The organism is Micromonospora sp. ATA51 (assembly GCF_016802855.1).
Taxonomy (GTDB): Bacteria; Actinomycetota; Actinomycetes; order Mycobacteriales; family Micromonosporaceae; genus Micromonospora; species Micromonospora sicca.
On the sequence record NZ_JAEVHJ010000018.1, the window covers coordinates 1 to 42,490 of the forward strand.

Consider the following 42,490-nt stretch of genomic DNA (forward strand, 5'->3'; position numbering starts at 1 on the left):
GCGGGCGGGCGGGATCCGGCCCCGCGCGGCCTCGGCGGCGGCGACGGTCGGGCGCGTCCGGCCGTGCGCCGGGCGGGCGGGTGCGGGCGGCATGAGCAGCCCGGGCTTCGGCAACGGTGACCTGCCCGCGGTCTTCCCGGACTGGTCGCCGTACACCGACCTCGAATCGGCGGCGCGGGCCTATCTGCGCGACCCGGACGTGGCCCTGGAGGCGCTCGGCGGGGTGCTGCGCGGCGCCTCCGTGCTCGGCTTCACCCTGGAACGCTTCGTGAACGAGGTCAACGGCGTGTGGCAGGAGGTCGTCGTCTGCGACGGCAGCCGGCTGGTGCTCTGGCACGGCGAGGACGTCCCGCCGGGGGAGGGGCCGCCCGGGTCGATGACCTCGTCGCTGCGGGTGGTGCCGGTCTCCACGGTGACCGAGGTCGGCTGCCGACGGCGGCTCACCCGGGCCGACACGGGCGAGATCCGGGTCGACAGCATCGACGTCTACCTGCTGCTGACCTCGCTGGACGAGGCGCCGCCCGGGGACGAGATGGCCGCCGGGCCGCGGCACGACGCGCTGCGCTTCGGCAAGACCCTCGACGACGGCGGCGCGGGGCAGATCGCCCGGCTGGAGGAGTTCGCCCGGCTGGTCGCCTCGGTGGTCGGCCGCCCGATGCTGTGAGCCGGTAGCCGCACGCGGCCACCGGCTCGGAAGCCTGCCGCCTCCACCCGGGGACCGGCAGGCGGGCGGGTCAGTCCTCCTCGGCGTCCGGGCCGGCCACCTCGACGCCGTCGCTGCCGCGCACCACGTGGATGCACTCGCCCGGGCACTCCTTCGCCGAGTCGATCACCTCGAGGCGCAGGTGCTCGGGCACGTCCACCCGGCTGCCCGGGGCCAGCCGCAGCTCACCGTCGGCGCCCTTGACGTACGCCAGGCCGTCGACGTCGAACTCGAAGACCTCCGGCGCGTACTGTACGCAGAGCCCGTCGCCCGTGCAGAGGTCCTGATCCACCCAGACCTGAAGCTGGTCCGTCGCGACCTGCGTCATCGTGCACCCCCCATGTTCTCCCGTCCCACGCTCCGACGGTACCCGAACGCCAGTACCCGCCCGACGACCAGCCCTTGGCGATCAAGCTTCGGTGACGAGCGCGTTGCGCGGGACCGAATCGGGCTCATAGCGGCTAGTGTTAGGTCAGAACGTTCAAGCCCCCCGGGGAGGTGGGACGTGGCACGCAGCGACGACGCGGACTCGCGCGCCGCACGGTGGGAGAAGGAGGCCCACGATCTCTCCACGCAGGTCGCGTTCCTTCAAGAGGAACTCGCTCTGGTGCGGCGCAAGTTGACCGAAAGCCCCCGACACGTCCGGCAGCTCGAAGAGCGGCTGGCGGCCACCCAGGCACAGTTGGCGCGGCTGACCGAGAACAACGAACGGCTCGTGAGCACCCTCAAGGAGGCTCGCGCGCAGATCGTGACGCTCAAGGAGGAGATCGACCGCCTCGCGCAGCCACCCAGTGGCTACGGTGTCTTCCTGGCCAAGCACGACGACGGCACGGTGGACGTGTTCACCGGCGGGCGCAAGCTCCGGGTCGCCGTCTCGCCCTCGCTGGAGGTCGACGAGCTCCGGCGCGGCCAGGAGGTCCTGCTCAACGACGCGCTCAACATCGTCGACGCGTTCGGCTACGAGCGGGTCGGTGAGGTCGTGATGCTCAAGGAGATCCTCGCGGGTCCCGACGGCGCCCCGGGCGACCGGGCGCTGGTGGTCTCGCACTCCGACGAGGAGCGGATCGTGCACCTCGCCGAGACCCTGATCGGCTCGCCGATCCGGGCCGGCGACTCGCTCATGATCGAGCCCCGCTCGGCGTACGCGTACGAGCGGATCCCGAAGAGCGAGGTCGAGGAGCTGGTCCTGGAGGAGGTGCCCGACGTCGACTACACCGACATCGGTGGCCTCCACGCGCAGATCGAGCAGATCCGCGACGCGGTGGAGCTGCCTTTCCTGCACGCCGACCTGTTCCGTGAGCACCAGCTCCGCCCGCCGAAGGGCATCCTGCTCTACGGCCCGCCCGGTTGCGGCAAGACGCTGATCGCCAAGGCGGTGGCCAACTCGCTGGCCAAGAAGATCGCCGAGCGGCGTGGCGAGGAGAAGCACACCAGCTTCTTCCTCAACATCAAGGGTCCCGAGCTGCTCAACAAGTACGTCGGCGAGACCGAGCGGCACATCCGGTTGATCTTCCAGCGCGCCCGGGAGAAGGCCGGCGAGGGCACCCCGGTGATCGTGTTCTTCGACGAGATGGACTCGGTGTTCCGCACCCGCGGCTCCGGCGTCTCCTCGGACGTGGAGAACACCATCGTCCCGCAGCTGCTCAGCGAGATCGACGGCGTGGAGGGCCTGGAGAACGTCATCGTCATCGGCGCCTCCAACCGGGAGGACATGATCGACCCGGCGATCCTGCGCCCCGGCCGGCTCGACGTGAAGATCAAGATCGAGCGGCCGGACGCCGAGGCGGCCAAGGACATCTTCTCCAAGTACATCCTCTCCGGGCTGCCCCTGCACCCGGACGACCTGGCCGAGCACGGCGGCGACCCGCAGGCCACCGTGGCCGCGATGATCGACGCGGTCGTCCTGCGGATGTACTCGGAGACCGAGGAGAACCGCTTCCTCGAAGTCACCTACGCCAACGGCGACAAGGAAGTCCTCTACTTCAAGGACTTCAACTCCGGCGCGATGATCCAGAACATTGTCGACCGGGGCAAGAAGATGGCCATCAAGGAGTTCCTCACCTCCGGGCGCAAGGGGCTGCGGCTGCAGCACCTGCTCGACGCCTGCGTCGACGAGTTCCGGGAGAACGAGGACCTGCCCAACACCACCAACCCCGACGACTGGGCCCGCATCTCCGGCAAGAAGGGCGAGCGGATCGTCTACATCCGGACCCTCGTTTCCGGCGGCAAGGGCGCGGAGGCCGGCAGGTCGATAGAGACCGCCAGCAACACCGGCCAGTACCTGTAGCCCGACCAGCACGACGGAGGCCCGTGGCGCGTCGCGCCGCGGGCCTCCGCGCGTCACCGCCCGACCCGGCCGCGCGCCGCCACACGGTACGCCGGGCCGCCGGCAAGCCCCCATCCCGCGTGATCGCGACTACGCTCGACGTGACGGGGGACCGGGACGGGCGAGCGGGAGCGGGCAGTCGATGAGCGTTAGACGGATCATGGGCACCGAGGTCGAGTACGGCATCTCCGTACCCGGCCAGGCCGGGGCCAACCCGATGGTCACCTCCTCCCAGGTGGTGAACGCCTACGGGGCGCGCCCCGAACTCAATCGCGGTGGCCGGGCCCGTTGGGACTACGAGGAGGAGTCGCCGCTGCGCGACGCCCGCGGCTTCACCTACTCCGGCGCGGCCTACGACCCCGCCGAGGCGCTCGCCGACGAGGACCTCGGGCTGGCCAACGTAATACTCACCAACGGCGCCCGGCTCTACGTCGACCACGCGCACCCCGAGTACTCCACCCCCGAGGTGACCAACCCGCTCGACGTGGTGCGCTGGGACAAGGCGGGGGAGCGGGTGATGGCCGAGGCGGCCCGCCGGGCCGCCACCATCCCGGGCACCCAGTGGATCCACCTCTACAAGAACAACACCGACAACAAGGGCGCCAGCTACGGCGCCCACGAGAACTACCTGATGCGGCGGCAGACCCCGTTCGCCGACATCGTGGCGTACCTGACGCCGTTCTTCGTCACCCGGCAGATCATCTGCGGGGCCGGCCGCGTCGGCATCGGCCAGGACGGCGGCCAGAGCGGCTTCCAGATCTCGCAGCGCGCCGACTTCTTCGAGGTCGAGGTCGGGCTGGAGACCACCCTCAAGCGGCCGATCATCAACACCCGCGACGAGCCGCACGCGGACGCCGACAAGTACCGCCGGCTGCACGTCATCATCGGCGACGCCAACCTCTCGGAGATCTCCACCTACCTGAAGGTCGGCACCACCGCGCTCATCCTCACCATGATCGAGGAGAAGGCGCTCAGCCCGGACCTGGGCATCGCCGACCCGGTCAGCGAGCTGCGCGCGGTCAGCCACGACCCGTCGCTGAAGCACCTGATGCGGCTGCGCGACGGCCGCAAGCTGACCGCCCTGGACGTGCAGTGGGCGTACCTGGATCGGGTCCGGTCCTTCGTGGACGACCGGTACGGCAGCGACGTGGACGAGCAGACCGCGGACGTGCTCGACCGCTGGGAGAGCGTGCTGGACCGGCTCGGCCGGGACGCGTTCCTCTGCGCCGACGAGCTGGACTGGGTGGCCAAGCTGCGGCTGCTGGAGGGGTACCGGGAGCGGGAGAAGCTCGCCTGGGGCTCGCACAAGCTCCAGCTGGTCGACCTGCAGTACTCCGACGTCCGCCCGGAGAAGGGGCTCTACCACCGGCTGGTCTCGCGCGGATCGATGAAGACGCTGCTGACCGACGAGCAGACCCGGACCGCGATGACCGAGCCGCCGGAGGACACCCGGGCCTACTTCCGCGGCCGCTGCCTGGCCCAGTACGCCTCCGAGGTGGTTGCGGCGAGCTGGGACTCGGTGATCTTCGACGTGGGCCGGGAGTCGCTGGTCCGGGTGCCGATGATGGAGCCGGAGCGGGGCACGCGCAAGCACGTCGGCGCCCTCTTCGACCGCTGCGACACCGCCAAGGATCTGCTGGAGACCCTGACCGGCGGCTGAGGCCGTGAAACGGGAGCCCGTCGTGCGTCGGAAGGCGGCGCGCGGCGGGCTTTTCGTCGCTCCAGCGAGGTAAGTTCATCGCAGGCGATCGTGGAGGAGGCACCTGATGGCTACGCAAGAAGGCGGCCAGACCCAGTCCGGCAAGTCGACCCAGGGCGAGGAGATCGAGGACGTCACCGCGCAGGCCAACCCCGAGGTTGCCGAGCGCCACGCCGAGATCACCGAGGACGTCGACGACCTGCTCGACGAGATCGACTCCGTCCTCGAGGAGAACGCAGAGGAATTCGTGCGTGGATATGTCCAGAAAGGGGGGCAGTGATACTATATGTCCGATTTGCCGAGCGGATCGGACAAGAAGTGCCCGCAGTGTGAGCCGCTCCTGCCGGCCACCGAGTTCCGGAATCGGCGACGGGCAGATGGCCTCGCCTACTACTGCAAGACCTGCGCGGCGGCCCGTTCTGAGGCGAGTCGCCGTCAGCGCGGGATCGGTGCGCTGAAAACGTCTCCGGTTCCGGTGCCCGCCGGTCTGAAGTGGTGTCCGGACTGTGGCGAAATCAAGCCGCTGGAGGATTTCCCGCGTACCAGGAAGGCCAGCGGCCGCCACTCGTACTGCAAGCCGTGCCACAACGCCCGCGGCAAGGAGACCGCCCAGCGGCTCTACGGGGGCACCAGGGAGTACCACCTACGGCGGCGGTACGGGATCGGGGAGAAGGAGTTCCGGGAGCTTCTCGCCGAGCAGGGCGGCGTCTGCGCGGTGTGCGGCGACCCCGATCCGGAACATGTGGACCACGATCATCGCACCGGGTGGGTGCGCGGGATACTCTGCTTCAACTGCAACGGTGGTCTTGGCCAGTTCCGTGACAGTCCCGCGAGGCTGGCCAGGGCGATCACGTACCTGAGAGGAACCACGTGGCAGCGGGTTTTGATCCATCCGGGCGTCTTCCAGATGTGTTCACCAACGCGGGGACGTCCTCCTTCACGGCGTTCCTGAGCAAGGTGGCCCCCGAGATGCTGCCCGGCCGTCGGCCGCTGCCGCCCGGCATGGCCGCCGACCTGGCGCCGCACGCGACCACGATCGTGGCGATCGCCGCCGCCGGCGGCGTGGTGATGGCCGGCGACCGGCGCGCCACGATGGGCAACCTGATCGCCCAGCGGGACATCGAGAAGGTGCACCCGGCGGACGCGTACTCGCTGGTCGGCATCGCGGGCACCGCGGGCATCGGCATCGAGCTGATGCGACTGTTCCAGGTGGAGCTGGAGCACTACGAGAAGATCGAGGGCGCGATGCTCTCGCTCGACGGCAAGGCCAACCGGCTGGCCTCGATGATCCGCGGGAACCTGGGCGCGGCGATGCAGGGCCTCGCGGTGATCCCGCTCTTCGCCGGCTTCGACCTGGCCGCCGGCGACCCGGCGCGGGCCGGCCGGATCTTCAGTTTCGACGTGACCGGCGGCCCGTACGAGGAGACCGGCTACGACGCGATCGGCTCCGGCTCGCTGTTCGCCAAGTCGGCGCTGAAGAAGCGCTTCCGGGCCGGCCTGTCGATCGACGACGCGGTGCGGCTGGCGGTCGAGGCGCTCTACGACGCGGCCGACGACGACACCGCGACCGGTGGCCCGGATCTGACCCGCCGGATCTACCCGGTGGTGATGATGGCGACGGCGGAGGGCACCCGCCGGCTCACCGACGCCGAGACGGCGACGATCGCGGAGGGCGTCGTCTCCGGCCGGATGGAGAACCCGGGCGGCTGACCCCGCTCCCCACCTGACCAGTCAGCAGTCCGCAGCACAGCGCCCGAAGGAGAACCGCCGCCGTGGCCATGCAGTTCTACGCCTCGCCCGAGCAGATCATGCGCGACCGCTCCGAGCTGGCCCGCAAGGGCATCGCCCGGGGTCGCAGCGCGTTGGTCCTGAGTTACGAGGGTGGGGTGCTCTTCGTCGCGGAGAACCTCTCCAGCACCCTGCACAAGGTCAGCGAGATCTACGACCGGATCGGCTTCGCCGCGGTGGGCCGGTACAACGAGTTCGAGAACCTGCGCCGCGCCGGGGTGCGGATGGCGGACCTGAACGGCCTGAGCTACGACCGGCGCGACGTCAACGGCCTGGCCCTGGCGAACGCGTACGCGCAGACCCTCGGCGCGATCTTCACCGAGCAGTCGAAGCCGTTCGAGGTGGAGATCTGCGTGGCCGAGGTGGGCGCGACGCCCGAGGACGACGCGCTCTACCGGCTGACCTACGACGGCTCGGTCAACGACGAGCCGGGCCGGATGGCGATGGGTGGCCAGGCCGAGTCGATCTCCGGGGTGCTCAAGTCACAGCACCGGCCGGACATGTCGCTCAGCGAGGCGGTCCGGGCGGCCGTGCAGGCGCTGAGCAGTGTCGGCGGGGAGGGCGGAGCGGCGCGGACGATCGCCGCGAACCAGCTGGAGGTGGCGGTCCTGGACCGGCGCCGGGTGGGGCGGACGTTCCGCCGGATCACCGGGGCGGCGCTGACCGGGCTGCTGGACGGCGACGCCGGCGCGGACAACGCGCCCGCTCCCGGGCGGGCGAAGACGCCGACGGTGCCGACGGAGGAAGCGAACAAGCCGACTACGTCGGCGGGCTCGGCCGACCTGGAGGGCCAGCAGACCGAGCAGCCGGAAGCGTAACGGGCGCGGTGGGCACCGATCCCGACCGGCGTCGGGGTCCGGCGGGGCGTCAGCGGTGCGGCTTGAGCGGCTCCCACCAGGCCCGGTTCCGGCGGTACCAGTCGACGGTGGCGGCGAGCCCCCGGTCCAGGTCGACGGTGGCGGACCAGCCCAGCTCCCGCCGGCTGGTGGTGCTGTCCAGCGAGTAGCGCCGGTCGTGGCCCTTGCGGTCGGCGACCGGCCGCACCCGCTCCCAGCCGACACCGCAGGCGGCGAGCAGCCGGCCGGTGAGCTCCCGGTTGGTCAGCTCGGCCGAGCCACCGAGGTGGTAGACGCCGCCGGCGCGTCCCCGGGTCTGGGCCAGCGCGACGCCATTGCAGTGGTCCTCGACGTGCAGCCACTCCCGGACGTTGCCGCCGTCGCCGTAGAGGGGCACGTCGTGCCCGTTCAGCAGGTTGGTGATGAACAGCGGCACGACCTTCTCGGGGTACTGGTAGGGGCCGTACGTGTTGGCGCCCCGGGTGACCACGACGTCCAGGCCGTGGGTGCGGTGGTAGGCGAGGGCGAGCAGGTCGGCGCCGGCCTTGGAGGCCGAGTACGGCGAGCTGGGGTCCATCGGCGTCCGCTCGGTCCACGACCCGGTGTCGATGGAGCCGTACACCTCGTCGGTGGAGACCTGCACGAAGCGGCCCACGCCGTGCCGGAGCGCGGCGTCGAGCAGGGTCTGGGTGCCCACCACGTTGGTGGTGACGAAGGCCGCGGCGCCGGTGATGGACCGGTCCACGTGCGACTCGGCGGCGAAGTGGACGACGACGTCGTGGCCGGCGACGGTGGCGTCGACCAGCGGCGCGTCGCGGATGTCGCCGCGGACCACCCGCAGCCGGGGGTCGGCGCGTACGGGGGCGAGGCTGCCCTCGGTGGCGGCGTAGGTGAACGCGTCGAGCACGGTGACCGTGTCGACGTCGACGGCCGGCTCGGCGCCGCCGAGCAGTCGCCGCACGTACGCCGATCCGATGAACCCGGCGCCGCCGGTGACGAGGATCCTCACGGCTGGGAACGTACCGGCTCGCCGGTCGGGGTGCGGCGGGACCGCCGGTGCCGGCAGGCGTGCGTGACGGCCGCCGATGAGACGGCTGGGTTGAGCGCTGCCCATCGGGGGCCCCGGGCGGCTAATGTCACATCATGGAGCGGCGAATCTTCGGCCTCGAGACCGAGTACGGCGTCACCTGCACCTACCGCGGGCAGCGCCGGTTGTCCCCCGACGAGGTCGCGCGGTACCTGTTCCGGCGGGTGGTGTCGTGGGGCCGGTCGAGCAACGTGTTCCTGCGCAACGGGGCCCGCCTCTACCTGGACGTGGGCTCGCACCCGGAGTACGCGACGCCGGAGTGCGATTCGGTCACCGATCTGGTCGCCCACGACCGGGCCGGTGAGCGGATCCTGGAGGGGCTGCTCGTCGACGCGGAGAAGCGGCTGCACGACGAGGGCATCGCGGGTGAGATCTACCTGTTCAAGAACAACACCGACTCGGCCGGCAACTCGTACGGCTGCCACGAGAACTACCTGGTCTCCCGGCACGGCGAGTTCGGCCGGCTCGCCGACGTGCTGATCCCGTTCCTGGTCACCCGGCAGTTGATCTGCGGGGCGGGGAAGGTGCTGCAGACTCCGCGCGGGGCGGTCTACTGCCTGTCGCAGCGGGCCGAGCACATCTGGGAGGGCGTCTCCTCGGCGACCACCCGGAGCCGACCGATCATCAACACCCGGGACGAGCCGCACGCCGACGCCGAGCGGTACCGGCGGCTGCACGTGATCGTGGGCGACTCGAACATGAACGAGGTGACCACGCTGCTGAAGGTGGGCACCGCCGACCTCGTGCTGCGGATGATCGAGGCCGGGGTGGTGATGCGGGACCTGTCGCTGGAGAACCCGATCCGGGCGATCCGCGAGGTGTCGCACGACATCACCGGCCGGCGCAAGGTGCGGCTGGCCTCCGGCAAGGAGGTCAGCGCCTTGGAGATCCAGCAGGAATACCTGGCCAAGGCGACCGAGTTCGTGGAGCGGCGCGGCGGTGACCAGACCGCGAAGCGGGTGGTGGAACTCTGGGGCCGGGTGCTGCGGGCGGTGGAGACGGGCGACCTGGACCCGGTGGCCCGGGAGATCGACTGGGTGACCAAGCTGCGGCTGATCGAGCGGTACCAGCGCAAGCACGACCTGCCGCTGTCGCATCCGCGGGTGGCGCAGATGGACCTGGCGTACCACGACCTGCGGCGCGGCCGTGGCCTGTACGGGCTGCTGGAGCGGCGCGGCGAGGTGGACCGGGTGGCCACCGACCCGGAGATCTTCGAGGCGAAGGAGACCCCGCCGCAGACCACCCGGGCGCGGCTGCGCGGCGAGTTCATCCGGCACGCGCAGGAGAAGCGGCGGGACTTCACCGTCGACTGGGTGCACCTGAAGCTCAACGACCAGGCGCAGCGGACCGTGCTCTGCAAGGACCCGTTCCGGGCGTACGACGAGCGGGTGGAGCGGCTGATCGCCAGCATGTGACGGCGGGCGGCCGGTGCTGCGGGCGCCGGCCGCCACCGCACCGGTACGCTGGCGACGCGATGAACACTTCCGAACCCTCCGGCCGTGACAGCGGCACCGAGAAGCTGAACTGGATCGACCGCCGCCGGGAGAAGATCCGCGACGAGATCGAGCGCAACCGCCGCGGCGAGTACACGGTGCCGACGTGGGTGTTGGCGGCGGTGCTGGTCCTGATCGTCGGCGCCTGGCTGGCGCTGATCTTCCTCGCCGGCTGACGCTCCTCAGGGTTCCCCGGGGACTGCGTTCGGGCGGGAGCGCGCGCCCCGCGCCGACCGGCGGATTCCTTGACAGGTCGCCGCCGCACATGATCGTCTATGTCTTTCGCCGGGCCGATCGTAGGTGGGGACATGCCGGTCGCGGAGCCGCCGTGCGGCGCCTGCTGCTACCTCTTCACCGACACGCCGTGCGGTTCCTGCTACTCCTCCTGCACGGACGGAGGGGCGGATCTCGGTGCCTGGCTGGCGCTGCCGGAGGTGATCGTCCGGGCGGTGCTGGGGCTGGCCGCCGGCGCCTCGTCGCACGGCTCGCCGGCCGCGAGCGCGTCGACCCGGTTGGCCATCAGGCTGATCAAGGGGCGGGACGCCCACGGACACGGGAGAGTGACGTCATCGCACACATCGATCTCGGCTTCGACGAGCGGCAGCACCCCGGCATCCGGGGGCTGACCCGGTTCCGTCCGGAGACGGCCGGGCCGCTCAACGCCCTGGCGGAGACGCTGCTGCGCGCCCCGCACCCCACCCTCAGCCCCGGCGAACGCGAGCTGATCGCCGCGTACGTGTCCGGCCTGAACGACTGCGGATTCTGCCGCGCGTCCCATTCGGCGACGGCGGCGGCCCAGTTGCCGGCGGGGATGTCCCTCGTCGAGCAGGTGCGCGCCGACCTGGACGCCGCGCCGGTGGGGGAGAAGCTGCGGGCGCTGCTGCGGATCGCCGCCGCCGTCCAGCGCGGTGGCCGGGAGGTGACCGCCGAGCTGGTCGACGCCGCCCGGGCCGCGGGCGCCACCGACCTGGAGCTGCACGACACGGTGCTGATCGCGGCGGCGTTCTGCATGTACAACCGGTACGTCGACGGGCTGGCCGCGTTCACCCCGGAGGACCCGCGGGCGTACGAGATGGGGGCCCGGCACCTCGTGGAGCGCGGCTACGCGGCGGGCTGACCCCGCCGCCGGTCAGCGGGGTGAGCCGGGCGGCGTGCCGGCCGGCCGCGGCGGCGGCCAGGAAGTAGGCGTGGTCGGCGTCCAGGCCGCGGCCATGGTGGACAGCGTGACCGGCGTGGCGCGCAGCGCGGCGTCGAGGCCGTCGGTGGGCACCCGGACGATGGGGTGCCGCGCCGCGAGGGGGGCGAGGGCCGCGTCCACCTGCGCGGCCAGCGGCGACGCCAGGTTGTCGGGCACGACCAGGTCCGCCGGGGCGAGCGCCACCCGGCCGTACGCGGTGAGGCTGTGGTGGGAGACGCCGCGGTGCCGGGGGCGGGGGTCCGCGTCGGAGATCCGCAGCGAGCCGACCGGGCGGCCGCCGAGCGTGGCGACGGCGTTGACGGCCTCGCCGACGGCCACGCCGGAGAAGCCCCACCGGGTGCCGGTGCCCAGGTTGCCGGGTCCCTGGGCGACGATGGCGACGTCGGCGCGGAGCACGTGCCGGGCGGCGAGCAGCCCGCTGTGCAGGGTGCTGGCCTCCAGGTCCCCGCCGAACGCCTGCCCGACGCTGACGGTGCCGGCGAGGTGGTCGGCGAGCCCGGCGAGGGTGCGGGAGAACCAGGCGGGCAGCGCCCCGCCGTCGGTGAGCAGGTACGCCACCCGGGCGTCCGGGGCGTCGGCGTGGATCCCGGCGAGGATCGCCGGCAGGGCGGAGTGCAGGTCGGCGGTGACCACCGGCATCCCGTCCAGGCTCTCCGCGGCGGCGAGCAGGTCGTGGTGCGGGGAGGTCTCCTCGTCCACGCCGAGCAGGATGGGTTGCAGCGGGGTGTAGCGGGCCTTCACCAGGTGGCCGGCGTCGCGGGTGTCGAGGGCCTGCGGCGGGTCCGGCGGCAGGCGGTCGGGCAGGGCGACGACCAGGGCGTACCCGCCGGTGCCGAGGCCCATCAGCAGGGCGCCGGCGTTCAGCAGCACCCGGTCACCGGGCTGCGGGTCGCCGACCAGCGCCGGGTAGGCCAGGGCGCGCATCGGAGCGCCGTCGGGCAGGTCGACGTCGAGTTCGGTGGCGCCGGCCCACCGCCGCCGCACCGCCGTGACCGTTCCGGACCGCCATCGCACCATGCCCGGCACGCTATCCGCCGTCCGCCGGGCCGGTCGTGCCCGGGTCAGGACTGGCCGCCGGGGCCGGGCTCCCGGTCCGCCGGACGATCCCCCTCGTCCTGGGTGCGGCGGGCGCGTCCACCCCCGGAGCCGGGCATCGACCGGGTCGGGTCGAGGAAGACGTACCCGATCTCCGGGTACCGGTCGGTGAGCCGGCGCTCGGCCTCGTCCGCGGCCGCCTCGATGTCGGCGCCGGTGGCGGCGTCGTGGAAGTCGACCTTGGCGGCGACCAGGATTTCCTCCGGGCCGAGCAGCATGGTCATCAGCGTGTCGACCCGGTCGACCGCCGGCAGTCCGGCCAGCTCGCGTTCGATCTGCCGGTGCACGCGTTCCGAGACGGCGCGGCCCACCAGCAGCGAGATGTTGCTCCGGGCCAGGATGGTGGCGACCGCCAGCAGCAGCACGCCGATGAGGATCGAGGCGACGCCGTCGTAGAGCTCGTCGCCGGTCAGGTGGGACAGCCCCAGGCCGGCGCCGGCGATCAGCAGACCGGTCAGGGCGGCGCTGTCCTCCAGGAAGACCGCCTTCACGGTGGTGTCGGCGGTCAGCCGGAGGTAGCGGCGCGGGCTGGCCCGCCAGCGGCGGGACTCCCGGCGGACCTGCCGGACCGCCCGGGCCAGGGAGACGGACTCGATCACGAAGGAGAGCGCCAGCACGATGTACGACGCCAGGTAGTCGCCGGTGTGTTCGTGCACGACGATCGTGGTCACGCCGTGGGTGATGGCGAAGCCGGCGCCGACGACGAAGGTGAACATCGCGGCGAGGAACGCCCAGACGTAGCTCTCCTTGCCGTACCCGAAGGGGTGCCGGGTGTCGGCGGGCCGCGCGCCCCGGCGCAGCGCCAGGTAGAGCAGCACCTCGGTGGTGGTGTCGGCGACGGAGTGGGCGGCCTCGGAGAGCATCGCGGCCGAGCCGGAGATCAGCCCGGCGACCAGCTTGGCGACGGCGATGGCGAGGTTGGCCGCGCCGGCGACGACGACCGTGCCGACGCTCTCGGACTTGGCTTCCGCTTCCGCCATGCGCTCACCCTATGGCCGGTTTCGGCCCCCCGCCCGGCGTGCGGAGCCGCTGCGGGAGGGTGTGGCGTGGCTCGCCCGGGCCGCGACGTTCCGCGCGCCGCCCCCGCGTGGGTGCGCGCCCACGCCGCGCGGGCTGCTAGCGTTCAGCACGTGTCGCGGACCCGCACCGAACGCCTGGTCAACCTGGTGATCTGCCTGCTGTCCACGCGACGGTTCCTGACCGCCGCGCAGATCGCCGCGACCGTGCCCGGTTACGAGCACGATCCGGACGACGCCAAGGACCACGAGGCGTTCCAGCGCAAGTTCGAACGGGACAAGGCGGAGCTGCGCGAGCTGGGTGTCCCGCTGGAGACCGGCACGGCGAGCGTCTTCGACGCCGAGCCGGGCTACCGGATCGCCCACCGCGAGTACGCGCTGCCCGACATCCCCCTGGAGCCGGACGAGGCCGCCGCCGTGGGCATCGCCGCCCGGCTGTGGCAGCACGCCGGCCTGGCCGCGGCCGCCTCCTCCGGGCTGGCCAAGCTGCGCGCCGCCGGGGTGGACGTGGACCCGCAGGCCACCCTGGGCATGGAGCCGATGGTGACGGTCGACCCGGCGTTCGCCCCGTTGACCGCCGCCGCCCGGGACCGGCGGGAGGTCAACTTCGACTACCGGGTGCCGGACCGGGACGCGTCGAGCCGTCGCCGGCTCCAGCCGTGGGGCGTGGTCTGCTGGCGCGGCCGGTGGTACGTGGTCGGCCACGACCTGGACCGGGAGGCCACCCGCTGCTTCCGTCTCTCCCGGGTGGTCGGCGCGGTCCGGGTCACCGGCCAGCCGGGGGCGTACGAGCCGCCTGCCGGGGTGGATCTGATCAGCCACGTCGCCCGCTGGTCGGGGCCGGTGGAGCGGACCGGGCGGGCCAGCGTGCTGGTCGTCCCGGGCCGGCGCCGGGCTGCGCCGCTGGGCGGTGGACAGCACCAGCGGGCCGGACGGCGACCGGCTGGTCCTGCCGTACGCCGACCCGGACTACCTCGCCGGCCAGCTCGTCGGGTACGGCCCGGACGTGCGGGTGCTGGACCCGCCGGAGGTCCGCGAGGCGGTCATCCAGCGGCTGAAGGAGATCGCCGCCCGGCACGACGAGCTGGCGGTCGCCGGGGGTGCCCGGTGACCCGGCCGGCGGCCCGTGCCGGCCGCGCCTCGGCGGACCGGCTGGCCCGGCTGCTCAACCTGGTGCCCTACCTGCTGGCCCGGCCCGGTATCGAGATCGCCGAGGCGGCCGGTGACCTGGGGGTGACCGAGCGGCAGCTGCGGGAGGACCTGGAGCTGCTCTGGGTGTGCGGGCTGCCCGGCTACGGTCCGGGTGACCTGATCGACATGGCGTTCGACGGTGACCGGGTCACCATCACCTACGACGCGGGGATCGACCGGCCGCTGCGGCTCACCCCGGACGAGGCCCTGGCCCTGGTGGTCGCGCTGCGGATGCTCGCGGAGACCCCGGGGGTGGCCAACCGGGAGGCCGTCGAGCGGGCCCTCGCCAAGATCGAGAACGCGGCGGGCGACCTGGTGGCCGCCCCGGTGGAGGTCCGGCTGCCCGGGGACAGCGCCCGCGTGCGGGAGCTGCGCGCCGCGGTCGAGCGTGGCCGCGCGTTGCGGATCACCTACTACACCCCGGCCCGGGACGAGACCACCGAGCGGACCATCGACCCGCTGCGGATGTTGATGGTGGGCGGCCGGGCGTACGTCGAGGCGTGGTGCCGGCGGGCCGAGGCGGTTCGGCTGTTCCGGGCCGACCGGATCGACGCGGTCACCGAGCTGGACGAGCGGGCCGTGGTGCCGCCGCAGGCCCGGCCGCACGACCTGTCCGACGGGGTGTTCCGTCCCTCGCCGGACCTGCCGCTGATCACCCTGCGGATCGGCCGGGGCGAGCGGTGGATCACCGAGTACTACCCGTGCGAACGGGTCGAGGCCGACGGCGAGCAGTGGCTGGTGTCGCTGCGGGTCACCGACCTGGGCTGGGCCCGCCGCTTCGTGCTCGGGCTGGGCCCGGACGTCGCGGTGGTCGCCCCGGCGGAGTTGGCCGAGCAGGTCCGCGCCCAGGCGGCGGCCGCGCTCGACGCGTACGCGACGCCGGCCCGGCGCCGACTCGGCGGGGGCCACTGTCACCCAGTAGGCTGACCGCCGTGGTGACCTGGATCGTGCTCGCGGTGGTGCTGTTCGCGCTCGTCGTGCTGGGCCTGGCGGTCCGGCCGGTGCTGGCGCGGCTGCCCCGGCTGCGCCGGGCGGCGGTGGCGCTGCAGGGGCGTCAGGCCGAGGCGGAGGCGCTGCGGTCCACCGCGGAGGCGCTCCAGCAGCGGGCCGAGGCGCTGCAGGCCCGGGCCGCCACCGCCCAGGAGCGGGTGGCGTTGATCAAGGCCAAGCGGGGAAAGTGATCGATCGGCGTCGGTCCCGGGCGCGGTAGCTGCGCGTTCGGCGGTCGTTGCGCGCAGAAACGCGCCGCCGCAGACGGTTGACGGGACACTCCGGGTTGGCCGAGACTTCACCGACCGGGCCCGCACCGACAGGCCCGGTGGGGTGGCAACCGCTCTCGGCGCACGTACGATGGGCTGCGTCCGCCCCTCAACGACACAGAGCGACTGGAGCTTCCCATGGGTGCCCTCAAGCCGTGGCACATCGCCGTACTCGTGGTCGTGCTGATCCTGCTCTTCGGCGCGAAGCGGCTCCCCGACGCGGCCCGCTCGCTGGGCCGCTCGCTGCGGATCATCAAGGCCGAGACCAAGAGCCTGCACGACGACGACCGTGACCTGGCCGAGAAGGCCGACGCGCAGGCCGGCTACCAGCCGCTCCCGCCGTACGCCGGTCAGCAGCCGCAGCAGGGTTACGCGCCGCAGCAGCCCCCGCAGCAGCAGCAGTACGCCCAGCCGCAGCAGCCGGTCGCCCCGCCGGTCGACCCGGTGCAGCGCGTCCGCGACAACTGACCGAAGGGCCCAGCACCGTGGCCTTCGCGCTCCGTAAGCGCGGCCCGAGCACCTTCGAGCGGGCCGCCGACGGCTCGATGACGCTCATGGAGCACATCCGTGAGCTGCGTAACCGCCTGTTCCGTGCCTCCCTGGCGATCGTGGTCGGCTTCGGCTTCGGCGTCTGGCTCTCCGGTCCGGTGCTGCACCTGCTGCAGAAGCCGTACTGCGACCTGCCGAAGGCGAGGCTCGTCAACGGCACGTGCAACTTCGTCCAGCTCGGGCCGGCCGACCTGTTCCTGCTGCAGATGAAGGTGGCCCTCTGGGTCGGGCTGATCATCGCGGCGCCGATCTGGCTGTACCAGCTCTGGGCGTTCATCGCGCCGGGCCTGCACAGGCACGAGCGGCGGTACGCGTACTTCTTCACCGGCCTGGCGGCGCCGTTGTTCGGCGGCGGCGCGGTGCTGGCCTACTTCGTCACCTCCAAGGGCCTTGAGTTCCTGCTCAACGTCTCCGGTGGCGGTGACATCACCACGACACTGGACATCACCCGGTACATCTCGTTCGTCACGAATCTCATCCTGCTCTTCGGGGTGGCGTTCGAGTTCCCGCTGATCGTGCTCATGCTCAACTTCGTGGGGCTGGCCAGCGCGAAGCGGCTGTTCGGCTGGTGGCGGGTGGCGATCTTCGTCTTCTTCGCCTTCTCCGCGGTGGTCACACCGACGCCCGATCCGTTCGGCATGACCGCGTTGGCCATCTGCCTCTCCGCGCTCTACTTCGGCGCGGTAGCGGTGGCCTTCCTCAACGACCGGCGGCGGGGGCGCGGTCGCGAGATCTACTCGGACCTCGGCGACGACGAGGTGTCGCCGCTGGACCTGACGCCCGAGCCGGTCGAGGCGGGGCAGCGGGTCGACACGGTCGCCCCGGTCGGGGCGCCGGAGCCGGTCGCCGCGCCCGCGCCGATCGAGCGCCGCTACGACGACATGACCTGACCGGGCTTCCCGGAGCACCGACGCGGACGCGCCCCGGGTGGGCGGCGTCCGGCGTTTCCGGCGGCCCGGGGGGTGATCCGCGTCAGACGAGCGCCAGCAGGCGGTCGAGCGCCGGGGGCACCCGGCCGGGGTCGAGGGCGCCGGCGAGCAGACCCGCGTAGTGGCTCTTCCGGCCGGACCGGGTGCCGAGGAAGCGGTGCAGCTGCCGGGGGAGCGGGCGTGCCTGCTGGGCGGGCTGCCGTTGGAAGAGCCGGAGCGACCGGAGGTCCCCCGCCTCCTCGACGACCCGCTCCACCTCGCCCGTGCCGAGCGCGCGGATCAACTCCTCCTCCAGGTCCGCGACGCAGACCTGGAAGCCGAGGTCGGCCATCCGGTCCCGGGACAGGTCCGCGCCGAGGCCGGCCCGCTCCAGACCCCGTCGGATGTACCCCTCCTCGGCGGCGTCGTAGAGGCCGGCGAGCCTGCGGTCGAGGCCGCGCGGGCCGAACAGCTCGAGGAAATGGCCGACGTTGGTGGCCCCGCCCATCGGGACGATCGCCACCCCGTCGAGGGAGCGGCCGCGACGCTCGGCCACCGCCTGCAGGGCGCACCGGTCGCTGGCGCCCTCCACCAGCACCACCGTCGCGGCGTCCAGGCCCGCGACGAGGTCCAGCGCGGTTCGCAGATCCACCGCCCACCTCCGTGCCCGCCGACGGCGCCACCATGCCGGGTGCCGTCCGGGAAGGCAAGCGAGTATTCGGCGCATCCGCTGCCGGGCGCCGGCATCCCGCACCTGCAGGTGATGTGACCGGGTCCCGGCCCGTGTCCGATCCGGACACCGGCCGGGCCGCGCCGTGCTCAGGCCACCCGACGGACGCGGTCCGGCGGCGGCGCCGGCACGGCGTCCGGGTGCAGGATCGCAGCGATCGCCTCGACCCCGTCGACCAGCCGGGGACCGGCCCGCACGATCAGCCCGTCCGCGTCGACGGCCCAGACCTCCGCGTCGGGGAAGTGCGGGGCCACCGCCGCGGCCTGGTCGGCGGCCCCGTCGAGGTGGAAGCCGCACGGGGTGACCAGCACGACCTCCGGCGCCGCGGCCCGCAGCGCGGCCCAGGTGGTGGGCGTCGAGCGGGCGCCGGGGTGGCCGGCCACCGGTTCGCCGCCGGCGGCCCGGACCTGGTCGGGAATCCAATGACCGGCGCCGAACGGCGGGTCCACCCACTCCACGACCGCGACCCGGCGCCGCGGCCGGTCGGCCACCGAGGCGGAGACCCCCGCCAGTCGCGCCCGCAGGCCGTCCACCAGGGCCTCCGCCCGATCCGGTACGCAGGCGGCCGTCCCCACCGCGAGGATGGTGCCGAACACGTCCTCCAGGGTGTACGGGTCGAGCGACAGCACGTCGGCCCGGCAGCCGAGGTGGTCCACGGCGTCGGCCACCCGCCCGGCGGGCAGGGCGCAGACCCGGCACAGGTCCTGGGTGAGGATCAGGTCGGGGTCGAGCCCGGCCAGCGCGCCCGCGTGCAGGGTGTAGAGGTCGGCCCCCGCGGCGAGCTGCCCCTTGACGTACGCGTCGATCTCGCCGGGACTCATGCCGCGGGTGTCCCGGCCGCCCACGACGACCGTCGTGCCGGCCCGGTCCGCCGCCGGCAGCTCGCATTCGAAGGTCACCCCGACCAGGTCCTCAGCGAGGCCGAGGGCGTAGACGATCTCGGTGGCGGACGGCAGCAGGGAGACCAGGCGCATCCCGCCATCCTGCCCGCCCACCGCACGGGCCCCGCACTGCCCCGGCAGTTGCCCGATCCCGACCTTTCGGTCCGGGCCCGGCGATAGGCTGGGTCGGCGCCGGAGAGCACGGACGCATCGGTCGTCGCCGCCGCACGGGTCGCCACAATCCACCTCGGGGCCGCCCGCCCCGACGGCGATCTCGCGGGAGGCGGTGCGGTGTCGGATCCCATCACGGTGTTCTTCGAGCGGCTCGCCGCCGGCGGCTGTGGGCGCCTGCTGCGCAAGACCGGCGGCACCGTCCGGTTCGAGCTGACGGGGGACGACGGGCTCGACCTCTGGCACCTGACCATCGCCGAAGGGCGGGTGGAGGTGTCCCGGGAGGCGCGGGACGCGGATGCGGTGATCCACACCGACCGGGCCTTCTTCCTTCGGATGGTGCGGGGCGAGGCGAAGCCACTGACGGCCTGGCTGCGCAACGACATCATTGCCGAGGGGCAGTTCCGCTTCGTCGTCCTGCTGGAGCGGCTCTTCGCCGCGCCGCCGCCGGTGACCCGGCAACCACGCGCCGTGGCCGGCGACGGCCGGGAGCGGGCATGAAGTCGAACCTGGTCCGGGTGCTGGACGGCAACATCTTCGTGCTCAGCGAGAACAACGGCGACATCGAGGCGGCCGTCGCCAACGTGTGCGGCTTCTTCGACTTCGACACCCGTTTCCTGTCGCTGTGGCGGCTCCGGCTGAACGGCGACCGGCTGAACCCGCTCTCCATCGCCGAACGGGACTACTTCACGCTGCGCTTCTTCCTGGTGCCGGGCGAGCCCACCCATTATGTGGACGCGAAGGCCTCGGTGATCCGGGAGCGGTCCATCACCGGCGGCGTCTTCGAGGAGCGGCTGACCGTGCTGAACCACGACCGGGGTCCGGTGGACTTCACCGTACGGCTGGACGTGGCCAGCGACTTCTCGCCGATCAGTCTGGTCGGCGCGGAGCGCGAGCCGGTGGGACAGCTCTACCGGCGCGTCGAGGACGGCGGCCTGCGGCTCGGCTACCGCCGGGAGAAGTTCCAGCGGGAGACGGTCATCTCCACCAGTGAGCCGGCGGCGTCGACGAGGACGGGCTGACGTACACGGTGCAGGTGGAAGGGAACGGGGAGTGGACGACGACCCTGCGGGTCCGGGCGTTGGTGCTGCGGCCGGACGGCCGGGACGTTCGGGAGCAGCTGGACCGGCGCCCCCGGCGGACCACCGCGGAGCAGCGGGAGGACCTGGCGGACTGGCTGGCCCGGGCGCCGCAGCTGAGCTGTGACTGGGACGCGGTGACCACCACCTACCAGCGGAGTCTGGTCGACCTGGCCGCGCTGCGGTACTCCCCGCTCACCCTCCCGGACGAGACGATGCCCGCCGCCGGCCTGCCCTGGGTGGCCACCATCACCGGGCGGGACAGCATCCTGACCAGCTTCCAGGCGCTGCCGATCGCATCCGAGCTGGCGGTGGCGACCCTGCGGATGCTCGGCATCGACCAGGGCGCGGTGCTCGACGACTTCCGCGACGAGGAGCCGGGCAAGATCCTGCGCGAGTTCCGCTACAGCGAAATGGTGGCCTTCGAGGAGCGACCCGAATCGCCGTACTACGGCAGCGCCGACGTCACGCCGCTCTACGTGGTGCTGCTCGACGAGTACGAGCGGTGGACCGGCGACGCCGCCCTGGTGCGGGAGCTCGAGGAAGAGGCCCGGGCGGCGCTGAACTGGATCGACCAGTACGGCGACATCCTCGGCGACGGCTACGTCCGCTACCGGCGGCGCAACACGCGAACCGGGCCGGAGAACCAGGGCTGGAAGGACTCGCCGGCGGCGATCTGCTATGCCGACGGCCGGCTCCCGGAACCGCCCCGGGCCACCTGTGAGCTGCAGGGCTACGCGTACGACGCGAAGCTGCGCGGGGCCCGGCTGGCCCGCGAGTTCTGGGGCGACCCGGCGTACGGGGAACGGCTGGAACGGGAGGCGGCGGCCCTGCGGGAGCGCTTCGAGCGGGACTTCTGGATCGCCGACCGGGGCTACTACGCGCTCGCGCTGGACGCGACGGCCGGCAGGTCGACGCGCTCGCCTCCAACATGGGACACCTGCTGTGGAGCGGCATCGTCGACGAGTCCCGGGCCGCACAGGTCGCCGCGCACCTGCTCGGCCCCCGGCTCTTCTCCGGCTGGGGAGTGCGGACGCTGGCCGAGGGGCAGGCGCGGTACAACCCGCTCGGATCCCACGTCGGGGCGGTCTGGCCGTTCGACAACGCGCTGATCGCCTGGGGGCTGCGCCAGTACGGCTTCGCCGAGGAGGCCGGCCGGATCGCCGAGGGGATCATCGACGCGGCGCGCCACTTCCACGGCCGCATGCCGGAGGCGTTCGCCGGCTATCCCCGAGAGCTGACCCGTTACCCGGTGCGCTATCCGACGGCGAACAGCCCGCAGGCGCTGGCCACCGGTGCGACGTTCCTGCTGCTGCGTGCCCTGCTGGGTCTGGACCCCGCCGGGGAGCACCTGATGATGGTGCCGCGGGTGCCGGCCCGGTTCGGCCGGGTGGAGTTGCTGGACGTCCGCGGGCGGTGGGGTCAGATCGACGTGATCGGCAGCGGGCTGGCCCGCCTGGACGGCGGTGACCGGGGGCCGGGTTGGGCGGTGAGCCGGGCCACCCTCGTGGCCGGGCGGCTTGGCGGCCGCTCGGGGCCGGGTCTAGCGTTCGCCGGGGCGCTCCGCCCGCGCCCGACAGCCCACCACCGCCCACCCGGAGGACATCCCTTCATGCGTGCCACCGTGATCCACGCCCCGAACGACATCCGGGTCGAGGAGGTGCCGGACGCCGCCGTCCGCACCCCGACCGACGCCGTCGTACGCGTCGTGCTCGCCTGCATCTGCGGCAGTGACCTGTGGGCGTACCGGGGGGTGGCCAAGCGCCAGCCCGGGCAGCGGATCGGTCACGAGTTCCTCGGCGTGGTCGAGGCCGTCGGCGCCGAGGTGACCTCGGTCCGGGCGGGCGACCTGGTGGTGGCGCCGTTCGTCTGGTCCGACGGGGTCTGCGACTTCTGCCGGGAGGGCCTGCAGACGTCCTGCCCGCACGGCGGCTTCTGGGGCGAGCCCGGCTCCGACGGCGGCCAGGGCGAGGCCGTCCGTGTCCCGTACGCCGACGGGACCCTGGTCAAGCTCCCCGCCGAGGCGGCCGGCGACGAGCGGCTGCTCACCGCGATGCTGGCCCTGTCCGACGTGATGTCCACCGGCCACCACGCCGCCCTGGCCGCCCGGGTCCGGCCCGGCACCACCGTCGCGGTGGTCGGCGACGGCGCGGTCGGCCTGTGCGGGGTGCTCGCCGCCCGGCGGCTCGGCGCCGAGCAGATCATCGCGCTGGGCCGGCACACCGCCCGCACCGACATCGCCCGCTCCTTCGGCGCCACCGACGTGGTCGCCGAGCGGGGCGACGCCGCGATCGCCGCGGTCAAGGAGCTGACCAAGGGGCAGGGCGCGCACGCCGTGCTGGAGGCCGTCGGCACCGCGGAGTCGATGCGTACCGCGATCTCCATCGCCCGCGACGGCGGCGCGGTGGGCTACGTCGGGGTGCCGCACGGCGGCAGCGCCGGCGTGGACATCGGCCAGATGTTCGGCCGCAACGTCGCGCTCGGCGGCGGCGTCGCGCCGGCCCGGGCGTACATTCCGGAGCTGCTTGCCGACGTGCTGGACGGCGCCATCGACCCGTCGCCGGTCTTCGACCGGTCGGTGACCCTCGACCAGGTGCCGGACGGCTACCGGGCGATGGACGAGCGCACCGCGCTCAAGGTCCGCATCACCTTCTGACCAGGTCGGCACGACGAGGCGCCGGACCCGCGGCAACGCGGGTCGGGCGCCTCCGTCGTGGACAGATCGGGCGGCCGGTGGCCGGAAGACGGTCCGGTGCGGGCGCAGCCACGGGGTTGAGGGGCGTCTCCCCTGGTGGAGGCCGTGGGTCGTACCGTACGGTGCTCGCCGTGACCGCGCACGATCTTGTTCCGCCCGGCCCCGTCGCCGTGCTCGCCAACCCCACCGCCGGCCGGGGCCGGCACCGTGGCCTGCTGCCCCGGCTGCTCGAGCGGCTGAACGCCGGCGGCCGGCCGGTGCGGGTGCTGACGGCGGGAACCCCGGCGGAGGCGGAGGCGGCGTGCCACGCCGCGGTCGCGGACGGCGCCGGTGCGTTGGTCGCGGTGGGTGGCGACGGCACCGTCCACCGGGCGTTGCAGGCGGTCGCCGGTACGGCCGTGCCGTTCGGCCCCGTCCCCGCCGGCACCGGCAACGACTTCGCGGTCGACACCGGCTTCCCGGCCGACCCGCTCGCCGCGGTCGACGTGATCGCCGCCGCGCTGCGCGACGGCCGGACCCGCCCGGTCGACCTGGCCCGGATGACCGCCCCCGACGGTGGGCACCGCTGGTACGGGGCGGTGCTGGCCGCCGGATTCGACGCGATCGTCAACGAGCGGGCCAACCGGATGCGCTGGCCGCGCGGCCCGCGCCGCTACGACCTGGCGATCCTGGTGGAGCTGGCCCGGCTGCGCCCGCGCCGGTACACGCTGCGCCTCGACGGCGAGGAGCTGACGCCCGACGCCGTGCTGGTGGCGGTGGGCAACTGCCCGACCTACGGCGGGGGCATGCGGATCTGCCCGGACGCCGACCCGACCGACGGGCTGCTGGACGTGGTGGTCGGCGGACGGTTCGACCGGCGCACCCTGATGCGGGTGAAGCCGCGCATCTACCAGGGCACGCACGTCGACCATCCGCTGGTGCGCAGCTACCGGGCGCGGACCGTGGAGCTGAACGCCGAGGGCATCACCACGTACGCCGACGGGGAGCGGGCCCTCGACCTGCCGGTGCGGATCAGCGCCGTGCCGCAGGCGGTGCGGCTGCTGGGCTGAGCCGACCCTCGGGCCCCGGGTCGGCGGAGCCGTCCGGGCGCTCGGCTGCCGTCGTGCCGTCGCGCCCTCGGTCGACGTGGCCGGCGCGCCGGCCCGGACCGCGCCGATGCTGGCGCGATCACCAGACCGATCGCGAGGACCTCCGTCGCGCGCAGCGCCTGGTCCAGCACCAGCCAGCCGGCGAGGGCGGCGATGGCCGGGCCGAGGCTCATCAGCACGGCGAAGGTCGCGGTGGGCAGCCGGCGCAGCGCCAGCAGTTCCAGGGTGTACGGCAGCACCGAGGCGAGCAGGGCGAGCCCGGCGCCCAGCCCGAGCACGGCCGGATGCCCCAGCCGGGCGCCGGCCCCGACCAGCCCGATCGGCAGGGTGACCAGGGCGGCCACCGTCAGCGCCAGGGCCAGCCCGTCCGCGCGGGGGAACCGGCCGCCGACCCGCGCCGAGCAGAGGATGTACGCGGCCCACATCACCCCCGCGCCCAACGCCAGCGCGGCGCCGGCCGGGTCGAGCCGGTCGAAGCCGCCCTGGCCGAGCAGGGCCACCCCGGCCAGGGCCAGCCCGGCCCAGCACCAGGCGGCCAGCCGGCGGGCGGTGCACACCGACAGGGCCAGCGGTCCGAGCACCTCCAGGGTGACGGCCGGGCCGAGCGGGATCCGGTCGATGGCCTGGTAGAAGATCGAGTTCATGCCGGCCAGGGCCAGCCCGAAGGCCATCACCGAGGCCCAGTCGGCGCGGTCGTGGCCGCGCAGCCGCGGCCGGCACACCGCCAGCATCAGCAGCGCGCCGATGGTCAGCCGCAGGGTCACCGCCCCGGCCACCCCCGTGCGCGGGAAGAGCAGGGCGGCGACCGCCGACCCGAACTGCACCGACAGCGCCCCGCCGAGGACCAGCCCGACCGCCCCGAGCCGACCGCGGCGCGGGGCCTGCTCCGTCGACGGGCGCGGCCTGGTGGTCATGCCCGTGACGCTAGACGGGCACCTCGGAACCGGGCTCGCCGGGCCGGCTGCTCCCGAGGCGGGCCACGTCGCGCCCGCCGCTCAGCTCGGCGAGGGTGGTCGGCTCCGCACCCGCCCGGTAGTCCCGCGCCGGCACTCCGTACGCCTCCCGGAAGGCGCGGCTGAAGTGGGCGGGGTCCGGAAACCCCCATCGCGCCGCGATGACCCGGATGGGCTGGTCCCGCAGCAACGGGTTGCGCAGGTCGCGCCGGCACTGTTCCAGGCGGCGCCGGCGGATGAGCCCAGCGACCGTCTCCTCCTCGCCGGCGAAGAGCCGGTGCAGGGTGCGCAGCGACAGGTGGTGGGCCTGCGCCACGGCGCCGGGGTCGAGGCCCGGCCGGGCCAGGTGCCGCTCGATGAACTCGACCACCTGCAGCCGGGTGACCTGCTGACGCGTCTCCGGCGACAGGGAGTCCTCGCCGTCCGCGTACCGTGCCAGGGTCGCGCACACCAGGTCGAGCGTCACGCCGCCGAGCCCCTGCGCCTCGCTCGGCTCGTACTGCTCGGGGTGCGCCACCAGTTGCCGGAGGAACTGCGCCAGCAGGGCGCCCGTCCCCCGGTCGGCGGGCATGGCCGCGGCGAGCAGCCGGTTAACCCGACCGGCGGACAGCGGCAGCCGGGCGTGCGGGATGTGCACGCAGATCGTCGAGGTGTACCTCGTCTCGTCCACCTGGTGCTCCGCCTCGTACGGTCGGGAGCCGTCGAAGAAGGTGAACCCGGTCTGGTCGATGGTCGACTCGTTGCGGGCCTGGCTGATGGCGCTGAAGCCGGCGGTCGGCAGGGCCAGCTGGAACATCTCCGAGTCGGCCTGGCGGATCTGCCGGGCCGTCCGCCTGGTGCGCAGCGTCGGGTACCGGAACTCGGTCAGGTGCACCCCGCCCAGGTCGATCAGCTGGGCGAAGGCGTTGAACGGCGCCCGCCGGTCGGTCCAGATGCTGGCCGGCGTGCTGCCGACGGCGAAATCCGCCCAGAGGTCGAAGCGGTCGGCTTCCGGCACCAGCTGGGTGTCGAGCACCTGACGTGGCAGGATCGCGTCCTCCCCGAGGGCGTTGATGATCGAGGCAGCATCGTACCGGCAGCTCGCGGAGGTCCATGGGGCAGTGCGGCACCGCGGACGAGCTACCGGAGGCGCTGACCACCTCGGGTCAGCGCCGGAACCCGCAGCTCAGGAGCCCAGCGCCAGGTCGAGCACCGCGCCGAGCCCGTTGGCCCGGCCGGCGTCGGCGGCCGGCAGCACCAGCACGGCGCAGCCCGCGCCCACCGCGCCCGCGTCGGCCGGCGTGTCGCCGACCATCAACGCGCGCTCCGAGTCGACGCCGAGCATTCCGCAGGCCCGCAGGAAGATCCCCGGGTCCGGCTTGCAGCGCCCCACCTCGTAGGAGAGCGCGTACGCGTCGACCAGCCCGTCGAGGCCCCAGGCGGCGAAGAGCGGCCGGATGTCGAAGCCGATGTTGCTGACGACGGCCACCTTCACCCCGGCGCGCCGCAGCTCCTTGAGCACCGCCTCGGTGTCCGGGTACGGCACCCAGCCCTCGGGGACCCGTACCCGCTCGTAGAGCGCCTCGGGGAACCCGTCGATGCCCGCGTCCACCGTCTCCGCCAGCCCGGTGTACGCGCCCCGGTGGGCGTGCTCGTAGAGATCCCGGTCGGCCCAGAGCTCGGCCAGCCGGGGCGGCACCCGCGCGGGCACCGGCCCGCCGGCCCGCCCGGCGGTGAGCAGCCGGTCGGCCAGCGAGGTGGCGCGTACCCGGTCCAGCTCCACCCCACACGTCGCGGCGGCCGCCAGCACCCACTCGCGCGGCTCCTCCACCTGGGCGAGGGTGCCGTGGAAGTCGAAGAGCACCGCCTCCACGGGCCGGCGGGACGTGCTCGGGCGGACGGCATCGTCGGCGCCGCTCGAGGCGTGGGGCGGTTCGGCATGGTCCGGCACGTCGTGCACCCTACCGACCGCCTCCGACCGTACTGCCGGACGGCCTTGTCAGGTGGTGGTCGGTCCTAGCGATTAATCTTGGAGGCATGTCGAGTCCCGCCGAGCGGTACGCCGCGGCGCGCCGCCGGGCCGCGCAGGCCTCCACCTTCCCGGCCCTGGACGAGTTCGCCCGAGACCTCGGGTTCGACCTCGACGACTTCCAGCGGGAGGCGTGCCAGTCCCTGGAGCGGGGCAGCGGCGTGCTGGTGTGCGCTCCCACGGGCGCGGGCAAGACGGTGGTCGGCGAGTTCGCCGTACACCTGGCCCTGCGCGGCAAGCCAGGGCAGCCGGCGGCGGCCGACGCGGCCGAGGGGCCGACCACCCGGCGCAAGTGCTTCTATACGACGCCGATCAAGGCGCTGTCCAACCAGAAGTACCACGACCTGGTGGACCGCTACGGCGCCGAGCAGGTCGGCCTGCTCACCGGCGACAACGCGATCAACGGCGACGCCCCGGTGGTGGTGATGACCACCGAGGTGCTGCGCAACATGCTCTACGCCGGCTCCAGCACCCTGGAGGGCCTGGCCTACGTGGTGATGGACGAGGTGCACTACCTCGCCGACCGGTTCCGGGGCGGGGTGTGGGAAGAGGTGATCATCCACCTGCCCGCCTCGGTCACCCTGGTCTCCCTCTCCGCGACGGTCTCCAACGCGGAGGAGTTCGCCGACTGGCTGGTCACCGTGCGCGGCGAGACCGCGGTGGTGGTCAGCGAGCACCGGCCGGTGCCGCTCTGGCAGCACATGCTGGTCGGCAAGCGGATGTTCGACCTGTTCCACGACGCCGACGCGGCCCGCAAGCACGACGTGCACCCCGAGCTGCTGCGCTACACCCGCGACACGGTGCGCCGCCTGGAGCTGGGCGAGGGGCGCAGCGCCGGTCCCGGCGCCGGGCGCCCGGCCCCCGCTGGCGCGGCCCGATGCGCCCCGACATCGTCAACCGGCTCGACCGGGACGGCCTGCTCCCGGCGATCCTGTTCATCTTCAGCCGGGCCGGCTGCGCCGCGGCCGTGCAGCAGTGCCTCGCCGCCGGGCTCCGGCTGACCTCGCCGGAGGAACGCACCGAGATCCGCCGGGTGGTCGAGTCCCGGGTCACCGCCATCCCCGGCGAGGACCTGTCGGTGCTCGGCTACTGGGAGTGGCTCGACGGGCTGGAGCGCGGCCTGGCCGCCCACCACGCCGGCATGCTTCCGGTGTTCAAGGAGGTCGTCGAGGAGCTGTTCGTCCGCGGCCTGGTCAAGGCGGTCTTCGCCACCGAGACCCTGGCGCTGGGCATCAACATGCCCGCCCGCTGCGTCGTCCTCGAACGCCTGGTCAAGTTCAACGGCGAGGCGCACGTCGACCTCACCCCGGGGGAGTACACGCAGCTCACCGGGCGGGCCGGCCGGCGCGGCATCGACGTCGAGGGGCACGCCGTGGTGGTCTGGTCGCCGGAGACCGACCCCCGGCACGTGGCCGGGCTCGCCTCCACCCGGACCTACCCGCTGCGGTCCAGCTTCCGGCCGTCGTACAACATGGCCGTCAACCTGGTCGGCACGGTCGGCGCGGACCCGGCCCGGGCGCTGCTGGAGTCGTCCTTCGCGCAGTTCCAGGCGGACCGCTCGGTGGTCGGCCTGGCCCGGCAGGTGCAGCGCAACACCGAGACCATCGAGGCGTACGGCGCCGAGGCGGCCTGCCACCACGGGGACTTCGACGAGTACTTCGCGCTGCGGGTGGCCATCGCCGACCGGGAACGGGCCATCGCCCGGCAGGGCCAGACCCAGCGCAAGGCGGCGGCCGTCGCGTCGCTGGAGCGGCTGCGGGTCGGCGACGTGATCCGGGTGCCGTCCGGGCGGCGGGCCGGGCTGGCCGTCGTCCTCGACCCGGCCACCGGCGGCTTCGGTGAGCCGCGCCCGCTGGTGCTCACCCAGGACCGCTGGGCCGGCCGGGTCAGTCCCGGCGACTTCACCACCCCGGCCGAGGTGCTCGCCCGGATCCGGGTGCCGAAGCACTTCAACCACCGGTCCCCGGCTGCGCGGCGGGACCTGGCCGCCGAGGTCAGCGGCACCGGGCTGGACCGGCACGACGGCCGCCGGGGCGGGCGGTCCCGGCAGGTCGCCGGCGAGGACCACCGGCTCAGCCAGCTCCGCACCGAGCTGCGCCGGCACCCCTGCCACGCCTGCCCGGAGCGGGAGGAGCACGCCCGCTGGGCCGAGCGGCGTCGCCGCCTCGAACGGGACACCGAGGAGCTGCGGCAGCGGGTCTCCGGCCGGACCGGCTCGCTGGCGCGGACCTTCGACCGGATCGTCGCGCTGCTCACCGCCCGCGGCTACCTCTCCGCCGACGGCGGGGTCACCGACGCGGGCCGGATGCTCGGCCGGATCTGGACCGAGGCGGACCTGCTGGTCGCCGAGTGCCTGCGCCGGGGCGTCTGGGACGGGCTCTCCCCGGCCGAGCTCGCCGCGGCCGTCTCCGTGGTGGTCTTCGAGGCCCGCCGCGACGTCGACGAGCGGGCCTCGCTGCCGCGCGGCCCGGTCGCCGACGCGGTCGACGAGACGCTCAAGCTGTGGAGCGACATCGAGGCGGACGAGGCTGCCCGGGGTCTCGCCGTCACCCGCGAGCCGGACCTGGGCTTCGCCTGGCCGATCTACCGGTGGGCCCGCGGGGAGGTGCTCGCCAAGGTGCTCGCCAGCGGCCACCAGATCGACGGCGAGATGCCCGCCGGGGACTTCGTGCGCTGGGCCCGCCAGGTCGTCGACCTGCTCGGCCAGCTCGCCGACTCCGGCGGCGCGTCGGCGGAGCTGCGCTCCACCGCCCGGCAGGCCATCGCGACCGTCAACCGGGGCGTGCTGGCCTACCACGCCGCGGCCTGATCGTCACCGTGCGGTCACCACGTCCGCACGATCAGGAACGGGCGGTGAGCGCGTCCACGAGCCGGCGGCACGAGCCGGCCAGGTTCCACCGCTGCGCCAGCTCCAACAGCCCCTCCGGCTCCGCGGGCGCCGTCGGCAGCGCGGTGGGCAGCTCCGGCAGCGGTATGTCCCGGGCCACCTCCACCACCTTCGGGGCGACCGCCAGGTAGTCCCGGGCCGCCGCCAGCTTGCTCCGCAGCCCCGGCGCGAAACCCGCGTCCCCGTCGTCCAGCGCGGCGAGGATGCCCGGCAGGCCGCCGTACCGCTCGATCAGCCGGGCGGCGGTCTTCTCGCCCACCCCGGGCACCCCGGGCAGCCCGTCGCTCGGGTCGCCGCGCAGCGCCGCGAAGTCCGCGTACCGGTCGGCGGGAACCCCGTACCGGGCGCGGATCGCCGCGTCGTCGCAGTCCTCCAGCTTGGCCACCCCGCGCCCGACGTAGAGCAGCCGGACCTGGCGGGCGTCGTCCACCAGCTGGAACAGGTCCCGGTCGCCGGAGACCACCTCCACCGGACCGGGCTGGGTCACCGAGAGCGTCCCCAGCACGTCGTCGGCCTCGTAGCCGGTGGCGCCGATGAACGGAATGCCGAACGCGGTCAGCACCTCCAGGATCATCGGCACCTGCGGGGAGAGGGTGTCCGGCACCACCTCGCCGCCCTCCGGCGCCACCCGGTGCGCCTTGTACGACGGCAGCAGCTCCACCCGCCACGCCGGCCGCCAGTCGTAGTCCAGTGCGCAGACCATCCGGTCCGGCCGGCGGGTGCGGACGAGCTGGGCGAGCATGTCGAGGAAGCCGCGCACGGCGTTGACCGGCTGGCCGTCCTCGGTCTTCGCGGCCGACTCCGGGATGCCGAAGTAGGCCCGGAAGTAGAGGCTGGGGGAGTCGATCAGCAGGATCGGGGGTCGCTGTGCCACCCGGACAGCCTGGCACAGCCGTACGACGAGGTGGGGGAGGGCCGGATCGTGCCGGGGCGGGCGCGGTTGGCCGTCGGGTGAGTCACGGGCGCGTCCGCCGGGGAGACTGACGGCATGACGTTCGTACCCGGGTTGTCGCTCGCCCGGCGGTTCCACGACGAGGTGGTGGCTCCCCTGCTGGCTCGGCGGCTGCCCGGGCTGCGCTACGCCGCCGGCCTGCTCGACGGCGGGTCGAGCTGCTCGGCCTGGACACCGAGCGCTCCACCGACCACGACTGGGGTCCGCGGGCCCAGCTCTTCGTCGCCGGCCCGGACGACGTGGGGCCCGCCCGGGCGGTGCTCGACGCCGAACTGCCGGCGGAGTTCCTCGGCTGGCCGACCCGCTTCGTCGGCGGCCCCGACGTCCGCCTCGGCGTCGTCGACGCCGACGGGGACCGGCACGGGGTGAGCGTGGACGAGCTGACCGGCTGGCTGCGCGACAAGCTCGGCTTCGATCCGCGCACCGGCGTGGGGGTGGACGACTGGCTCGCCACGCCCACCCAGCGGCTGGCCGAGCTGACCGGAGGCGCGGTCTTCCACGACGGCCTCGACGGGGCGCTCACCGCCGCCCGGGCCCGGCTGGCCTGGTACCCGGACGACGTGTGGCGGCACGTCCTGGCGGCCGCCTGGAGCCGGATCGGCCAGGCCGAGCACCTGGCCGGGCGGTGTGCCGAGGTCGGCGACGAACTGGGCAGCCGGGTGGTGACCGCCGGGCTGGCCCGGGACCTGATGCGGCTCGGTCTGCTGGTGCACCGCCGCTGGCCCCCGTACGCGAAATGGCTCGGCACCGTCTTCGCCCGGCTGCCGGCGGCGGCCCCGGTGGTCGACGGGCTGACCCGCGCCCTCGGCCCCGACGGCTGGTCCGACCGCCAGGCCGGGCTGGTCGGCGCGCTGGAGACGGTGGCCGGCTGGACCAACGACCTGGGGCTGGCCGCGCCGGTCGACCCGACGGCCCGGCAGTTCCACGGGCGGCCGTTCCTGGTGCTCGACGCCGGCCGGTTCGCCGCCGCGCTGCGCGCCGCGATCGGTGACCCGGCGCTGCGCGCGCGGCCCTCGGTGGGCGCCGTCGACCAGTACCTGGACAACGTCGACGTCCTCGGCCACGCGCAGCAGGCCCGCCGGGTCGCGGAGGCGCTCCGACCGGACTGACCGGGCGGGTCAGCCGGTCCGAGTGAACCGGTGCTCGGGCGGAGCGGGCCGGGCGCTACCGCGCCGACTGGGGTTTGCCGGCAGCTACCGCGCCGACCGGGGCGGGCCGTCCTCGTGCCAGCGGGCGCGGTACGCGGCCTCGCTGGCCTCGTGCTCGGTGCGCTCCTCGAACACCGCTTGGCGCAGGGCACGCCGGGAGTCGGCCAGCACCACCAGCTCGATCGCGACGAGCGCGACGCAGATGGCGGACAACAGCCCGAGCGCGCCGAGCGCCGGCAGGTGTCGGCCCACGAACAGGCCGGCCCCCAGCGCGAGGAGCACGCCGACCCGGGTCCAGGTGACGGTGCGCAGGGTGCGCAGTTGGAACGCCATGTCGGCGGCCAGGTAGACGATCACCCCGCCGAACAGCATCGGCACGGCCGGGCCGGGCGCCCGCTCGGCCACCCCACCCGCCGGGTCGGTGATCGTCCGCACCAGCTCCTCGGCGCCGATGGCGAACAGCACGACTCCGGCGATCATCGGCAGGTAGAGGTAGGCGTAGGCGTCGCGGGCCATCGCCACCCGTGGGTGGCCCTGCGCGGCGTGCAGCGCGATCCGGGCGGCGGGCCCGATCATGTCGAAGTGCGCCCACCACAGCGCCGCGGTGAACAGGATCCCCAGCAAGGCCGCCGGGACCGCCGGCCAGGTCACCGGTTTGCCGATCAGGTTGCCGCCGACGCCGACCGAGATCACGGACTCACCCAGCGCGATGATGAGGATCAGGTCGTACCGCTCCGTCCAGTGTTCGGCGGACGTGACCTCCCAGCCCCTGGTGCCGGCCGCCAGCCCGCTGCCGTACTGCAGGACGACGACGGCGATCCACAGCCCGTCGCGCAGCCACACCCCGACGTCGGGATCCTCGATGTTCGGCGGCAGCAGCGCCGCGACCAGCAGCAGGACGGTGGTGATCACGATCTCCGGTGCGAACTGGAGCAGCTTGCCGCGGGCGTGCGGCCTGCCGCGCGTCGCGTGCACGTACAGCACCAGGTGCACGGCGCGGACCACCACGTAGCTGACCGTGACGAGCATGGGCCCGGCCGCGCCTTGATGCAAATCGCCGAAGGTCTGGGGCAGCGCCAGGGCGAAGGCGAACAGCGCCATCATGCCGACCACCATCAGCACCGGGACGAAGCCCTCGCCGAGGCGGAGCTGGCTGGCGACCACGCTGTGCACCACCCAGCACCACCACAGCACGGCCAGCACCAGCATCGCGTGCAGCAGCTGTCGCCCGCTGACGTTGGCGGCGGTGGCCCGGGTGATGATGAAGAACGACACGACGAAGACGAGGTCGAAGAACACCTCGAACTTGTCCACCCGCGCGGCCGGGGCGATCCGGATGGCAGGCCCCAGCCCCCCGGTCCGTCGCTTGCCGCCCACCGGTCGAGTCTGGCAGCGCCCGGCCCGTCGCGGGTCGGAATCGTCCTCGCCGGCCACCGTGCGAACCGCCGACGCCCCGGGTTGCCGAGGGCGGCCCCGTCGGTCGGGCGGCGCGGTCTACGGGTCGCCGATGCCGTGACCGCCTCGGGTCACCGGGGCGGTTCGACGCCGAAGGACACGTTCAAGCGGTATCGCTCGCCCGCATACCGCGACTCCGTCAGCTCCAGGGGATCGTCCCGGCCGTCGAGGATCAGGCGCTGCTCGACCAGCAACGCCGAACCCACGGGGACATCGAGCAGCCGCGCGTCGTTCCGGGTGGCCAGCCGGGCGGCCAGCGTCGCCACCCCTCTGGTCGGCGTACGACCCAGCGCGGTCAGCGCTTCGTGCAGCGATCCACCGGCCAGGTCACCGTCGAGGAGAGCCTTCAGGGACCCGGGAAAGGCGGCCTTCTCGACCACGACCGGTTCCCCGTCGGCCAGGCGGACACGCTCGATGTAGACGACGTCGGTCCCGGCGCGCAACCGCAAGCGGGCGGCCTCCTCTGTGGTCGCCGGTCGGGTCTGCGCCGTCACCACCCGCGACGACGGTTGTCTGCCCTGCCGCCGGACCTCGTCGCTGAACCGGACCAGGTTGTCGGCCCGGCGTGGCGACGCCGGAACGGCGACGAAGGTGCCCCGCCCGGGCACCCGGTACGCGAGCCCGTCGTCGACCAGCTTGGTGACCGCGGCCCGCGCCGTCATCCGACTCACCCCGTGCTCCCGCGCCAGGTCAGGCTCCGACGGCAGCGGATCGTGCGGCCGGGACACCGCGATCAGAGCGCGCAGCGCCTGCTCGATGCGGTAGTAGCGGGGCGCGAAGTCCAGGTCGGCAGTCACCTCCGAGACGCTACCGATGACCTGTCTAGACAGCAAGCTGTCTAGACAGATAGCGTGGCCGGACCCGACCGAGGAGACATCATGGCCACGTTCACGCCGGAGAGCGTCACCGTCGCGCAGATCGCGAAGCTGATCGACCACTCGCTGCTGCGCCCCGAGCTCACCGACGACGACGTACGCGAGGGCTGCGGGCTCGCCGCCCGCTACCACGTGGCCTCCGTCTGCGTCCGGCCCGGTGACGTCGTCCTCGCCGTGGACCTCCTGCGGGGAACCGACGTGCTCGTGGGCACGGTGGCCGGCTTCCCGCACGGCGGCACGACCACCCGGATCAAGGCCGCGGAGGCGGCGCTCGCCGTCGGCCAAGGCGCCGCCGAGGTCGACATGGTGATCAACATCGGCTGCCTCCGGTCCGGGAAGCTGGCCGAGGTCGAGGCCGACATCCGTGCCGTCGTGGCAGCCGCGGACGGCGCGACCGTGAAGGTGATCCTGGAGAACGCCTACCTGACCGCCGAACAGATCGTGGCCGGCTGCCAGGCGGCCGAGCGGGCGGGCGCCCACTTCGTCAAGACCTCGACCGGCTTCGCCAACGGAGGCGCCACGATGGACGACCTGGCCCTCATGCGCTCCGCGGTCTCACCGGCCATCGAGGTGAAGGCCGCCGGCGGCGTCCCCACCCTCGACACCCTGCTCGCGATGGCCGCCATCGGCGTCACCCGGTTCGGCGCCATCGCCACCGCCGCCATCCTCGACGACCTGGCCCACCGGCAGGAGCACGGCCGGCCCGCCGCCGGGGCCGTGGCGAGCGGCGGCGCCTACTGACATCCGTAGGTATCTTTCCTTGACCCACCGCCTTCATGTAGCTAAGTTTCGATGAGCTGAGCTGCTTGGAGGCACCCGATGGAGCGCAGAACCTTCCTCACCGGCGCCGGAGCGGTCACCGCCGGCGCCCTCGCCACGACCGTGACCGCCGCACCCGGCAGTGCCGACCCGGGCATTCGCCTTGTCGAGACCGGCCTGGACGCGCTGGTGCGCTCCGACTTCGCCGAGCTCCGCGGGCAGCGGGTGGGCGTGATCTCCAACCCGACCGGCGTCGACTCCGCCTACCGGCACCTGGTCGACCTGATGCACGCCTCGGGCCAGGTGAACGTGGTCGCGGCGTTCGGTCCCGAGCACGGCTTCCGGGGCTCGGCCCAGGCGGGCGGCAGCGAGGGCACCGGCACGGACGCCCGGACCGGCATCACCGTCTACGACGCGTACGGCGCCTCGCAGGCCAAGTGGGAGGCCATGTTCACGCAGTCCGGAATGGACACCGTGGTCTTCGACATCCAGGACGTGGGGGCGCGTTTCTACACCTACATCTGGACGATGTACACCTCGATGCTCGCCGCCGCCCGGCTCGGCAAGCGGTACGTCGTACTCGATCGGCCGAACCCGGTCGGCGGCCGGGCGTACGGCCCGATGATGACCGCCGGATACACCTCCGGGGTGGGTCTCAAGGAGATCGTGCAGCAGCACGGCATGACCGTCGGTGAACTCGCGGGCTTCTTCAACGCCGAGTTCCTGCCCGCCGAGGCGGGACGGCCGGTCGAGCTGCACGTGGTGCAGTGCCGGCACTGGAAGCGGGACCGGCTCGCCGCCGACACCGATCTGCCCTGGGTGATGCCCAGCCCGAACATGCCGACCACGGACACCGCGCTGGTCTACCCGGGCACCTGCCTCTTCGAGGGCGTCGCGTCGATCACCGAGGGGCGCGGCACCTGCCGTCCGTTCGAGCTGATCGGCGGCCTGGCGACGGACTTCGACTACCACTGGGGTGACCGGCTCAACGCCCGGAACCTGCCGGGGGTGCGGTTCCGGGAGGCGTACTTCTCGCCGACCTCGGCCGGGCAGAAGCCGGCGCTGCTCAACAAGCCCTGCGCGGGGGTCGAGGTCAAGATCGTGGACCGGGGCGCGTACGACCCGATCCGTACCGGGGTCGCGATGCTGGTGGAGGCGCGGAAGTACCCGGCGTTCGCGTGGCGGCAGGACGCCTGGGACCAACTGCGGCCGTACTGGATCGACAAGCTCACCGGATCGCCCCGGCTGCGCACGATGATCGACGCGGGTGCCGACGTGGCCGACGTGGTCGGCGCCTGGGCCGACGAGTTGGCCGCGTTCGACCGGCAGCGCCAGCCCTACCTGCTCTACTGACCGCCGCGGCCGGGCGGCGCGACCATGGGCCCCGTCCGGCCCCGGCCCCGGTCCACCCGCGTTACCCGGGTGACCACCCAGGCCGTTGCCCGGCCGTCCGCATGCCGAGCGGGTCCGGGCGGCTGGGTAGCAGGTCGGGGCGGTCCTGCGGCGGCGGGCGGGCGGCGGGACGGTGTTCCAGCTTCATCCGGTAGAGGCGCTGGTCGGCCACCTGCATCAGGGCTTCGAGGGTGTTGCCGTCCTGCGGCGCGGTGGCCGAGCCGATGCTGACGCGGGCGTCCGGGCGGACGGCCGCGTCGATCCGGGTCAGCACCGTCCGCGCGGTGACGTCGTCGGCGTCCACCAGCACGACCACGAACTCGTCACCGCCGACCCGGGCGATGGCGTCCCCGGCGCGCAGCACCTCCCGGGTCGCGGCCACCGTCCGCTGCAGCAGCCGGTCGCCGGCGGCGTGTCCGAGGCGGTCGTTGACCAGCTTGAAGTCGTCGAGATCCAGACACAGCAGGGACGGGCCCGGGCGACAGCCGCTCCGGAACAGGTGCTTGGTGAACTCGGCCAGGCCGCGCCGGTTGAGGGCGCCGGTGAGCGGGTCGAGCTCCGCGAGCGAACGGAGCTGGGATCGCTGCCGCGCCAGGATCCGTGCCTGCGCGGAGCACACCGAGATCAGCACCACCATCGCCGCGACGTAAAGGAAGACGTGCCCGGGGGGCGCCGGTCGTCCGGTGGCGGCGACCGCGAGGTAGGCCCCGACGGTGAGCGCCGCGAGCGCCGTCATCAGCGGCAGGCGCGGGGTGTGGCTGGCGACGAACACGGCCGTGGTCACGAAACCCAGGGCGGCCGGTGCGGCTGCACCACCGTCCCAGTACGCGCCGAGCGTCGCCACGACGAGCGTGATCAGCAGGATGGTGAACGAGACGCGGTACCCCGAGGCCTTCGTGGTCACCTTCTGGGCTGCCCACAGGCCGACGAGGCCGGACGCCATTCCGCAGCCGTAGGCCGCGAGCATGACGGACCGATGTGGCTGGTGCAACGTCATGAGGCAGTAGCTGACGGCGATTCCGTGCGAGACGACGTGCAACGCCGCGGTGAGCAGCATCCTTCGCCGGCGCTCGTTCACCCGACTGTCCACCGCGCCCACGGCAACCTGACGACGGATCCCGATGATCCGGCCGCGAAATCGATCGCAGCGGCCGTGACCGTGATCCGGGTCGAGGCCGCTCCGACGTGTCCCACCACTCCGACATTCAACGATGTGCGTGAGGTGACGTCAATATTTCGACACGGTTACGTCTGCCCTGCGTACGTCCGTCGTGGCTCAGCGCAACCTCGCCTGCCTCGCCGTGCCCCTGCACGGCCGGCGACCTACTTCCCGCGGGCCGGCCGGAGCGCCGGCCGTGCCCTGCCCACTAGTCGAGACCGAGGTGCGCCGGCGACGAGGCGAGCGAACGGAACCGCTCCGCCGGATCGGCCACCAGCCGTCGCGTGTGCAGGTCCAGCATTCCGCCGACCCCGGTCAGCTGGGCGACCGGAGTGCCGTCCACGCGTACGTACTCCTGCTCCAGCCGGAACGTCTTGCCGCCGCGCCAGACGAAGCCGCAACTGACGTCGACCTCGTCGCCCGCCCGCAGTTCGCGCAGGTAGCGGATGGTGCACTCAAGCTGGACCGGCCCGACGCCGGCCGCACGCAGCGCGTCCGGGTGCAGGCCCGCGGCGCGCAGGCACTCCCACCGGGCGTGCTCGGCGTACTGCAGGTATACGGCCTGGTTGACGTGCCCCTGGACGTCCAGCTCGTACCCTCGGACGGCGATGCGCACACGAAACGGCTGACTCATGGACAGATCTTGACACGGGCGTCCCGGGGGAGCGGGGGCGTGCGGGTCAGAGGCGACCACCGGCAGCGGTGTCGGAGACTCGCTGGGCGAGATAGATCGGCACGATCGAGAGCACGATCAGCACCGCCGCGACGACGTTGATGACGGGCGCCTGGTTGGGCCGGAAGAGGTTGTTGAAGATCCAGATGGGCAGGGTCTGAACGCCCGGCCCGGCCGTGAAGGTCGTCACGATGATCTCGTCGAAGGAGAGCGCGAAGGCGAGCAGCCCACCGGCGAACAGCGCCGAGCGCAGCAGCGGGAACGTCACGTAGCGGAACGTCTGGAAGGTGTCCGCGCCGAGGTCCGCGCTCGCCTCCTCCAGGTTGCCCCCGAGTCGGCGCAGCCGGGCCAGCACGTTGTTGTAGACCACCACGACGCAGAACGTCGCGTGCCCGACGATCACCGAGAACAGCCCCTTGCCCACCCCGAGCGGCTCGATCAGCGAGCGGAAGGCGGTGTCCAGCGCGATGCCCGTGACGATGCCGGGCAGCGCGATCGGCAGCACCACGAGCAGCGACACGGCGTCCCGCCCGAAGAACCGGTAGCGCTGCACCGCGAACGCGACCAGCGTGCCGAGCAGGAGCGCGACGGCCGTCGCGCCGAGGCCGGCCGTCGTCGAGGTCCACAGCGCCTCGCGGGCGCCCGCGTTCTCCCACGCCCGCACCCACCAGTCGGTGGTCCAGCGCGGCGGTGGCCAGGCGAAGGTGCGGTCGGCGTTGAACGAGTTGACCAGCACGAGGGCCAGCGGCACGTAGACGAAGGCCAGGCCCACCGCCATGGCCCCGCGCAGCAACCAGCGCGCTCCGCGCGACAGCGTCACAGCTCCTCCAACGCGCCGGACCGGCGCACCGCGACCAGATAGCCGACCATGATGAGTACGGGGATCGTGGCGAGCGCCGCCGAGAACGGCAGGTTGTTCGCCGCGCCGATGTTGGCGTACACCAGGTTGCCGATGAGCTGCGTCTTGCCGCCCACGATCTGCACGGTGATGTAGTCGCCGAGGGACAGGGAGAACGTGAAGATCGAGCCGGCGATCACCGACGGCACGATCATCGGCAGCACCACCGAGCGGACGGTGCGCCCGCCCCGGGCGCCGAGGTCCGCCGACGCCTCCAGCAGCGAGTCCGGCAGCCGCTCCAGCCCGGCGTAGATGGGCAGGATCATGTACGGCAGCCACAGGTAGCTCAGCACGAGCACGGTCGCGAGCAGCCCGTAGCCGGGGCCGTTGCCGGCGCCCCCGAAGAGCCAGTCCACCGGGCCGTCGTTGGCGAGCATCACCCGCCAGGCGTACGCCTTGACCAGGTAGCTCGCCCACAGTGGGGTGAGGATCGCGATGACCAGCAAGCGGCGGCTGCGCGGGGAGGCGACCTTCGCCATGAAGAACGCCATCGGCAGCGCGATGAGCACGTCGATCACGGTGACCGCAGCGGCGACGCCGAGGCTGCGCAGGGTGACGGTGCGGTAGACCTCTTCGGTCAGGATGGTGCGGAAGTTGGCGAACGTCGGCTGGCGGACCAGGTCGCCGGTGAAGCTGTTGACCGTCCACAGCGCGCAGACGAAGAGCACGGCCAGCGAGCCGAGGTACGCCACGAGCAGCCAGAGCAGCGGCGCCGAGAGCAGCCCGGCGAGGCGTGCTCCGCGGTGTCGGTGCAGCCAGGAGGAGAGCCGGCGACCGGCCCGCGGGCGGCGATCGTGTCATCGCCCGCCGGCCGGTCCACCGTGGAGAGAGCTGTCACCTGTCTCAGCCCTTGATCGTGGTCCAGGCCTGGGTCCAGGCCGCGTAGTCCTTGCACTTGACGTCGGTGCGGCCGTCGAGGCATTGCTCCACCGGGGTGCTCCAGAACCAGACCTGGTCGAAGTACGCCTCGTCGGCGGCGTGGAACGTGGTGCAGTGGTTCTTGTCGGCCGTCTTGTCGCAGGCGAGCTTGTTCGCCGGGGCCTCGCCGAACCACTCCGCCACGGCGCCGTTCGCCGCCGGGTCGATGATGTGGTTCATCCAGAGGTAGCCGCAGTTCGGGTGCTTGGCCTTGGCGGAGATCATCCAGGTGTCGGACCAGCCGGTCGCGCCCTCGGAGGGCAGGACCGCCTCGACGGGGGCGCCGTCGGCCTTGGCCAGGTTGACGATGACCTGCCACGCGGTGCCGACCACGGAGTTGCCGGACTTGAAGGCCTGCACCTCCTTGGTGTAGTCCGACCAGTACTCACCGATCAGCTCGTTCTGCTTCTTGAGCAGGTCCACGGCGGCGGCGAACTGCTTGTCGTCCAACGCGTACGGGTTCTTGATGCCCAGCTCCGGCTGGTGCTTCATCAGGTAGAGCGCCGCGTCGGCGAGGTAGATGGGCGAGTCGTACGCCGTCACCTTCCCCTTGTACGGCGAGTTGGGGTCGAACACCGCGCTCCAGGACGTCGGCGCCGGGGTGACCTTGTCGGTGCGGTACATGAGCACGTTCGCGCCGCGGCCGTGCGGGATGCCGTACGCCACCCCGTCGACCGAGTTCCACTGCTTGAGCTTCAGGCCGTCGAAGACGTCCTTGTAGTTGGCGACCAGGTCGGTGTTGACCGGAGCGACCTCCCCGCCGTAGATCAGGCGCAGCGAGGCGTCGCCGGAGGCCGAGACCACGTCGTAGTCGCCGGTCTTCATCAGCGTCACCATCTCGTCGGAGGTGCCGGCGACCTTCACGTTGACCTTGCAGCCGGTCTCCTTCTCGAAGCCGGTGACCCAGTCGACCTTCGGGTCCGTGGAGCCGTTCTCGACGTACCCGGCCCAGGCGACGATGTTGACCTGGCCCTCCCCGGCGCCGAGCGACGCCAGTTTGTCGATCTTCGGCGGTTTGATGCCGCCGGGACCGGAGCCGCCGGTGGCGCCGCCGCCGTCGCCGCATCCGGTCAGCGCGAGCAGGCCGGCCGCGGCGACCGCGGTGAAGACTCGGGTGGTGCGCATCTGCGCTCTCCTTCTGGTTGTCGACGGGGGTCGGGTTGGGTCAACGGGGGTTCACGGGAACCGCGACGACGTGCTCGGCCCGCCAGGTCAGCCGGATCGGCTTGCCGCGCAAAGCCGCCACGTCGGCGGGGGAGGTCTGCTGGTTCTGCTGCATCGCGACGACGCGCGGCCCGGCGTCGAGGTCGACCACGAAACGGGTCGCCGCTCCCGCGTAGATCACCTCGACGACCTGGCCCGCCGCGCTGATCTCCTCGGTGGACGCGGGCGCGCCGCCGAGGCGGATCTTCTCCGGGCGTACGGAGAACACGCCCTCGCGGCCGAGCACCGCGCGGGCGGTCTCGCCCTCGAACAGGTTGGAGGTGCCCACGAAGCCGGCGACGAACGGGGTGGCCGGGCGCTCGTACACCTCGGCGGGCGTGTCGACCTGCTCGATCCGGCCCTGCTTGAACACCGCCACCCGGTCGCTCATCGTCAGCGCCTCCTGCTGGTCGTGCGTGACGAAGACGAAGGTGATGCCCACCTCGCGCTGGATGGCCTTCAACTCGACCTGCATCTCCTCGCGCAGCTTCAGGTCCAGCGCGCCGAACGGTTCGTCGAGCAGCAACACCGCCGGCCGGTTGACCAGGGCGCGGGCCAGCGCGACCCGCTGGCGCTGCCCGCCGGACAGCGCGCCGGGACGGCGCTCGCCGTACCCCTCGAGGCGGACCGCCCGCAGCGCCGCCGCCGCGCGCTCCCGGCGCTCGGCGCGCGCCACCTTGCGCACCCGCAGGCCGTACTCCACGTTCTGCTGGACGGTCATGTGCGGGAAGAGGGCGTAGTCCTGGAAGACGGTGTTGACGTCCCGGTCGAACGGGGCGAGCCGGGTGACGTCGCGGCCGGCGAGCGTGACGGTGCCGGCGGTCGGCAGTTCGAATCCGGCGATCATCCGCAGCACCGTCGTCTTGCCGGACCCGGAGGGCCCGAGCATGGAGAAGAACTCCCCATCGGCGATGTCCAGGTCGACGCCGGCGACGGCCTCCACGGCATCGAACGACTTGCGCAGACCGGTCAGGCGGATCGCGGGTTCCGACACGGCGACAGGCTCCAACTCTTCAACGAATCATGAGACCCGAGCAGGCACTGGCTACGGATTCTCCAGCGGAAGAATAGGACCGCAACGGATACCGTAGTCAAGGGTTGTTTTCGGATCGTTCGGTCGCCGCCCGGTCGCCGGGCCGCCGACCAGGGCCGGGACACCCGGTGAGAGTTTCCGCCGGCCCTGCGGCAAGGGCGGCCGCAGCCGCAGGAGGCCGAGCACGGCACGCGACCGCCGCGTCGCACCGTCCGGCGCGGTGGATCCGATCAGACCAGCGCCCGGGCCGCGTCCGGGCTCAGGTCGTGCCCGGCGGCGACCAGCGTGTCGAACCGCTCCCGCCCGAGCGCGGCGACCAGGCGCCCGCCGATCCGGTCCAGTTCGTCCCGCTCGGCGGGCGCCGCGGCGAACTCGGCGGCCGCCG

36 protein-coding genes and 6 pseudogenes are annotated in these 42,490 nt (G+C 73.1%); 24 read left to right on the forward strand and 18 right to left on the reverse strand.

What is annotated here, in order from left to right:
- The first annotated feature begins 91 nt into the window (after positions 1 to 91).
- Positions 92 to 664, forward strand: coding sequence for a hypothetical protein (locus tag JNW87_RS05405; RefSeq protein WP_109803893.1), 573 nt, complete (start codon positions 92 to 94; stop codon positions 662 to 664).
- A 70-nt stretch (positions 665 to 734) separates the two neighbouring features.
- On the opposite strand, the gene JNW87_RS05410 is transcribed toward JNW87_RS05405, so the two are convergent.
- Entirely contained in the window at positions 735 to 1,031 is a 297-nt protein-coding gene (locus JNW87_RS05410; protein ID WP_109803892.1) for a ferredoxin, read from the reverse strand.
- A gap of 177 nt (positions 1,032 to 1,208) precedes the next feature.
- Between JNW87_RS05410 and arc the strand changes: the two genes are divergently transcribed.
- The 6 genes from arc to prcA all read left to right on the forward strand — a co-directional run bounded on the left by arc (position 1,209) and on the right by prcA (position 7,334).
- Positions 1,209 to 2,990, forward strand: coding sequence for a proteasome ATPase (arc, locus tag JNW87_RS05415; RefSeq protein ID WP_109803891.1), 1,782 nt, complete (start codon positions 1,209 to 1,211; stop codon positions 2,988 to 2,990).
- Positions 2,991 to 3,171: 181 nt separating this feature from the next.
- On the forward strand, positions 3,172 to 4,689 hold the full coding sequence (dop, locus tag JNW87_RS05420; protein WP_109803890.1) for a depupylase/deamidase Dop: 1,518 nt from the start codon (positions 3,172 to 3,174) through the stop codon (positions 4,687 to 4,689).
- Between the two features lie 106 nt (positions 4,690 to 4,795).
- Positions 4,796 to 5,008 (forward strand): ubiquitin-like protein Pup, encoded by a 213-nt coding sequence (locus JNW87_RS05425; protein ID WP_109803889.1) that lies wholly within the window; start codon positions 4,796 to 4,798, stop codon positions 5,006 to 5,008.
- A gap of 6 nt (positions 5,009 to 5,014) precedes the next feature.
- Positions 5,015 to 5,680, forward strand: a complete 666-nt coding sequence (locus JNW87_RS05430; RefSeq protein ID WP_109803888.1) for an endonuclease VII domain-containing protein — start codon at positions 5,015 to 5,017, stop codon at positions 5,678 to 5,680.
- The gene (prcB, locus tag JNW87_RS05435) at positions 5,599 to 6,438 is read left to right on the forward strand and encodes a proteasome subunit beta (protein WP_201749836.1); all 840 of its coding nucleotides are present in this window, start codon (positions 5,599 to 5,601) and stop codon (positions 6,436 to 6,438) included. The genes JNW87_RS05430 and prcB overlap by 82 nt, the downstream gene beginning before the upstream one ends.
- Before the next feature lie 62 nt (positions 6,439 to 6,500).
- Positions 6,501 to 7,334, forward strand: a complete 834-nt coding sequence (gene prcA, locus JNW87_RS05440; RefSeq protein ID WP_109803886.1) for a proteasome subunit alpha — start codon at positions 6,501 to 6,503, stop codon at positions 7,332 to 7,334.
- A 49-nt stretch (positions 7,335 to 7,383) separates the two neighbouring features.
- Here prcA and rfbB read toward each other — a convergent pair whose 3' ends face one another.
- The gene (gene rfbB / locus JNW87_RS05445; RefSeq protein ID WP_109803885.1) at positions 7,384 to 8,361 is read right to left on the reverse strand and encodes a dTDP-glucose 4,6-dehydratase; all 978 of its coding nucleotides are present in this window, start codon (positions 8,359 to 8,361) and stop codon (positions 7,384 to 7,386) included.
- Positions 8,362 to 8,495: 134 nt separating this feature from the next.
- On the opposite strand from rfbB, the gene pafA reads away from it, so the two are divergent.
- The 4 genes from pafA (at position 8,496) to JNW87_RS05470 (ending at position 11,049) form a co-directional block, all read left to right on the forward strand.
- Positions 8,496 to 9,854: a Pup--protein ligase gene (gene pafA, locus JNW87_RS05450; RefSeq protein WP_109803884.1), complete on the forward strand. Its 1,359-nt coding sequence runs from the start codon at positions 8,496 to 8,498 to the stop codon at positions 9,852 to 9,854.
- A gap of 59 nt (positions 9,855 to 9,913) precedes the next feature.
- Complete coding sequence (locus JNW87_RS05455) at positions 9,914 to 10,108, forward strand: hypothetical protein (protein WP_109803909.1); 195 nt, start codon at positions 9,914 to 9,916, stop codon at positions 10,106 to 10,108.
- 132 nt (positions 10,109 to 10,240) lie between these two features.
- Entirely contained in the window at positions 10,241 to 10,558 is a 318-nt protein-coding gene (locus tag JNW87_RS05460; RefSeq protein ID WP_201749841.1) for a hypothetical protein, read from the forward strand.
- Positions 10,501 to 11,049: a carboxymuconolactone decarboxylase family protein gene (locus tag JNW87_RS05470; RefSeq protein ID WP_109803908.1), complete on the forward strand. Its 549-nt coding sequence runs from the start codon at positions 10,501 to 10,503 to the stop codon at positions 11,047 to 11,049. The genes JNW87_RS05460 and JNW87_RS05470 overlap by 58 nt, the downstream gene beginning before the upstream one ends.
- A gap of 22 nt (positions 11,050 to 11,071) precedes the next feature.
- On the opposite strand, the pseudogene JNW87_RS05475 reads toward JNW87_RS05470, so the two are convergent.
- Positions 11,072 to 12,147, reverse strand: a pseudogene (locus tag JNW87_RS05475) (DUF3866 family protein); the annotation flags it as partial.
- Positions 12,148 to 12,191: 44 nt separating this feature from the next.
- On the reverse strand, positions 12,192 to 13,205 hold the full coding sequence (locus JNW87_RS05480; RefSeq protein ID WP_109803882.1) for a cation diffusion facilitator family transporter: 1,014 nt from the start codon (positions 13,203 to 13,205) through the stop codon (positions 12,192 to 12,194).
- Between the two features lie 150 nt (positions 13,206 to 13,355).
- Between JNW87_RS05480 and JNW87_RS05485 the strand changes: the two are divergent.
- From JNW87_RS05485 to tatC, 5 genes and pseudogenes are all read left to right on the forward strand, one after another.
- A pseudogene (locus tag JNW87_RS05485) lies at positions 13,356 to 14,352 on the forward strand (helix-turn-helix transcriptional regulator).
- Positions 14,349 to 15,359 carry a YafY family protein gene (locus tag JNW87_RS05490; RefSeq protein ID WP_238453230.1) on the forward strand — a complete coding sequence of 337 codons (1,011 nt, stop codon included), beginning with the start codon at positions 14,349 to 14,351 and terminating at the stop codon, positions 15,357 to 15,359. Before JNW87_RS05485 ends, JNW87_RS05490 begins: the two are co-directional and overlap by 4 nt.
- Before the next feature lie 5 nt (positions 15,360 to 15,364).
- On the forward strand, positions 15,365 to 15,613 hold the full coding sequence (locus JNW87_RS05495; protein WP_109803879.1) for a hypothetical protein: 249 nt from the start codon (positions 15,365 to 15,367) through the stop codon (positions 15,611 to 15,613).
- Positions 15,614 to 15,829: 216 nt separating this feature from the next.
- On the forward strand, positions 15,830 to 16,159 hold the full coding sequence (gene tatA, locus JNW87_RS05500) for a Sec-independent protein translocase subunit TatA (protein WP_109803878.1): 330 nt from the start codon (positions 15,830 to 15,832) through the stop codon (positions 16,157 to 16,159).
- Between the two features lie 17 nt (positions 16,160 to 16,176).
- Positions 16,177 to 17,130 (forward strand): twin-arginine translocase subunit TatC, encoded by a 954-nt coding sequence (gene tatC / locus JNW87_RS05505; RefSeq protein ID WP_109803877.1) that lies wholly within the window; start codon positions 16,177 to 16,179, stop codon positions 17,128 to 17,130.
- A gap of 82 nt (positions 17,131 to 17,212) precedes the next feature.
- Here tatC and JNW87_RS05510 read toward each other — a convergent pair whose 3' ends face one another.
- Both JNW87_RS05510 and JNW87_RS05515 read right to left on the reverse strand, forming a co-directional pair.
- Complete coding sequence (locus JNW87_RS05510) at positions 17,213 to 17,800, reverse strand: ATP-dependent endonuclease (protein ID WP_236648209.1); 588 nt, start codon at positions 17,798 to 17,800, stop codon at positions 17,213 to 17,215.
- A gap of 167 nt (positions 17,801 to 17,967) precedes the next feature.
- The gene (locus tag JNW87_RS05515; RefSeq protein WP_109803876.1) at positions 17,968 to 18,852 is read right to left on the reverse strand and encodes an ABC transporter substrate-binding protein; all 885 of its coding nucleotides are present in this window, start codon (positions 18,850 to 18,852) and stop codon (positions 17,968 to 17,970) included.
- Between the two features lie 198 nt (positions 18,853 to 19,050).
- Between JNW87_RS05515 and JNW87_RS05520 the strand changes: the two genes are divergently transcribed.
- From JNW87_RS05520 to JNW87_RS05535, 4 genes and pseudogenes are all read left to right on the forward strand, one after another.
- Complete coding sequence (locus JNW87_RS05520; protein WP_161557943.1) at positions 19,051 to 19,431, forward strand: SCP2 sterol-binding domain-containing protein; 381 nt, start codon at positions 19,051 to 19,053, stop codon at positions 19,429 to 19,431.
- Positions 19,428 to 21,486, forward strand: a pseudogene (locus JNW87_RS05525) (glycogen debranching N-terminal domain-containing protein); the annotation flags it as partial. The gene JNW87_RS05520 and the pseudogene JNW87_RS05525, both read left to right, overlap by 4 nt.
- 219 nt (positions 21,487 to 21,705) lie before the next feature.
- Positions 21,706 to 22,665 (forward strand): annotated as a pseudogene (locus JNW87_RS05530) (zinc-binding dehydrogenase); the annotation flags it as partial.
- 161 nt (positions 22,666 to 22,826) lie between these two features.
- Positions 22,827 to 23,753, forward strand: coding sequence for a diacylglycerol kinase (locus JNW87_RS05535; protein WP_109803872.1), 927 nt, complete (start codon positions 22,827 to 22,829; stop codon positions 23,751 to 23,753).
- Between the two features lie 173 nt (positions 23,754 to 23,926).
- Here JNW87_RS05535 and JNW87_RS40455 read toward each other — a convergent pair.
- From JNW87_RS40455 to JNW87_RS05550, 3 genes and pseudogenes are all read right to left on the reverse strand, one after another.
- A pseudogene (locus JNW87_RS40455) lies at positions 23,927 to 24,706 on the reverse strand (DMT family transporter); the annotation flags it as partial.
- A gap of 10 nt (positions 24,707 to 24,716) precedes the next feature.
- Positions 24,717 to 25,760, reverse strand: coding sequence for a helix-turn-helix domain-containing protein (locus JNW87_RS05545; protein ID WP_238453231.1), 1,044 nt, complete (start codon positions 25,758 to 25,760; stop codon positions 24,717 to 24,719).
- 150 nt (positions 25,761 to 25,910) lie between these two features.
- Positions 25,911 to 26,675, reverse strand: coding sequence for an HAD family hydrolase (locus JNW87_RS05550; RefSeq protein WP_109803906.1), 765 nt, complete (start codon positions 26,673 to 26,675; stop codon positions 25,911 to 25,913).
- Positions 26,676 to 26,761: 86 nt separating this feature from the next.
- Between JNW87_RS05550 and JNW87_RS05555 the strand changes: the two are divergent.
- A pseudogene (locus JNW87_RS05555) lies at positions 26,762 to 29,562 on the forward strand (DEAD/DEAH box helicase).
- Positions 29,563 to 29,593: 31 nt separating this feature from the next.
- Here JNW87_RS05555 and JNW87_RS05560 read toward each other — a convergent pair.
- On the reverse strand, positions 29,594 to 30,514 hold the full coding sequence (locus JNW87_RS05560) for a 5'-3' exonuclease (RefSeq protein ID WP_109803868.1): 921 nt from the start codon (positions 30,512 to 30,514) through the stop codon (positions 29,594 to 29,596).
- Positions 30,515 to 30,831: 317 nt separating this feature from the next.
- Here JNW87_RS05560 and JNW87_RS05565 point away from each other — a divergent pair, with 317 nt between their 5' ends.
- Complete coding sequence (locus JNW87_RS05565; protein WP_238453232.1) at positions 30,832 to 31,701, forward strand: DUF4037 domain-containing protein; 870 nt, start codon at positions 30,832 to 30,834, stop codon at positions 31,699 to 31,701.
- A gap of 84 nt (positions 31,702 to 31,785) precedes the next feature.
- Here JNW87_RS05565 and JNW87_RS05570 read toward each other — a convergent pair whose 3' ends face one another.
- Together JNW87_RS05570 and JNW87_RS05575 are read right to left on the reverse strand one after the other, a co-directional pair.
- Entirely contained in the window at positions 31,786 to 33,117 is a 1,332-nt protein-coding gene (locus tag JNW87_RS05570) for a low temperature requirement protein A (RefSeq protein ID WP_109803866.1), read from the reverse strand.
- A gap of 149 nt (positions 33,118 to 33,266) precedes the next feature.
- Positions 33,267 to 33,992: a GntR family transcriptional regulator gene (locus tag JNW87_RS05575; protein ID WP_109803865.1), complete on the reverse strand. Its 726-nt coding sequence runs from the start codon at positions 33,990 to 33,992 to the stop codon at positions 33,267 to 33,269.
- 81 nt (positions 33,993 to 34,073) lie between these two features.
- Here JNW87_RS05575 and deoC point away from each other — a divergent pair, with 81 nt between their 5' ends.
- Both deoC and JNW87_RS05585 read left to right on the forward strand, forming a co-directional pair.
- Positions 34,074 to 34,811 (forward strand): deoxyribose-phosphate aldolase, encoded by a 738-nt coding sequence (deoC, locus tag JNW87_RS05580; RefSeq protein WP_109803864.1) that lies wholly within the window; start codon positions 34,074 to 34,076, stop codon positions 34,809 to 34,811.
- 78 nt (positions 34,812 to 34,889) lie between these two features.
- Complete coding sequence (locus tag JNW87_RS05585) at positions 34,890 to 36,182, forward strand: exo-beta-N-acetylmuramidase NamZ domain-containing protein (protein WP_238453233.1); 1,293 nt, start codon at positions 34,890 to 34,892, stop codon at positions 36,180 to 36,182.
- A gap of 61 nt (positions 36,183 to 36,243) precedes the next feature.
- On the opposite strand, the gene JNW87_RS40460 is transcribed toward JNW87_RS05585, so the two are convergent.
- The 6 genes from JNW87_RS40460 to JNW87_RS05615 form a co-directional block, all read right to left on the reverse strand.
- Positions 36,244 to 37,311, reverse strand: coding sequence for a GGDEF domain-containing protein (locus tag JNW87_RS40460; protein ID WP_201749835.1), 1,068 nt, complete (start codon positions 37,309 to 37,311; stop codon positions 36,244 to 36,246).
- Positions 37,312 to 37,588: 277 nt separating this feature from the next.
- Positions 37,589 to 38,014 carry a thioesterase family protein gene (locus tag JNW87_RS05595; protein WP_109803861.1) on the reverse strand — a complete coding sequence of 142 codons (426 nt, stop codon included), beginning with the start codon at positions 38,012 to 38,014 and terminating at the stop codon, positions 37,589 to 37,591.
- 46 nt (positions 38,015 to 38,060) lie between these two features.
- The gene (locus tag JNW87_RS05600) at positions 38,061 to 38,873 is read right to left on the reverse strand and encodes an ABC transporter permease (protein WP_109803860.1); all 813 of its coding nucleotides are present in this window, start codon (positions 38,871 to 38,873) and stop codon (positions 38,061 to 38,063) included.
- Positions 38,870 to 39,643: an ABC transporter permease gene (locus JNW87_RS05605; protein ID WP_238453234.1), complete on the reverse strand. Its 774-nt coding sequence runs from the start codon at positions 39,641 to 39,643 to the stop codon at positions 38,870 to 38,872. The genes JNW87_RS05600 and JNW87_RS05605 overlap by 4 nt, the downstream gene beginning before the upstream one ends.
- A gap of 151 nt (positions 39,644 to 39,794) precedes the next feature.
- Positions 39,795 to 40,994 (reverse strand): ABC transporter substrate-binding protein, encoded by a 1,200-nt coding sequence (locus JNW87_RS05610; protein ID WP_109803858.1) that lies wholly within the window; start codon positions 40,992 to 40,994, stop codon positions 39,795 to 39,797.
- A 40-nt stretch (positions 40,995 to 41,034) separates the two neighbouring features.
- Positions 41,035 to 42,066: an ABC transporter ATP-binding protein gene (locus tag JNW87_RS05615; protein ID WP_109803857.1), complete on the reverse strand. Its 1,032-nt coding sequence runs from the start codon at positions 42,064 to 42,066 to the stop codon at positions 41,035 to 41,037.
- Positions 42,067 to 42,490 lie beyond the last annotated feature (424 nt).

Coding starts and splice junctions, on each gene's coding strand:
- JNW87_RS05405 (WP_109803893.1), top strand. CDS start 92: ATGAGCAGCCCGGGCTTCGGCAACGGTGACCTGCCCGCGGTCTTCCCG.
- tatA (WP_109803878.1), top strand. CDS start 15,830: ATGGGTGCCCTCAAGCCGTGGCACATCGCCGTACTCGTGGTCGTGCTG.
- JNW87_RS05430 (WP_109803888.1), top strand. CDS start 5,015: ATGTCCGATTTGCCGAGCGGATCGGACAAGAAGTGCCCGCAGTGTGAG.
- JNW87_RS05460 (WP_201749841.1), top strand. CDS start 10,241: ATGCCGGTCGCGGAGCCGCCGTGCGGCGCCTGCTGCTACCTCTTCACC.
- JNW87_RS05425 (WP_109803889.1), top strand. CDS start 4,796: ATGGCTACGCAAGAAGGCGGCCAGACCCAGTCCGGCAAGTCGACCCAG.
- JNW87_RS05585 (WP_238453233.1), top strand. CDS start 34,890: ATGGAGCGCAGAACCTTCCTCACCGGCGCCGGAGCGGTCACCGCCGGC.
- JNW87_RS05410 (WP_109803892.1), bottom strand. CDS start 1,031: ATGACGCAGGTCGCGACGGACCAGCTTCAGGTCTGGGTGGATCAGGAC.
- dop (WP_109803890.1), top strand. CDS start 3,172: ATGAGCGTTAGACGGATCATGGGCACCGAGGTCGAGTACGGCATCTCC.
- JNW87_RS05480 (WP_109803882.1), bottom strand. CDS start 13,205: ATGGCGGAAGCGGAAGCCAAGTCCGAGAGCGTCGGCACGGTCGTCGTC.
- JNW87_RS05610 (WP_109803858.1), bottom strand. CDS start 40,994: ATGCGCACCACCCGAGTCTTCACCGCGGTCGCCGCGGCCGGCCTGCTC.
- JNW87_RS05515 (WP_109803876.1), bottom strand. CDS start 18,852: ATGCGCCTGGTCTCCCTGCTGCCGTCCGCCACCGAGATCGTCTACGCC.
- JNW87_RS05455 (WP_109803909.1), top strand. CDS start 9,914: ATGAACACTTCCGAACCCTCCGGCCGTGACAGCGGCACCGAGAAGCTG.
- deoC (WP_109803864.1), top strand. CDS start 34,074: ATGGCCACGTTCACGCCGGAGAGCGTCACCGTCGCGCAGATCGCGAAG.
- JNW87_RS05595 (WP_109803861.1), bottom strand. CDS start 38,014: ATGAGTCAGCCGTTTCGTGTGCGCATCGCCGTCCGAGGGTACGAGCTG.
- pafA (WP_109803884.1), top strand. CDS start 8,496: ATGGAGCGGCGAATCTTCGGCCTCGAGACCGAGTACGGCGTCACCTGC.